General features: G+C 57.3%; 56 protein-coding genes and 1 riboswitch (2 of these 57 cut by a window edge). Of the genes, 40 read left to right on the top strand and 16 right to left on the bottom strand.

The window, feature by feature from the left end; genetic code table 11:
- Both GOW93_RS06260 and GOW93_RS06255 read right to left on the bottom strand, forming a co-directional pair.
- Positions 1-135, bottom strand: the 5' end (the start) of a protein-coding gene (locus tag GOW93_RS06260) for a DUF1810 domain-containing protein (protein WP_170382525.1). It extends 270 nt beyond the left edge of the window; only the first 135 of its 405 coding nucleotides appear in the window; it begins with the start codon at positions 133-135; the stop codon falls past the left edge of the window.
- 32 nt (positions 136-167) lie between these two features.
- Positions 168-1,394 (bottom strand): argininosuccinate synthase, encoded by a 1,227-nt coding sequence (locus GOW93_RS06255; RefSeq protein ID WP_170382286.1) that lies wholly within the window; start codon positions 1,392-1,394, stop codon positions 168-170.
- Between the two features lie 141 nt (positions 1,395-1,535).
- On the opposite strand from GOW93_RS06255, the gene GOW93_RS06250 reads away from it, so the two are divergent.
- Together GOW93_RS06250 and ilvA are read left to right on the top strand one after the other, a co-directional pair.
- Entirely contained in the window at positions 1,536-2,315 is a 780-nt protein-coding gene (locus tag GOW93_RS06250) for a hypothetical protein (RefSeq protein WP_170382284.1), read from the top strand.
- A gap of 58 nt (positions 2,316-2,373) precedes the next feature.
- Positions 2,374-3,600: a threonine ammonia-lyase IlvA gene (gene ilvA / locus GOW93_RS06245; RefSeq protein WP_170382282.1), complete on the top strand. Its 1,227-nt coding sequence runs from the start codon at positions 2,374-2,376 to the stop codon at positions 3,598-3,600.
- On the opposite strand, the gene GOW93_RS06240 is transcribed toward ilvA, so the two are convergent.
- Positions 3,597-3,926 (bottom strand): Hpt domain-containing protein, encoded by a 330-nt coding sequence (locus GOW93_RS06240; protein ID WP_170382280.1) that lies wholly within the window; start codon positions 3,924-3,926, stop codon positions 3,597-3,599. The genes ilvA and GOW93_RS06240 overlap by 4 nt on opposite strands.
- A gap of 145 nt (positions 3,927-4,071) precedes the next feature.
- Here GOW93_RS06240 and GOW93_RS06235 point away from each other — a divergent pair, with 145 nt between their 5' ends.
- A complete protein-coding gene (locus GOW93_RS06235; protein WP_368039641.1) occupies positions 4,072-5,343 on the top strand; it encodes a PP2C family protein-serine/threonine phosphatase in 1,272 nt (423 codons plus the stop codon).
- Here GOW93_RS06235 and GOW93_RS06230 read toward each other — a convergent pair.
- Positions 5,340-5,786, bottom strand: coding sequence for an NUDIX hydrolase (locus GOW93_RS06230; RefSeq protein WP_170382276.1), 447 nt, complete (start codon positions 5,784-5,786; stop codon positions 5,340-5,342). The two genes, GOW93_RS06235 and GOW93_RS06230, sit on opposite strands and share 4 nt — an antisense overlap.
- Positions 5,787-5,862: 76 nt before the next feature.
- Between GOW93_RS06230 and GOW93_RS06225 the strand changes: the two genes are divergently transcribed.
- The 8 genes from GOW93_RS06225 (at position 5,863) to GOW93_RS06190 (ending at position 15,114) form a co-directional block, all read left to right on the top strand.
- Positions 5,863-6,840 (top strand): Hsp33 family molecular chaperone HslO, encoded by a 978-nt coding sequence (locus GOW93_RS06225; RefSeq protein ID WP_170382274.1) that lies wholly within the window; start codon positions 5,863-5,865, stop codon positions 6,838-6,840.
- Positions 6,830-7,429: a CoA pyrophosphatase gene (locus tag GOW93_RS06220; protein WP_170382524.1), complete on the top strand. Its 600-nt coding sequence runs from the start codon at positions 6,830-6,832 to the stop codon at positions 7,427-7,429. The genes GOW93_RS06225 and GOW93_RS06220 overlap by 11 nt, the downstream gene beginning before the upstream one ends.
- Positions 7,426-8,580 carry a CCA tRNA nucleotidyltransferase gene (locus GOW93_RS06215; protein WP_170382272.1) on the top strand — a complete coding sequence of 385 codons (1,155 nt, stop codon included), beginning with the start codon at positions 7,426-7,428 and terminating at the stop codon, positions 8,578-8,580. The genes GOW93_RS06220 and GOW93_RS06215 overlap by 4 nt, the downstream gene beginning before the upstream one ends.
- Positions 8,581-8,771: 191 nt before the next feature.
- Positions 8,772-10,610 carry an ABC transporter ATP-binding protein gene (locus GOW93_RS06210; protein WP_170382270.1) on the top strand — a complete coding sequence of 613 codons (1,839 nt, stop codon included), beginning with the start codon at positions 8,772-8,774 and terminating at the stop codon, positions 10,608-10,610.
- The gene (locus tag GOW93_RS06205; protein WP_170382268.1) at positions 10,607-12,439 is read left to right on the top strand and encodes an ABC transporter ATP-binding protein; all 1,833 of its coding nucleotides are present in this window, start codon (positions 10,607-10,609) and stop codon (positions 12,437-12,439) included. Before GOW93_RS06210 ends, GOW93_RS06205 begins: the two co-directional genes overlap by 4 nt.
- 57 nt (positions 12,440-12,496) lie before the next feature.
- The gene (locus GOW93_RS06200; RefSeq protein WP_170382266.1) at positions 12,497-13,726 is read left to right on the top strand and encodes a class I SAM-dependent RNA methyltransferase; all 1,230 of its coding nucleotides are present in this window, start codon (positions 12,497-12,499) and stop codon (positions 13,724-13,726) included.
- Between the two features lie 20 nt (positions 13,727-13,746).
- Positions 13,747-14,532, top strand: coding sequence for an ion transporter (locus GOW93_RS06195; protein ID WP_170382264.1), 786 nt, complete (start codon positions 13,747-13,749; stop codon positions 14,530-14,532).
- A 63-nt stretch (positions 14,533-14,595) separates the two neighbouring features.
- Positions 14,596-15,114, top strand: a complete 519-nt coding sequence (locus GOW93_RS06190) for a L,D-transpeptidase family protein (RefSeq protein WP_170382262.1) — start codon at positions 14,596-14,598, stop codon at positions 15,112-15,114.
- On the opposite strand, the gene GOW93_RS06185 is transcribed toward GOW93_RS06190, so the two are convergent.
- The 7 genes from GOW93_RS06185 to cysQ form a co-directional block, all read right to left on the bottom strand.
- A complete protein-coding gene (locus GOW93_RS06185; protein ID WP_170382260.1) occupies positions 15,098-16,543 on the bottom strand; it encodes a nodulation protein NodH in 1,446 nt (481 codons plus the stop codon). The two genes, GOW93_RS06190 and GOW93_RS06185, sit on opposite strands and share 17 nt — an antisense overlap.
- A gap of 6 nt (positions 16,544-16,549) precedes the next feature.
- On the bottom strand, positions 16,550-18,250 hold the full coding sequence (locus tag GOW93_RS06180; RefSeq protein ID WP_170382259.1) for a DUF5927 domain-containing protein: 1,701 nt from the start codon (positions 18,248-18,250) through the stop codon (positions 16,550-16,552).
- Positions 18,247-19,233: a glycosyltransferase family 2 protein gene (locus GOW93_RS06175; RefSeq protein WP_170382523.1), complete on the bottom strand. Its 987-nt coding sequence runs from the start codon at positions 19,231-19,233 to the stop codon at positions 18,247-18,249. Before GOW93_RS06175 ends, GOW93_RS06180 begins: the two co-directional genes overlap by 4 nt.
- Positions 19,234-19,398: 165 nt before the next feature.
- Positions 19,399-20,436 carry a glycosyltransferase family 2 protein gene (locus GOW93_RS06170; RefSeq protein ID WP_170382257.1) on the bottom strand — a complete coding sequence of 346 codons (1,038 nt, stop codon included), beginning with the start codon at positions 20,434-20,436 and terminating at the stop codon, positions 19,399-19,401.
- 6 nt (positions 20,437-20,442) lie between these two features.
- Complete coding sequence (gene galE / locus GOW93_RS06165) at positions 20,443-21,426, bottom strand: UDP-glucose 4-epimerase GalE (RefSeq protein ID WP_170382255.1); 984 nt, start codon at positions 21,424-21,426, stop codon at positions 20,443-20,445.
- A 66-nt stretch (positions 21,427-21,492) separates the two neighbouring features.
- Entirely contained in the window at positions 21,493-22,293 is an 801-nt protein-coding gene (locus GOW93_RS06160; protein ID WP_170382253.1) for a 3-deoxy-manno-octulosonate cytidylyltransferase family protein, read from the bottom strand.
- Complete coding sequence (gene cysQ, locus GOW93_RS06155; RefSeq protein ID WP_170382251.1) at positions 22,293-23,090, bottom strand: 3'(2'),5'-bisphosphate nucleotidase CysQ; 798 nt, start codon at positions 23,088-23,090, stop codon at positions 22,293-22,295. The genes GOW93_RS06160 and cysQ overlap by 1 nt, the downstream gene beginning before the upstream one ends.
- A 122-nt stretch (positions 23,091-23,212) precedes the next feature.
- Between cysQ and GOW93_RS06150 the strand changes: the two genes are divergently transcribed.
- A complete protein-coding gene (locus GOW93_RS06150; protein ID WP_170382249.1) occupies positions 23,213-24,034 on the top strand; it encodes an ABC transporter permease in 822 nt (273 codons plus the stop codon).
- Here the strand turns inward: GOW93_RS06150 and GOW93_RS06145 are convergent.
- A complete protein-coding gene (locus GOW93_RS06145) occupies positions 24,031-24,633 on the bottom strand; it encodes an alpha-ketoglutarate-dependent dioxygenase AlkB family protein (protein WP_170382247.1) in 603 nt (200 codons plus the stop codon). The two genes, GOW93_RS06150 and GOW93_RS06145, sit on opposite strands and share 4 nt — an antisense overlap.
- Before the next feature lie 212 nt (positions 24,634-24,845).
- On the opposite strand from GOW93_RS06145, the gene dnaK reads away from it, so the two are divergent.
- The 13 genes from dnaK (at position 24,846) to radC (ending at position 36,404) form a co-directional block, all read left to right on the top strand.
- Positions 24,846-26,753: a molecular chaperone DnaK gene (dnaK, locus tag GOW93_RS06140; protein ID WP_170382245.1), complete on the top strand. Its 1,908-nt coding sequence runs from the start codon at positions 24,846-24,848 to the stop codon at positions 26,751-26,753.
- Between the two features lie 74 nt (positions 26,754-26,827).
- A complete protein-coding gene (dnaJ, locus tag GOW93_RS06135; RefSeq protein WP_170382243.1) occupies positions 26,828-27,976 on the top strand; it encodes a molecular chaperone DnaJ in 1,149 nt (382 codons plus the stop codon).
- A 127-nt stretch (positions 27,977-28,103) separates the two neighbouring features.
- Positions 28,104-28,210, top strand: a riboswitch (TPP riboswitch).
- Positions 28,211-28,255: 45 nt separating this feature from the next.
- Complete coding sequence (thiD, locus tag GOW93_RS06130; protein WP_170382242.1) at positions 28,256-29,059, top strand: bifunctional hydroxymethylpyrimidine kinase/phosphomethylpyrimidine kinase; 804 nt, start codon at positions 28,256-28,258, stop codon at positions 29,057-29,059.
- Positions 29,056-30,033, top strand: a complete 978-nt coding sequence (locus tag GOW93_RS06125; RefSeq protein WP_170382240.1) for an FAD-dependent oxidoreductase — start codon at positions 29,056-29,058, stop codon at positions 30,031-30,033. Before thiD ends, GOW93_RS06125 begins: the two co-directional genes overlap by 4 nt.
- The gene (gene thiS, locus GOW93_RS06120; RefSeq protein WP_170382238.1) at positions 30,017-30,211 is read left to right on the top strand and encodes a sulfur carrier protein ThiS; all 195 of its coding nucleotides are present in this window, start codon (positions 30,017-30,019) and stop codon (positions 30,209-30,211) included. The genes GOW93_RS06125 and thiS overlap by 17 nt, the downstream gene beginning before the upstream one ends.
- 2 nt (positions 30,212-30,213) lie before the next feature.
- Complete coding sequence (locus GOW93_RS06115; RefSeq protein ID WP_170382236.1) at positions 30,214-30,978, top strand: thiazole synthase; 765 nt, start codon at positions 30,214-30,216, stop codon at positions 30,976-30,978.
- Positions 30,975-31,571 carry a thiamine phosphate synthase gene (locus tag GOW93_RS06110; RefSeq protein ID WP_170382235.1) on the top strand — a complete coding sequence of 199 codons (597 nt, stop codon included), beginning with the start codon at positions 30,975-30,977 and terminating at the stop codon, positions 31,569-31,571. Before GOW93_RS06115 ends, GOW93_RS06110 begins: the two co-directional genes overlap by 4 nt.
- On the top strand, positions 31,568-32,530 hold the full coding sequence (locus GOW93_RS06105; protein ID WP_170382234.1) for a HesA/MoeB/ThiF family protein: 963 nt from the start codon (positions 31,568-31,570) through the stop codon (positions 32,528-32,530). Before GOW93_RS06110 ends, GOW93_RS06105 begins: the two co-directional genes overlap by 4 nt.
- A 20-nt stretch (positions 32,531-32,550) precedes the next feature.
- Positions 32,551-33,486: an ABC transporter substrate-binding protein gene (locus GOW93_RS06100; protein WP_170382233.1), complete on the top strand. Its 936-nt coding sequence runs from the start codon at positions 32,551-32,553 to the stop codon at positions 33,484-33,486.
- Positions 33,483-34,157 (top strand): thiaminase II, encoded by a 675-nt coding sequence (gene tenA, locus GOW93_RS06095; protein ID WP_170382232.1) that lies wholly within the window; start codon positions 33,483-33,485, stop codon positions 34,155-34,157. Before GOW93_RS06100 ends, tenA begins: the two co-directional genes overlap by 4 nt.
- Positions 34,154-34,882 (top strand): ABC transporter ATP-binding protein, encoded by a 729-nt coding sequence (locus tag GOW93_RS06090; protein WP_170382231.1) that lies wholly within the window; start codon positions 34,154-34,156, stop codon positions 34,880-34,882. Before tenA ends, GOW93_RS06090 begins: the two co-directional genes overlap by 4 nt.
- Positions 34,879-35,613, top strand: coding sequence for an ABC transporter permease (locus GOW93_RS06085; protein ID WP_170382230.1), 735 nt, complete (start codon positions 34,879-34,881; stop codon positions 35,611-35,613). The genes GOW93_RS06090 and GOW93_RS06085 overlap by 4 nt, the downstream gene beginning before the upstream one ends.
- 35 nt (positions 35,614-35,648) lie before the next feature.
- Positions 35,649-36,404, top strand: a complete 756-nt coding sequence (radC, locus tag GOW93_RS06080; protein ID WP_170382229.1) for a RadC family protein — start codon at positions 35,649-35,651, stop codon at positions 36,402-36,404.
- A gap of 4 nt (positions 36,405-36,408) precedes the next feature.
- Here radC and GOW93_RS06075 read toward each other — a convergent pair whose 3' ends face one another.
- The 3 genes from GOW93_RS06075 to secA all read right to left on the bottom strand — a co-directional run bounded on the left by GOW93_RS06075 (position 36,409) and on the right by secA (position 41,728).
- Positions 36,409-37,965 (bottom strand): phosphate ABC transporter substrate-binding/OmpA family protein, encoded by a 1,557-nt coding sequence (locus tag GOW93_RS06075; protein ID WP_170382228.1) that lies wholly within the window; start codon positions 37,963-37,965, stop codon positions 36,409-36,411.
- Between the two features lie 24 nt (positions 37,966-37,989).
- Positions 37,990-38,910, bottom strand: coding sequence for a hypothetical protein (locus GOW93_RS06070; protein ID WP_170382227.1), 921 nt, complete (start codon positions 38,908-38,910; stop codon positions 37,990-37,992).
- Positions 38,911-39,010: 100 nt separating this feature from the next.
- Positions 39,011-41,728 (bottom strand): preprotein translocase subunit SecA, encoded by a 2,718-nt coding sequence (gene secA / locus GOW93_RS06065; RefSeq protein WP_170382226.1) that lies wholly within the window; start codon positions 41,726-41,728, stop codon positions 39,011-39,013.
- A 176-nt stretch (positions 41,729-41,904) separates the two neighbouring features.
- Here secA and GOW93_RS06060 point away from each other — a divergent pair, with 176 nt between their 5' ends.
- The 15 genes from GOW93_RS06060 (at position 41,905) to GOW93_RS05990 (ending at position 56,589) form a co-directional block, all read left to right on the top strand.
- Entirely contained in the window at positions 41,905-42,753 is an 849-nt protein-coding gene (locus tag GOW93_RS06060; protein ID WP_170382225.1) for a peptidylprolyl isomerase, read from the top strand.
- 5 nt (positions 42,754-42,758) lie between these two features.
- Positions 42,759-43,985, top strand: coding sequence for a bifunctional glutamate N-acetyltransferase/amino-acid acetyltransferase ArgJ (argJ, locus tag GOW93_RS06055; RefSeq protein ID WP_170382224.1), 1,227 nt, complete (start codon positions 42,759-42,761; stop codon positions 43,983-43,985).
- A 55-nt stretch (positions 43,986-44,040) separates the two neighbouring features.
- Positions 44,041-44,439 (top strand): 8-oxo-dGTP diphosphatase MutT, encoded by a 399-nt coding sequence (gene mutT / locus GOW93_RS06050; RefSeq protein ID WP_170382223.1) that lies wholly within the window; start codon positions 44,041-44,043, stop codon positions 44,437-44,439.
- Between the two features lie 139 nt (positions 44,440-44,578).
- Positions 44,579-45,076 carry a GNAT family N-acetyltransferase gene (locus GOW93_RS06045; protein ID WP_170382222.1) on the top strand — a complete coding sequence of 166 codons (498 nt, stop codon included), beginning with the start codon at positions 44,579-44,581 and terminating at the stop codon, positions 45,074-45,076.
- Positions 45,077-45,487: 411 nt separating this feature from the next.
- Positions 45,488-47,431 carry an AMP-binding protein gene (locus tag GOW93_RS06040; RefSeq protein WP_170382522.1) on the top strand — a complete coding sequence of 648 codons (1,944 nt, stop codon included), beginning with the start codon at positions 45,488-45,490 and terminating at the stop codon, positions 47,429-47,431.
- A 78-nt stretch (positions 47,432-47,509) separates the two neighbouring features.
- Entirely contained in the window at positions 47,510-48,328 is an 819-nt protein-coding gene (locus GOW93_RS06035) for an ABC transporter ATP-binding protein (RefSeq protein ID WP_170382221.1), read from the top strand.
- A gap of 29 nt (positions 48,329-48,357) precedes the next feature.
- The gene (locus GOW93_RS06030; RefSeq protein ID WP_170382220.1) at positions 48,358-49,344 is read left to right on the top strand and encodes a branched-chain amino acid ABC transporter permease; all 987 of its coding nucleotides are present in this window, start codon (positions 48,358-48,360) and stop codon (positions 49,342-49,344) included.
- Entirely contained in the window at positions 49,331-49,540 is a 210-nt protein-coding gene (locus GOW93_RS06025; protein WP_170382219.1) for a hypothetical protein, read from the top strand. Before GOW93_RS06030 ends, GOW93_RS06025 begins: the two co-directional genes overlap by 14 nt.
- A complete protein-coding gene (locus GOW93_RS06020) occupies positions 49,540-49,797 on the top strand; it encodes a hypothetical protein (RefSeq protein ID WP_170382218.1) in 258 nt (85 codons plus the stop codon). The genes GOW93_RS06025 and GOW93_RS06020 overlap by 1 nt, the downstream gene beginning before the upstream one ends.
- A gap of 3 nt (positions 49,798-49,800) precedes the next feature.
- Positions 49,801-50,877, top strand: coding sequence for a branched-chain amino acid ABC transporter permease (locus GOW93_RS06015; protein ID WP_170382217.1), 1,077 nt, complete (start codon positions 49,801-49,803; stop codon positions 50,875-50,877).
- Positions 50,878-50,950: 73 nt separating this feature from the next.
- On the top strand, positions 50,951-52,234 hold the full coding sequence (locus tag GOW93_RS06010) for an ABC transporter substrate-binding protein (RefSeq protein ID WP_170382216.1): 1,284 nt from the start codon (positions 50,951-50,953) through the stop codon (positions 52,232-52,234).
- 64 nt (positions 52,235-52,298) lie between these two features.
- Positions 52,299-53,132 carry an ABC transporter ATP-binding protein gene (locus GOW93_RS06005; RefSeq protein WP_170382215.1) on the top strand — a complete coding sequence of 278 codons (834 nt, stop codon included), beginning with the start codon at positions 52,299-52,301 and terminating at the stop codon, positions 53,130-53,132.
- Between the two features lie 19 nt (positions 53,133-53,151).
- Positions 53,152-54,375, top strand: coding sequence for a phenylacetate--CoA ligase family protein (locus GOW93_RS06000; RefSeq protein WP_254443473.1), 1,224 nt, complete (start codon positions 53,152-53,154; stop codon positions 54,373-54,375).
- Positions 54,376-54,497: 122 nt separating this feature from the next.
- Positions 54,498-56,162: an ABC transporter permease gene (locus tag GOW93_RS05995; protein WP_170382521.1), complete on the top strand. Its 1,665-nt coding sequence runs from the start codon at positions 54,498-54,500 to the stop codon at positions 56,160-56,162.
- Positions 56,163-56,238: 76 nt separating this feature from the next.
- On the top strand, positions 56,239-56,589 hold the full coding sequence (locus GOW93_RS05990; RefSeq protein ID WP_170382213.1) for a DUF2794 domain-containing protein: 351 nt from the start codon (positions 56,239-56,241) through the stop codon (positions 56,587-56,589).
- Here GOW93_RS05990 and GOW93_RS05985 read toward each other — a convergent pair.
- Positions 56,586-56,933, bottom strand: the final stretch of a protein-coding gene (locus GOW93_RS05985; protein WP_170382212.1) for a C40 family peptidase. 390 nt of this gene lie beyond the right edge of the window; the window shows 348 of its 738 coding nt (coding positions 391-738); its start codon lies off the right edge, out of view; its stop codon occupies positions 56,586-56,588. The genes GOW93_RS05990 and GOW93_RS05985 overlap by 4 nt on opposite strands.

Raw genomic sequence — 56,933 nt, 5'->3', positions numbered from 1 at the left:
AAGCTGCGCCATATGAGATCGGCCAAGTTCGGCTAGTTGCGGAAACACGAACCACATCCAGTGGCTGGTTTTCTGCCCGTGTTCCAATTCGCGCAGGACGTCGGACCAGACCGCGTCCTGCGCCTCGATGAACATATCGAGCTCGTCGTTGAGATCGTCGTCGTCGATCACTTGGACAAGCGCTTGTCCCGCGCCGCCAGCAGCTTCAGGCGCAGGGCGTTCAGTTGGATGAAGCCTGCCGCGTCGGTCTGATCGTAGGCACCGGCGTCTTCCTCAAAGGTCACATGCGCCTCGGAATACAGCGAGTGATCCGACCAGCGGCCCACGGTCGAGGCCAGACCTTTGTACAGCTTCACGCGAACAGTACCGGTCACATGCTCCTGAGACTTGTCGATGGCGGCCTGCAGCATTTCGCGTTCAGGCGAGTACCAGAAGCCGTTATAGATCAGCTCGGCATATTGCGGCATCAGCTGGTCTTTTAGGTGCATCGCGCCACGGTCCATTGTGATGGATTCGATACCACGGTGCGCTTCCAGCAGAATGGTGCCGCCGGGCGTTTCGTAGATGCCGCGCGATTTCATGCCGACAAAGCGACCTTCGACCAGATCAAGACGGCCAATGCCGTGCTTGCCGCCATATTCGTTCAGCTTGGTCAGGATGGTCGCGGGGCTCATCGCCTCGCCATTGATGCTGACCGCGTCGCCTTTTTCAAAGCCGATCTCGATGAATTCCGGCTCGTTCGGCGCGTCCTCGGGGTGGACGGTGCGCTGATAGACGTAGTCGGGCGCCATATCTGCGGGGTCTTCCAGAACCTTGCCCTCGGACGAGGTGTGCAGCAGGTTGGCATCGACCGAGAACGGAGCTTCTCCGCGCTTGTCCTTGGCAATCGGAATCTGGTTCGCTTCGGCAAATTCCAGCAGCTTGGTGCGGCTGGTCAGGTCCCACTCACGCCACGGCGCAATCACCTTGATGTCGGGGTTCAGTGCATACGCGGCCAGCTCAAAACGGACCTGATCGTTGCCTTTGCCAGTCGCACCGTGGGCCACAGCGTCAGCACCGGTTTCCTTGGCAATTTCAACCAGACGTTTCGAGATCAGCGGACGCGCGATCGACGTGCCCAGCAGGTACAGACCTTCGTAAACGGCATTGGCGCGGAACATGGGGAAGACGAAATCGCGAACGAATTCTTCGCGGATGTCCTCGATATAGATGTTTTCGGGTTTGATCCCCAGCAGCTCAGCCTTTTTGCGGGCGGGCTCCAGTTCCTCACCCTGACCCAGATCGGCGGTGAAGGTTACCACCTCACAGCCATACTCGGTCTGCAACCATTTCAGGATGATCGAGGTATCAAGGCCACCGGAATAGGCCAGAACAACTTTCTTGGGCGCGGACATCTGACTTCCCCTTATGCGTAGAACGCTTGGCCCCTAACGGGTTTTGAACGTGGGAGCAAGTTGTCTGAGTTGACGCAGGGTGGGAATTGGGGTGAAACAGGCGGAAAGCGTACAAGTATTGGTTGAGAGGGTAGCATTAGGATGTTGGGTTGGCAGATTTTTGTCCATTCGGTGCGGATGGTTATTCGAAATTGGCGCCAAGCTCTCCGGATTGGGTTAATACCCTCCACACTGATTGCAGTGCTCACATTCATCTTTCATGGTTCGCAAGCGATTGGTTCTACAAATCAGTCTTGGTTCGCGTGGTTTGAATCGATGAGTAGTGCTGGGCAAGCCGGGTTTGCCCTAGTCGTTGTTGGAAATCTTTTTGTTATTCTCTGGGTTTTTGTGGCTTGGCATAGATTTGTGCTGCTGGAAGAGTATCCAAATGGTTGGATTCCGCCTTTGCACGCCATGTATTTAGGTCAATATCTGAAACAGGGCGTAAAAGTTTTAGCCGTTGCTTTTGTCGTGTCTTTTTTGATCAGTTTCGTTTGCCTGCTGGTATTGGTTTTCTTGACGAGCGCATCTTCACTTCCGCGCGGAGTTTTGAACCTACCGCCGCTTGTTTCGTCCTTTATTTCCTTTTTCGTTGTCTTTCGCTTGGGGATAACCTTTCCGGCAACCGCCATTGGTCAGACTTTGAGTATGAAGAACGCATATTATTTTACCAAAGGTAAAGCCGGGTCATTGCTTTTTCTTGCTATTGTACAATTGACTGGTATTTTTCTTGCCGAAGTTATCATCGGTGTGGTCGCAAGTTTTCTTCCGATGCTTTCTTTGGCCGCTGATGTAGTATTTCATCTGTTTTTTTCGCTTGTGCATGTAAGTGTATGGACCACCATGTACGGCGTCTTCGTTGAAAAACGCGAACTCGCCTGACCTGCGTACACATATGTATTCCTTGCCCTTTCGGCGGTGATGCGGCACTGAAATGGTCATGAGTGATTTCATGACCCGCGCCCGCGCTGCCGAACAGGCTATGCGCTCTGTGTTTCCGGCAACGCCCCTGCAGCGCAATGCTCATCTGTCCGACCGTTATGGCGCGGATATCTGGCTCAAGCGAGAAGACCTCAGCCCGGTGCGGTCCTACAAGATCCGCGGCGCGTTCAATGCCATGCGCAAACAGCAGGGGCAGGACCTGTTCGTCTGTGCCAGTGCGGGCAACCACGCACAGGGCGTGGCCTTCATGTGCAAGCATCTGGGTGTGAAGGGTGTGATTTTCATGCCGGTGACGACCCCGCAGCAGAAAATCCAGAAGACCCGTATTTTTGGTGGCGACAATATCGAGGTCCACCTGATCGGCGACTACTTCGACGACACGCTGAATGCGGCTCAGAAATGGTGCACGCAGCAGGGTGGGCATTTCTTGTCGCCTTTCGACGATGAAGATGTGATCGAAGGTCAGGCCTCATTGGCAGTTGAGATCGAGGCGCAGCTGGGCGGCTTGCCTGATCATGTGATCTTGCCGGTGGGCGGGGGCGGCATGTCCTCGGGCGTGGCGACGTGGTTCGGGGATCGGACCCATTGCCTGTTTGTCGAACCCAAGGGCGGGGCGTGCCTGCATGCCGCCATGGCGGCGGGGCATCCGGTGGTGCTGGATCAGGTGGATAACTTCGTCGATGGCGCAGCGGTCGGAAGGATCGGTGCGAAACCCTTTGAACTGCTCAAGGATCGTCACCTGTCCGACGTGCTGGTGCTGTCCGAGGACCGCATCTGCACCACCATGATCGAAATGCTGAATGTCGAAGGCATCGTTCTGGAGCCCGCCGGTGCTTTGGCGATCGAAGCGGTCGCCGACGTGCAAAGCTTTATCCGCGGCAAGACAGTGGTCTGCGTTACATCGGGTGGGAATTTCGATTTCGAACGCCTGCCCGAGGTCAAGGAACGGGCGCAGCGTTATTCCGGCGTCAAAAAATACTTCATCCTGCGCCTGCCTCAGCGGCCCGGCGCGCTTAAGGAGTTTCTGGGCATTCTCGGCCCCGAGGATGACATTGCTCGGTTTGAATACATGAAGAAATCGGCACGCAACTTCGGCTCGGTTCTGATCGGCATCGAAACCCGTAAACCCGAAAATTTCGCGCGTCTGTTCGCCCATCTGGATGAGGCCGGGTTCACTTATACCGACATCACTGAGGACGAGACACTGGCGCAGTTCGTGATCTAGGTCAGGTTCGCGGCCTTGTTCGCGATGAACATCGCTTTGGAGTCGTCATAGGTCTGCAAGATGGCGGGCAAATCAACCTCATCCGCGTTGCCTGCCGCAGCAATGCGTTCGCCGTCCTGACAGAGTTTCGAGAACCGGTCGAAGCCGAGACTCAGCGCACTGCCTTTCAGGAAATGCATGTTCTGCTCAAACTCAATGCGGTTTGTGTCCTCATGCAGCCGATCGATGGTTTCCTTTACCTCGTCCAGGAAAATCTCAACCACTTCGTCGAATTCGGCTGCGCCGACCTCATCCCGCAGCTGCCTGACTCTAGACCAGTCGATCATGTCCTGCCCTTCCAAACAAACCGCGACCTGAGCTTGGTAACCCCGGATGGGTAAAAGGCAGGTTAAGCAAGGCTTTCACGGGATGTTAAACCACCGCGCGTTAGGGTCGCCCTGTTCCGTGTGGGTCACAGTGCAGAGGGTTCAGGTGGCAGAGGGCAATCAGGTAGAGGCCAGAGCAGAGCTGGATTTTGGCGCGATCCAAAAGGTGCTGGTCGTCGATGACAGCCGGTTGCAGCGGCGGATTCTCGTGGCTTCGCTGAAGAAATGGGGCTTTGAAGTGCTGGAGGCCGACAGTGGTGATTTGGCCATTGAGATGTGTGCCAATGACCCGCCGGACCTTGTTCTAAGCGACTGGATAATGCCGGGGATGAGCGGGCTGGAATTCTGCCGAGCTTTTCGGGCGCTGGAAAGAGATCAGTACAGCTATTTCATCCTTCTGACCTCGAAAAGCGAAAAGCAGGAAGTGGCGCGCGGGCTGGATGCTGGTGCCGATGATTTCCTGATCAAACCACTTGAGGCTGATGAGCTGCGCGCACGTATTTCGGCGGGGGTCCGGATTCTGGATATGCAGCGCGAACTGTCGGAAAAAAACCGGATGATCGAATCCGCGCTGGAAGAGCTGCGGGTCGCGCATGACGCCATCGACAAAGATTTGATTCAAGCCCGAAAGATACAGGAATCACTGGTTCCGGAACTGACGCGAACCTTTGGAAGGTCGCAGGTCAGCCTTTTGCTGAAACCCTGTGGCCACATTGGTGGCGATCTGGTGGGGATGTTCTCGCCCGGCGTCAATCGTCTGGGGTTCTACAGCATCGACGTATCGGGCCACGGAATTACCTCGGCTATGATGACGGCGCGGTTGGGGGGGTATCTGTCCAGCAACCATTTCGACCAGAACGTGGCGATGGAAAAGCGCTTTGACAAATTCTACGCACTGCTGCCGCCCGAACAAGTCGCCGGCATGCTGAATTGCCGCCTGATGGCCGATGCAGGCGTCGAAGAATACTTCACGATGGTTTACGCTATCGTCGACCTGCGAAACGGTCACCTGAAAATGGTGCAGGCCGGGCACCCGCATCCGCTTGTGCTGCGCCACGATGGCAGTACCGAGTTTCTGGGCGAGGGCGGACTGCCCATCGGATTGTTGCCGGATATCAGTTTCCAGCGAACCGAAACCTATTTGCAGCCGGGCGACAAGGTGTTGCTGTACTCGGATGGGTTTACAGAATGCGGTCTGGCCGGAGGAGGCTTGCTGGAGGAAGAGGGGTTGCGCCAGATGGCCAAGGACTGCGCACCTGATCGTACGGGCCCTGAATTTCTGGACGACATGTTCTGGCGTCTGACGCAGGCCATGGCCCCCGGAACGGGTATGGATGACGATGTTTCTGCAGTTTTCTTTGAATATGACGGTCCTTAAAGCCCGTTCAGATGCCGGGTAGCAAAGTGACGGTCCCCGTCATTACCCAGCATATGTACTGCATCGGCGGTCTCCATCCAGATCGCCTCGTGAAAGGCTTCGCGGGGTGGTCCCATCCGGCGCACGGGGCGGGCGCTGTAGATCATGCAGATTTTCTCGGCCCAGAGGTCGTATTCGGGCATATAGGTGAACCTGCGAAACGCTCCAATCCGACGGGGGGCCGCGATCAGCCAGCCGGTTTCCTCGAACACTTCTCGGTGCAGGGCAGTGATCGGCGATTCACCGGGGTCGATGCCACCGCCCGGCAGCTGCAATTCAGGGTTCAGACCATCGTCGTACCAAGTCACCAACAGGTCCTTTCCCTGCGGCAGAAGGGCATAAACTCCCGGTCTGCGTGTATAGGACCGACCCGTTTCCGGGGTTTCACCGAACCGTCTGATCATGTATGGCCCCTTACAACCCAAACTGTACGACCTATATGGTGCCGGTATGCCAACCCGTGGCGTGTAAGGAAACCCCATGTCTCTTGGAACGAAAATCGCGTGGGACGACACCGTCCTGCCCTTTCAACTCGATTTATCGGATATGCGCGGCCGTGTGGCCCGTCTGGACGGTGTGCTGGACGGCATTCTGAAACAGCACGACTATCCCGAAAAGGTCGAAGCCTTGGTGGCTGAGATGGCCTTGCTGACCGCGTTGATCGGCCAGACCGTTTCGCTGCGCTGGAAGCTGTCGCTGCAGGTCCAGTCCAAGGGTCCGGTGCGCATGATCGCGACCGACTATTATGCGCCCAAGCAAGAGGGTGAGCCGGCCCGCATCCGTGCTTATGCCAGTTTCGACCGCGAGCGCCTAACCGATGGTGCGCCGTTCGAACAGGTGGGTGAGGGCTACTTCGCCATCATGATCGATCAGGGTGAGGGTACGCAACCCTATCAGGGGATCACCCCGCTGGCCGGCGGCTCGATCTCTGCCTGTGCCGAGGCTTATTTCGCGCAGTCCGAGCAGCTGCCGACCCGCTTCTCGCTGAGCTTCGGCAAATCGACCGAGCCGGGCGTGGGGGAACACTGGCGCGCGGGCGGTGTCATGTTGCAGCACATGCCCAAGGCGTCGCCTTTTGTCGCCACCGGAGACGGTGAGGGTCAAATTCTGACCGCCGAAGATCTGGTTGATGGCGAAGAGGGCGAAAACTGGGGCCGCGTAAACATTCTGCTGGATACGGTCGAGGATTTAGAGCTGATCGGGCCTTCGGTGGCACCAACCGACCTGTTGATCCGACTGTTCCACGAGGAACAGCCCCGTGTTTACGATGCGCAGTCGGTGCAGTTTGGCTGTACCTGCTCGGAAGATCGCGTGCGGCAAAGCCTGTCGATTTATTCGGCCAAGGACATCGAAAAGATGACCACTCCCGAGGGTAAAGTGACGGCGGATTGCCAGTTTTGCGGTGCCCATTACGTATTGGATCCGGGTTCGGTTGGCTTTGATGCGGATGACGCCTGATCCAACGGAAAAGTTGCGGGCGGCACTTAGTCGCCCCGGCATCGAGTCGAGTGATTTCGACCTGAACCCCGAAACTGTTCTGCCCGAAGGGCGCAAGCTGCGTCCGGCTGGAGTGCTGGTGCCGATCACGCTGGCGGGCGACACACCGCGTTTGATTTTGACGAAACGGTCTTCGGCCCTGAAACATCATCCCGGCCAGATCGCTTTTCCCGGCGGCAAGCAGGATGACGGCGATGTCGATGTGACCGCCACCGCGTTACGCGAAGCGCAGGAGGAGATCGGTCTGCCGCCTGAGCTGCCAGAAATTCTGGGCCACTTGTCGCCTCATGAAACAGTCACTTCTTTCACCGTGACGCCCGTCGTTGCGATTCTACGTGACACGTTCCAGTCGATCCCCGAACCGGGAGAAGTGGACGAAGTGTTCTCGGTTCCGCTTGCACATGTGCTTAACCCTGCGAATTATATCATTGAATCGCGCCGCTGGCGGGGTCAGAAAAGGTATTATTACACAGTGCCGTTCGGTCCTTATTATATCTGGGGCGCGACGGCCCGGATGTTGCGGGGATTGGCCGCGCGGGTGAATGAATGACGCAAATTACCGAAGGTTGGGTTTCTGACCCAGCCACGCAAAAAGTCTGCTCGGCGCTGACGGATGCCGGGGCGCAGGCCTTGTTCGTTGGGGGCTGTGTCCGCAACGCGCTGTTGGGTGCACCGGTCTCGGATATCGACATTGCCACTGATGCGAGGCCCGAGCTGGTTATGGAATTGGCGCAGGCGGCAGGGCTGAAAGCCATCCCTACCGGGATTGAACACGGTACGGTCACGGTGGTCAGCGGTGGTGCGCCGCATGAGATCACCACTTTTCGCCGGGATGTGGAAACAGATGGGCGTCGTGCGGTGGTGGCATTTTCCGACAAGGTCGAGGAAGACGCGGCGCGGCGCGATTTCACAATGAACGCGATCTACGCGCGGCCCGACGGCACTATTCTTGACCCGTTGATCGGGTTGCCGGACCTTCAGGCGCGGCATGTACGGTTCATCGGCGCTGCCGCGAATCGTATCCGCGAAGATTACCTGCGCTCGCTGCGCTATTTCCGGTTTCACGCCTGGTATGGCGATGCCGAAGCCGGGTTTGATCCGGACGCTCTGGCGGCGATTGCGGCTAATCTGGACGGGTTGGAGGAGTTATCCCGTGAACGGGTCGGGGCCGAGCTGCTCAAGCTAATGGGCGCGCCTGATCCCGCGCCCTCGATTGCGGCGATGCGTCAGACAGGTGTTCTGGCGCGGCTGTTGCCCGGGGCCGAGGATCGCGCGCTGGCCCCTTTGATCGCGTTGGAGGAACAGGCCGGGGCAGAGCCCGAGCCGATCCGCCGATTGGCCGCCATTGCGACATCCGATATTGCCAAAACCCTACGCCTCAGCAAAGCACAGCTGCAGCGTCTGACACGTATGCGGGACGAGGCATCAGGTACCGCAAGTGTGGCTGAGATGGGATTTCGCTATGGCGAAGAAGGCGGTTTGCACGAGACCCTGCTGCGCTGCGCCTTTCTGGAACAGCCCTGGAGTGAAGACTTACGTCAGGAATTGAACAAAGGGGCGAAGGCCGATTTCCCAATTCAGGCCATTGATCTGATCCCTGAATTCACTGGCCCCGCGTTGGGCAAGAAGCTGGCCGAATTGGAGGCCCGCTGGATCGCCTCAGGTTTCACCCTGACCCGCGAAGAGCTATTGGGCGGCTGAGGCGAAGTCTCAAAAGGGGATGACAAATCAACTTCTTTGTGGTTACGTGCGGCTGTCACATGAATGGAGGGATGCGAATGTATTACGGGATCTGGTTCGGCTAAATCCGGAACACTTTGACCCGTAGGGGTGGTGTTCTGGCGCCATCATTCTTCGCATGACCTGTTATCTGCTCAATTGGAGCACTCTCCATGTTTCGCTATTTCGAAAACCTTGTTGACCCTTTTGCTGACTATACCGAGACCGACACGCCGCCCACGCGGTTGTGGCCGTTCATGCTGGAGTATTCTCGGCCCTTCATGCGGGTTTTCTTCTGGACCGCGCTGATCTCGATCATCGTGGCAGCGGTCGAGGTCGGGCTGATCTACTATATGGGTCGGGTGGTTGATCTGTTATCTGGCTCCCCGGCTGAGGTCTGGCAGGCGCATGGTACGGAATTGATCCTGATGGCGGTGTTTGTGCTGCTGTTGCGCCCGATGCTGCATGTGGTCGACGTTCTGCTGTTGAACAACACGATCCTGCCGAACTTTGGCACCATCATACGTTGGCGGGCTCATAAGCACGTGCTGCGGCAGTCGGTAGGCTGGTTCGAGAATGACTTTGCTGGCCGTATCGCCAACCGGATCATGCAAACGCCCCCCGCTGCAGGTGAGGCGGTGTTTCAGGTGTTCGATGCGATTTCCTTTTCACTGGCCTATCTGGTTGGTGCAGCGATCCTGTTGATGGCGGCCGATCCGCGCCTGCTACTGCCCTTGCTGATCTGGTTTGCGCTCTATGCCCTGCTGGTGCGTTGGACGGTAGAGCGGGTTGGCCCCGCGTCAAAAGCTGCATCTGATGCGCGTTCGGCGGTGACGGGTCGGGTGGTCGATAGCTACACCAACATCCACTCAGTCAAGATGTTCGCCCATGATGAGCAAGAGCTGGACTACGCCCGCGAAGCCATCGCGGAAACGCGCCGGACCTTCCAGATCGAGATGCGGATCTTCACCATCATGGATGCGGTTCTGGTCACGCTGAACGGTCTGCTGATTGTTGGTGTTGTTGGCTGGGCGATTGCTTTATGGATGCAGGGCAGTGCTTCGGTTGGTGTCGTGGCCGCGGCAACCGCCCTGACCCTGCGGCTGAACGCGATGACGGGGTGGATCATGTGGGCGCTGACCAGTTTCTTCCGCCAGCTTGGTGTGGTGGCTGAGGGGATGGAGACGATAGCGCAACCGATCGACTTGCTGGATTCGGGGGATGCCAAGCCGTTGAAGCTGACAAATGGTCAGATCGAAATTCGTGATCTGTCGCACCACTACGGTCGCAAGACAGGCGGGTTGGATCACATCAATCTAACGATCCACCCAGGCGAAAAGATCGGTCTGATCGGGCGGTCTGGCGCAGGAAAATCGACTCTAGTTAAGCTGCTTTTGCGGTTTTATGACGTGGAACAGGGTGCGATCCTGATCGACGATCAGAACATTGCCTATGTCACTCAGGACAGTTTGCGCAGCCATATCGGTATGGTGCAACAAGACAGCGCGCTGCTGCATCGTTCGGTGCGCGACAACATCCTTTACGGTCGTCCCGATGCCTCCGAAGAGCAGATGATCGCCGCCGCCAAACAGGCCGAGGCGCATGAGTTCATCCTCGATCTGCAAGACCCGCAGGGGCGTACCGGGTACGACGCACATGTGGGCGAGAGGGGCGTGAAGCTAAGCGGTGGTCAGCGGCAGCGGGTGACGCTGGCGCGGGTGATCCTGAAGGATGCGCCGATCCTACTGTTGGACGAGGCGACATCCGCCCTAGATTCCGAGGTCGAAGCATCCATTCAGGAGACCCTCTACGGCATGATGCAAGGTAAAACCGTGATCGCCATTGCCCACCGGCTGAGTACCATTGCCCAGATGGACCGTATTCTGGTGATGGATGGGGGACGGATCGTGGAACAGGGCGGGCATTCCGAGCTGTTGGCGCATGGCGGGCTTTACGCCCAGTTCTGGGCGCGGCAATCTGGAGGCTTCCTGAACCCGGAGGCTGCGGAATGAAGGTTGCCGACCTGATCGATCCGTTCAAAAACACTGAGACGCCCCCGCCGCAAACGTTGGGGGCGTTCATTCGCTGGTGTCTATCCGGCGCGTGGCCGATGATATTCGTTGCCGCTTTTTTCTCGGCTTCGGCGGGTGCGATGGAGGCTGGTACTGCCTGGATGCTGGGTTTGGTGGTTGATCTGGCGACGCAAAGTGGCCCCGAAGGTTTTTTCTCGGGCGACAGCCTGTGGATGCTTTTTGGTGTGGTCGTGTTTTTCATGGTGCTGCGCCCGGCCTTGTTCGGACTGTCTTCGGTTACCAACAATTACATCGTCATGCCGAATGTGCCGCCTCTAGTTCTGGCCAAGCTGAACCGTTGGACCCTTGGCCAATCGGTCACGTATTTCGACGACGATTTCGCCGGTCGGATCGCACAGAAACAGATGCAAACCTCAAATGCGCTGGCCTCGGTCGTCTCAGAAACGATCAGCGCGATTGTATTTGCGCTTGCCTCACTTGTGGGCTCTTTGCTTTTGTTAGGGTCTATTCATCCATTGGTGATGCTGCCTTTTGCCGCCTGGCTGGTCGTGTATTTCCTGCTGATCCGTTGGTACTTACCACGCATCCGCGTGCGGTCTGCCGCGCGGGCTGGGGCGCGTGCGATGGTGTCGGGGCAGGTGGTTGACACGATCACCAACATCAAAACCGTCAAACTGTTCGCACATTCCGCGTTCGAGGATCAGGCTGCGCGAAACTCGATGGTCGACCTACGCGAAAAGATGCTGGCCTTTGGTGCACTGTCCGCCAGCTTCCGCTTTATCTTGATGGTTCTGGCGGGGGTACTGCCGGTGCTTCTGTTAGGCGCGACATTGTTGTTGTGGCGGAACGGGATCGCAACGGCAGGGGATATCGTCGCAGCGGGAGCCGTTTCTATTCGAATCGCGCAGATGACTGGTTGGGTCAGTTTCACGCTGATGGGGTTGTACGCGAATGTGGGTGAAGTCGAGAACGGCATGAAGACGCTGACCAAGCGCGACCGGGTGGAGGATTTGGCAGGTACAACTGAACTCACCGTGACCGAAGGACAGATTGATTTCGATCAGGTTAGCTTTGCCTATGGCCGCGATGTAGGCGGTGTGTCTGACGTGAGCATGACCGTTCATCCAGGTGAAAAACTGGGTATCGTTGGGGCCTCAGGGGCCGGGAAGTCGACCTTAGTTTCACTGCTCCTTAGGCTCTATGACGGGGAAAAGGGCGCTATCCGTATCGACGGGCAGAATGTGGCGCAGGTGACGCAGGACAGTTTGCGCGGACAGATCGGAATGGTTACGCAGGAAACGGCGATGTTCAATCGCTCGGCGCGTGAGAATATTCTATACGGCCGTCCGGGTGCTTCAGAAGACGAGATGATCGCGGCAGCGAAGAAGGCTGAAGCCCATGAATTTATCCTCAGCCTACAGGATGCCCATGGTCGCAAGGGTTACGACGCTCATCTGGGTGAGCGGGGCGTGAAACTCAGCGGTGGCCAGCGGCAGAGGATTGCTCTGGCTCGCGCGATCTTAAAGGATGCGCCAATCCTGGTCCTGGATGAGGCGACGTCTGCGCTGGATTCCGAGGTTGAAGCCTCGATACAGGCGGCGCTGCACCGGGTGATGCAGGGCAAGACAGTGCTGGCGATTGCGCATCGCCTGTCGACGCTCAGCGAGATGGACCGGATCATCGTTCTGGATCAGGGACGGATTGTCGAAACCGGTACCCACGACGTGCTGTTGAAGCAAGGGGGGCTTTACGCGCGGTTCTGGCATCGCCAGTCGGGCGGATTTATTCAGGCAGAAGCCGCCGAATAAAGCACAAAACACGCTAAGGGCTTTTGTTGTCCGAAAAGCCCCGGTATCAGGCGCCATATGACCCAGCAGTTCACCATAACCCGTCTTGGCCATCAGGGCGACGGCATCGCCGATGGCCCCGTTTATGCACCGCGCACCCTTCCGGGTGAAGTGGTCAGCGGGTCTCTGGAAGGGCAGGTGTTGACTGATATCCGGGTTGAAACGCCCTCGGATCAGCGGGTCAAGGCGCCTTGTCGCCACTACAAGGCGTGCGGCGGGTGCCAATTGCAGCATGCTGCTGATGAGTTTGTAGCCAACTGGAAGGTCGATGTGGTGCGCAATGCACTGGCTGCGCAGGGGATGGAGGCGCAGATGCGCCCGATCCACACTTCTCCGGCCAGATCACGCCGCCGGGCAACCATTGCGGTACGCCGTACAAAGAAAGGCACGCTGGCCGGGTTTCACGGTCGTGCATCCGACACGATCACCGAGATCACCGATTGCCACCTGCTGGATCCGGCTTTGATCGCCGCCATTCCGGTGGCCGAAGCCTTGGCCATTCTGGGCGGCAGTCGTAAAGGCGTGCTGGCCGTGACGCTGACTCTGTCCGAAGGTGGGTTGGATGTGGCAGTCAAGGACGGCAAGCCTTTGGATGGCCCGTTGGAACTAGCGTTGGCTCAGGCGACCGAGAAACACGGGCTTGCACGCCTCAGCTGGGATGGTGAGGTGATCGCCATGCGTGAGCCCCCCGTTCAGCGCTTTGGTGCGGCTGGGGTGTTGCCACCCCCGGGGGCTTTCCTGCAGGCGACAAAAGACGGAGAAAAGGCTCTATTACAGGCCGTTTTGCAAGCCACCCAAGGCGCAAAGCGCGTTGTGGATCTGTTTGCGGGCAGCGGTACCTTCTCTCTGCCCCTTGCTCAGACAGCCGAAGTTCATGCGGTGGAAGGCGAGGCCGCGATGACAGATGCGCTGGATCAAGGTTGGCGCCGAACGCAGGGGTTGAAGCGCGTCACGGTCGAGGCCCGAGACTTGTTCCGTCGTCCGCTGATGCCGGATGAACTAAAACCCTTTGACGCGGTGGTCATCGACCCGCCCCGCGCCGGGGCCGAGGCGCAGGTGTCAGAGCTGGCGCACGCCCTTCTTCCGACAATCGCCTATGTTTCCTGCAACCCGGTGACTTTCGCGCGAGATGCAAAAATGCTGGTAAACGCAGGCTACACCCTTGAATGGGTGCAGGTGGTGGACCAATTTCGGTGGTCGTCACACACAGAACTTGCCGCACGGTTTGTACGGGGCCCCGGATCATGAGCACACAGGAGAATGTAACGATGGGATTTAATCAGCGCCTGCTGAACATCATTGAAAATCCCACCTTTGGCCGGTTCATCACCGCGGTCATTATCTTCAACGCCATTTTGCTGGGGATGGAGACCTCACCTACGCTTATGGAGGCCGCTGGCCCCCTGATCGTGACGCTGGACAGCATCTGTCTGGCTATCTTCGTGGCCGAGATTGCCATGAAACTGCTGGCAACCAGGCAGCGGTTCTTTACCAATGGCTGGAACATCTTTGACTTTATCGTTGTTGGCATCGCCTTAATCCCAAGTGCGGGTGGCTTGTCAGTGCTTCGGGCGCTGAGGATTTTGCGGGTTCTCCGGGTCATCTCGGTTGCGCCTCGCCTGCGCCGGGTGGTCGAAGGATTCATCTCGGCCTTGCCTGGCATGGCCAGCGTGTTCCTGCTTATGGCGATCCTGTTCTATATCGGCGCGGTAATCTCGACCAAGCTGTTCTCGGTCTCATTTCCAGACTGGTTCGGTGATCTGGGTCTGTCGGCCTATACGCTGTTCCAGATCATGACGCTGGAAAGCTGGTCCATGGGCATCGTCCGCCCGGTGATGGAGGTCTACCCCTATGCCTGGCTGTTCTTCGTGCCTTTCATCATGGTCACCACCTTTGCGGTGGTGAACCTTTTGGTCGGTCTGATCGTGAACTCGATGCAGGATGCACACCATGCCGAGGATGAGGTGAAGACCGATGCCTATCGTGACGAAGTGCTGGAACGGCTGGAAAGCATCGAACGTCGTCTGACTGAGCAACAACACAGAAAAAAGTGATTTCAGATTTTCAGAAATTTGGCATAATGCTTAAAAAAAATGAGCAGTAGCAGGCAGTGAAACATGGATCGTCGAGCATTTGGATTGGGTGCTGTGGCAACGCTGGGCCTTTCGGCCTGTGCTTCGGCCAGCCCGCGATTTCTAACCTATGATGGCCCCGAGGTGACCTCTTTGGTCATCAACAAGGGTGCGCGGAAGATGTATCTTCTGCACAACGAAACCATTCTCAAGGAATACAAGGTTGATTTGGGCTTTGCACCGAATGGCACAAAGACCAAGCGCGGCGATGGACGCACGCCCGAAGGCAGCTATTTGATCGACCGTCGCAATCCCAACAGCCGCTATCACTTGTCATTGGGGATTTCCTATCCGAATTCGAATGATATTGCGCAGGCCAAGGCAGCCGGTGTCGATCCGGGCGGCGATATTTTCATTCACGGCCAGCCGAAAAAGCGGGCGGAACTGAAGCGCGCCAAAAAGACGCCGGATTGGACCGCAGGTTGCATCGCCGTCAAGAATGAAGAGATCGAAGAAATCTATGCGATGGTGAACAAGGGCACGCTGATCACGCTGCGCCCGTAGGAGATTTCCACTCTCCGAACCCGAACTGCATATAATCGCGCTGGTAGACCTCGGTCGCCAGCGCTTCTAGTTTTGCGTCATAGATGTCGTCCAGCTTGAACGGCCCGTCCGTTGGGCATTGTCCGGGGCTGGGCGGGGCGTCATGGCCCAAGCGGCGCGCCAAATCGGGCAAGGCCGTTTTTATTTCTTCTTCTCGCAAGATTAGATCAGGAATGGCAAATGAGGCCATGCCGTCCAAGACCTGAGATTGGCTGGCCCAAACCCCGTCGACCCGAACGGGTGTTTGCCCGGCAAGATTCTGACGTAAAAAGGTAAGGAAGGCCGAAAATGCCTGATAATGCTGGTCGATAGGGTAGTTTTCCGGGCGTAGCTGACCGGGAATCGGTACCTTGAACCTGTTGCGCAGCATGTTGCGGATCTTCAGATATGCGCCGGGTTCGGTGCTGAGGATATACAAACAGAAGGCTGAATGCGCGCGGGCCAGCGGGTGACGGAGCACGCAGAACTTGCGGTGCCCAGATTGATTTTGAAGCCAGCGCTTCATTTGTTTGCGATTTTGATTGGTGATCAACCTGTCGGTGCTGACCTTGTCCAGATCGGCCAGCCATTGGGTCACTGGCCCCTCAATCCCGCTGCGGATCGGCAGATACAACAGCGGTGTGTCCGGGGCGGCGATGTAATTACCCACCGCCGGCCCGCGACGGGGTTCGAAATTTGGTGTGCGATGCAGATTGAAACTGTCGACCTCGGCCAAGGCTAACGCTGTTTCTTCAGGGTTCGTCACCTTGGACAGGGTCGGTTCCGGGTTTTGCGGCTTGATCGTGTCGTCGATCGCGGACAACCGCGCATTGACGCCCAGCCAGTCGGCAAGGCCGTTCAGTACGTCCAGATTGTTGAGATCGTCATAGGCAATGTAAAAACCGGTCTGCCCTGTCGTCTGCAAAGCGTTGAGTAACAGGAGTTGGAAATCCTGCTGTTGATCCAAATATCTTTCAAATTCCTGCGCGTCGAATTCGATTTGAGCCTCGCGGCGACGTTTTATGTTCTTGAGCTGCCATTGCTTTGTTTCACGCGCGATTTTCAATGAGACATAGCTATCCAATGGGTTCCGCGTCAGGATAATCTTGGCGCAGCGCGGATCGTTCAATGCAGGCTCTAACACTCGGGGATCGTGCCCCTGAAAGAAACGGAAACCGTTCAGTTTTCCACCGTCTGATTTGATTGCGCGGACAAGTTTCATCGGGTCGTTGTCGCGTTCTTCCAACGTCACGCCAAGCAGGTTGTCCGATTTGAGCCGACCGATGAAATGGGGGTTGAACGCCTCACCATGGCACGCGACGCCTTCCAGTGCGTTCAGGTTGAACTCAAGCAGGTTGGACCCGGTACGCATGGCGGCAAGAATGATGAAATAGTCAAATCTGGATGTCATGGCAGGTTATTGCACCAGATAAGGTTTTTTGAACGGACGGACCCGTGAACCAAACACATCGTCCGTGGGAAAATCTCCTACCAGATAGGGATGCATACCTTGGTTCTTGAGGTTCTGCAGGAATTTCCCAAAGCCGGATAGATCTACCATCACCGGAGTTTCGGTCAGGTGGCTGGCGCGTTTGGTCCCGATTTCCTCGATCACGGTTTGCAGGGGCTCCATCGGGGACTCCACGAATTCCGCCAGCGACCAAGTACGTACACGTGCCTTGGTCCAGACCGAGTTCAGAACTTCAAGCTGTTTGGTCTCGATTTGCTGCAGACGTGCGGCCTCACAACGGATATCGGCGAAATTCATGTTCGACAGGAACAGTGGAATCGCCCAGGCTCCGGTAATGACCGAGATCTGCGCATTCTTGTCGCGTGCCAGAAACCAGTTGATTTTCTGGGTGTCTGCAGGGCCGAACTGAAAGCACTGCCTCTCGCCGCGTGTGTTCCAGATCAGGTTCGAGACAAAGGCCGTCGGATTATAGTCTCGCAATACGGGGCAATCACTGAGCGCACCGTTGGTAATGGTGTCCTCGTCCGCAAACTGGGCCCGCTCAGGTGCAAATAGATGTCCGTGGACGCGGGTCCCTGTGGCTTCGCTCAGCCAGGGCACGAAATCATCGAATAGTTCGGCAAAGCCTTGAAATACTGAATAAGGGAAAGAGGTCAGCCCGTTTTCACTACCGTGGCGCGGAAAACGGCTTTGCATATACAGCCCGTCACGCCCACGCGTCCGGCGCTCAACCGCTTTGGAGAACACTCGGTCGATCTTGCCCGGGTTGGGCTCGGTCGGTCGCATTGCGCTGTTCTGATCGGTCAGAAAGGCCTGGTAAAGCCGGTCTGCACGCGGCCAGATTTTGCGAGCCACAAAACAATCCGACCGGCGTAGCAACTGTAAATGGTCATCATAAAAGATGTGGGGCCGCCCCTGGTAATCGAATTTGGACAGAGTCAAAGACCGGCTTTCGATATGGGTGGAATAGAGTCTGGTTAGCGTTTGGAAATAACTTTCATCCGGAATCCAGACCTGGCGGAAATAGCGATCATAAATCTGGCGCTTTGGATCCTGAAGTATAGCCGACAAGGTCTGTCGTGTCAGGCACCACCACTGGCTGCCCATATGCGGCATCAACCCATCAGGGATTTTGCGACGCATGCCGACGGTTCGCTGGAATTTCACGTAGGCATCAAACAGCGTGCGGTTTCTGCGCCAGGAAAATGGAAATCGCAGCGTAAATCGCTCTTGGTCCAACCCGCCGATCGTCCAGCCGACATCGGCCGTGGTTGCACTTTCAATGAAATCCACACGGGGCCGGTCAGCAATATAGGCGATCAGCTCGTCTATTGGCCGCAATGGCAGGCAAGCACCCGAAGACAGAAAAACATGGTGCACATCCGGAAACGCCTCGAGCATAAGTTCGGCTGCGGATTGAGAAGCCGCGACGATGCCCCAGCCTCCCCATTCGCAAATATGACGCTCTGAGAAACGGATCAGCGGATCATCTGTGCAGGCGGCCACGAAGTCGGAATAGTCCTGCGCAGGCACCTTGCGGTCCACATGGATCACAACCGGGCAACCGGATGCTGTCCAGTGCCGCGCAACCTGGGCGGCCCGGTGCAAGGCCGTATGGGCCAGCATGACGATGCCCAGACGATTCATGCCCAGTTTCCCTTCGACATGAGGCCCAAGATTTCAAGCTGTCGCCAATTGATGTATTTTTCGGACTGCTCACACCAGAACACGGGTTTGTCTCCCAGCCCTTCGGAATAGGCACGGTATTCGCCCGAGCGGCGGTAATGCTGGCGGCGGTGCATCTCTTCCGAGGCTTTTTCGCCTAGTGTGCTGATCAGCTTGGCATGCAGCAGCGCACCACTAGCCTTTTCACCACCCCATTCATCATACACTTGGTTCAATCCGCGCGGCAGCAGTGAATGCGTCGAGCTGACATAGACATACCGCTTGTCCCACTTCACCAGAGGAATCTTGTTCAGCGCAGGCGCTTTCGAAGGGTTATCACGAAAGAAAACACGGGCGCGTGGGCCACCTTGAATCCAAAGGTTCTTATAGGCTGGGTTTTGGGTGATCATGTAGTTGCCGGCATCGAACCAGCGCGCGATTTCAAACGGGTCCTGTCCTTCGCTATAGGGTTCCGCGTCCACGGGGCCTTGCGGATACATATCAATCAACATTGTGCCAAAGCTACGCACAGCGCAGCCATCCAGCCAATCCGTCAGCGCGCGGACTGGACGGGTGTCACAGAACGGATAGATAAAGAACTCATCTGGATCGACGGTCAGAACCCAGTGACCATGCGCAAATTTGCGCAGCAGGTAATTCGACCAATCCAGACCGAAAGTGGCACGTTTGTAACTGGCCTGCGCATGCCAGACCGAGGCGTCGGGTTGGCTGGCTAGGTATTCGCGCGTGCCGTCATCGCTGTCATTGTCGATAAACAGAAAATGGTCGACGCCCAGCTTCCGGTAATAATCCAGAAAATAGGGCATGCGGATCTTTTCGTTCCGAAGAACGCTCATCAACAGGATATCGTCGTGCTGGATTTGGGCAGTATTGTCAGAAACTGGCTTTAATTCCCGCCGCTTACGCAGGCAGCGCGCTAGACGACGCTTGCGCCGCAATCTCATCCGGTATGAATCCAACAGGCTCACGCGTTTGCACTGCCCTTTTTGTTACGCGAGCATGCCCGGGGGCTGGTAAGCCAGAGTGGTGCCGGGCAATTGCCGTGTTATGCCATCTTTGCATCTTTCAAGGCAACGACTTTAAAAACCGTTAGTCAGATATGCCTTGGCTTAGAAAACTTTCCCCATCAATCCCAATTGCTGCAGTTGGGCCCAACCATCATACCGAACCGAGTCGGGCGTCCACATATCGGGGCTGTCGCCGATTGCATCATAGTAGGTCCCTAAGAGGTCGGGATCGTGGAAATGCTGGCGCCGGGTCTTTTCGATTTTAGACTTGTCCACCACTTCGGGCAGGAATTTGGTGTGCAGCAAAATGCCCGAAGGAGTTTCGTCGCTCGGCCCTCGATACGCGGCGTTCAGGTGCCGTGGCAGAGCCGAATGGCACGAATTCACATAGGCATATCGCCGCGACCATCGGACCAGAGGGATTTTGTTCAGCGTCGGTGAATGACGGGGTCGATCGGCAAAGAACACGCGTTCCCGCGCACCGCCCTGCACCCATAGATTACCCATCGGAACTTGCCGCTGTGCCCGGTAAGGGCCAGAATCGAACCAGCATAAGGTTCCGGTTGGGTCCGATCGCGGCTCATAGGTCTGATCGCCCAGCGGCCCCTTGGGATAAAGGTCCAACATCAAGGCGCCAAAAGCACCGCGACCTTGTTGGTCGAGTGTTGTGGTCAGCTCGTGCAGCGATTTGCTGTTGTGCTCGGGGTAGATCAACAACTCGTCCGCATCGACCATTAGGGTCCAATGCCCGTGCCCATAACGCATTTGCAGCCATGTCAGCCAATCCAGCCCGTAACGTGACGCGCGATAGCTGGCATCGGTCTGCCACAATGACACGTCAGACTGCGTGCGCAGAAATTCGACCGATCCGTCATCGCTGCCGTTATCGACGATCAGAAAGTGATCCACCCCCAACGCGCGGTAGTGGTGGAAGAACCACGGCAGCCGAGTGATTTCATTGCGAACGGTGGTGAAGGCCAGAATACCTCCCGGTTTGATCTGTTTGGTTTGATCGTTGAGGCAGGAAAGTTGATGGCGGCTGCGAAAGGACCGCCACAGCAATCGGCGCCGTTTAAGCCGCAACCGGTATTTCTGAACCCATCCGATGGGTGGAAGAATGTCGGTCGCTGTACCTGTCACTATAGCTCACTTCTCGTAGTGGCCGTTCTGGTGCCAGCGCCACGCGTCGCTTATCATTGTCTCTAACGTTGACCTTTTTGGAGTCCAGCCCAACTCTTTGTTCGCGCGGACCGAGCCCGAAACCAGTTTGGTGCAATCCCCGGCGCGGCGCGGTCCGATGGAGTATGGAACTTCGCGATTGGTAACGGCTTTGGAATGGTCGATCACCTCCATCACCGAAAAGCCCGAACCGGTGCCCAGGTTGAACACCCGGCTGCCTTTGCCCTGCTCCAACCAGTTCAGCCCCAATACATGCGCGTCAACCAGATCGCAGACATGTACATAATCGCGGATGCAGGTGCCGTCCGGCGTGTCGTAATCGGTTCCAAAGACGGTCAGCCCATCACGCTTGCCGTCGATAGCGTCCAGCATCAGCGGCACCAGATGGGTTTCGGGACGGTGGAATTCGCCCACTTCGCCATCCGGATCTGCACCGGCCACGTTGAAATAGCGAAAGATCACATGGTTCAGCTCATGTGCGGCCTCGAAATCACGCAGAATCTCTTCGATGGCGCGTTTTGAGGCACCATAGGCGTTCAGTGGTTCCTGCGGTGTGTTTTCGTCCAGTACCACATTGTCGTGATCGCCGTAGGTGGCGCAGGTCGACGAGAACACAAAATTCAGGCACCCCGCGTCAACGGCGGCCTCAATCAGGTTCAGAGAACCCGTGACATTGTTTCTCCAATACCTGCCGGGCTGGGACATCGCCTCGCCAACTTGGCTGAGCGCGGCGAAATGCATCACGGCGGCGGGCTGGTACTTGGCAAAAACCTCTTTCAGCCGGACTTGGTCAAGAAGATCACCCTGTTCAAAAGGGCCGAATTTCACCGCGTCCTGCCAACCGGTTATCAGGTTGTCATACGTAACCGGCGTATAGCCCGCTCGCGCCAGCGCTTTGCAAGCGTGAGAGCCGATATATCCGGCCCCGCCGGTTACAAGAATATTGGTCATTTGTTCTCCCGAATTCAAAGACCAAGCACACTATCTGAACAAGCTATCCATCTTAAGGGATAGAGATCAATCTAACCCCATCGCCGCCATCATTTCTTCCAGTTTGGGTACATCCTGTGGATTGTTCAGCTCCCAGAACTGGCGACCTTTGGCCTCGACCTCGACGCACAACACCTTGCGGCCATTCTCCATAAATCGCAGCTGTTCCAGCCCCTCCAGTTGTTCCAGCGGACCAGTGGGCCAAGTGGGATAGGCGGCCAGGGCATCGGGGCGATAGGCGTAGACGCCGACATGATGGAAAACCGGGGTCGCGTCTTGACTTGCATATGTCTGCGCGGTGAAGGGCACGACCTCTTTCGAGAAATACATGGCACTGTGGTCGGCTGCAAAAACGGCAGTGGTGCCGCCGACGCGCCCATGTTTGCGGTCATTCAGCAGGCTGTTCAGCGCGTCCCCGTCGCAGCGCAGCACCGGCGTTGCGACTCCGGCCTCGGGCGCGGCGCGCAGGCCTGCGATCAGATCTTCGACAAACCAATGCGGTGTTAGTGGCGCGTCACCCTGCAGGTTAACCACGATCTCGTAGTCAGCGCCCAGGTTCGCATGGGTTTCGGCGCAGCGTTCGGTACCGTTCTGGCAGTTTTCCGATGTCATTACGACTTCGGCTCCGAACCCCTCGGCCGCCTCGCGGATGCGGTCGTCATCTGTGGCGACGACCACTTTGTCCACTCCGGATACTGAACAGGCGGCCCGCCAGGATCGCTCGATCAGTGTCATCGCTTTGCCACTTGCTCCGGTCAGTGGAACAAGGGGTTTGCCCGGATAACGGGTCGAGGCATAGCGGGCGGGAATGGCGATCAAAACAGTCATCAGGCTTCCTTAAGGTCAACACCCGGAGCGTAGGCGATAAAGAACGGGTTTGCATAGCCGTCCTTGCCGTAGGTCAGTGGCGAATGGTCATCAAACCGCACGACTTTGCCACCTGCACCTGCCAATACGGCATGGCCCGCAGCTGTGTCCCACTCCATTGTGCGGCCAACGCGAGGGTAAAGATCCGCCTCGCCGGTGGCGACCAGACAGAATTTCAGCGACGAGCCCGCGCTTTTGCTGTCCTTCACCTGATATTTGTTGATGTAATCCTCGGTGGCCTGATCACGGTGCGACTTAGAAGCGACGATCATAAGTGCCGAATTGTTAGGTTTAGAGACTGAAATCGACCCAACATCCCCAACCTGCACCTTGTCCAACGCACCGGTTTCTTCGACTGACTGACCATCAGCCTGCGTGTAAAACATCCGCCCCTTGGCCGGCGCATAAACCACGCCGCGTGTTGGAACACCATTTTCAACCAGTGCAATATTTACCGTGAAATCACCGCGGCGGTTGATGAATTCCTTGGTGCCGTCCAGCGGATCGACGATCAGGAATGTATCGCCTTTTTCAGAATGCGATGCCGCCTGTTCTTCGGTCACCAGCAGGGTGTCGGGAAACGCTTCGCGCAGGCCAGCCGAGATCAGGGCATCGGCAGCTTCATCCGCTTCGGTCACGGGGCTGGAATCGGATTTGACCTTTACGTCGAAATCATCGGAATTGTAGATTTCCATGATCTTGTCGCCCGCTTCCAGGGCCAGACGTCGGATAACGGGAATGAGGGCGTCATAGGTCACAAAAATGCTCCGTTCCTGTGCTTTGTTGATCGAATGTCCTGACGGTCTTATGATGTGGTGGTTACGGAACGGCAAGAAATTCGTGGCAGATTGCAGGCGAAAAAACGGGAAAGACGCTTCGGGTGTATTATTTCAAGCGAAATCGAACATTGCTGGGCGGCGCTTTTACGACCGCCGAGTTGATATTTCACGCCGTCGTGCGCAGCGTGCGATCACAACATCACAATGCAGTCTTGGCGATCATTGTTAATATCGTCCAGATTCTGGCTTTGGTCGCGGTGTTCTACACCATAATGTCGTTTCTGGGCCCGCGCGTCGCTAAGATCCGAGGAGAGTTCATACTTTTCCTGTTATCCGGCGTTTTTTTGTTCATCACGCATATCAAGTCCGTCAGCGCGATTGCAGGTGTCGGTACCGGCAATAACCCGATGATGCTTCATTCACCGATGAACATGATGGTGGTGCTATTGGCGACCGCTTTTGGCATGCTTTACACGCAGATGGTGACGATCATCATAATCCTGTTTCTCTATGTTGTTGCGGTCTCTCCGATCGAGGTACAGGACCCTGGCGGCGCATTTGCGATGCTCATGCTGGCCTGGTTCACAGGTTGTGCAATTGGCGTGGTATTCATGGCGTTAAAGCCGTGGTTTCCTGGCACTGTTACAATCCTGACCAGCGTGTACAGGCGTTTGAACATGATCTTTTCAGGGAAAATGTTCGTGGCAAACGCGCTGGGCGGCGCGACACTGGCCTTGTTTGCGTGGAACCCATTGTTTCACATCATCGATCAGTGCCGGGGTTTTATTTTTCGAAACTACTACCCCCGCAATACCAGCTGGGAATACGCACTATGGGTGGGGGTGGCCCTTTTGATGATCGGGCTGTTGGGGATATTCTTTTCGCGCCAGCATGAGTCTCAAAGCTGGAATGCCCGTCGTTAACTGGCCACGCGCAGGGTCAGGTTGATCCGCCCACCCCTGGGCAGCAGTTTCGAGGACCCGAACCGGATGCGGTCGATCCCGTGATAGGTCAGTCGCGCCGGGCCGCCCATGATAACCACATCGCCAGAGCTCAACCAAATCGACTCGGTCTTGCCGCCTCGGGTCTGGTTGCCGATGCGGAACAGGGCGTCATCGCCCAATGAGATCGACAAAACCGGCCACGAAAAATCGGCCTCGTCCTTGTCCTGATGCAACCCCATTTTTGCACTTTCCCCGTAGTAGTTGATAAGGCAGCAATCGGGATCACGATCAGCGCTGGCCAGTTCGCGCCAGATTTTAAGGATTGGTTCGGGAATTGCTGGCCAGTCCGCTCCTTTGGGATGTTGGGGCTGATACCTGTACCCGGATTTATCGGTGACCCAACCAAGCTTTCCGGCAGAAGTCATACGCACTGACATTTCCTTGCCTGACGGCGTCATTGGTCGGAACAGGGGGGCCGATCTCAGAATCGGGCGCAGTTCCTCGATCAGTTGCGCCTGCGCGGACCCGTCAAGCCATGCTTTCCTGATATCAAATCCGCGCAAAAGCAGCCGCGCCATTCGAGAATCCCCGATCGTTGCCAAAACCTTGCCAAAAAGGCCACAGATTCCCGAAAACCTGCCTTTTAGACCGCTTGCAGGGCTCTGATCTCGCCCTTATATACGCCGGGACGCGCGATGGTGTAGGGCCGTTCGCGCATATCAGATCGGGGCCGGGTGCCATAACGGGTCCGCACCCCGGACATCGCCTTGAAGAGAAAGGGATTGAACATATGGGAAAAGTAATCGGGATTGACCTCGGGACCACCAACTCTTGCGTGGCCATCATGGACGGCTCGCAGCCGAAGGTCATCGAGAACGCCGAAGGGGCGCGGACCACGCCCTCGATCGTCGCCTTCACCGAAGATGAGCGACTGGTCGGTCAGCCTGCGAAACGTCAGGCGGTCACCAACCCCGACAACACGATCTTTGGCGTCAAGCGTCTGATCGGTCGTCGCGTGGATGATGCCGAAGTCGAAAAAGACAAGAAAATGGTGCCGTACGCCATCGTCAATGGCGGCAATGGTGACGCGTGGGTTGAAGCCCGCGGTGAAAAGTACTCCCCAAGCCAGATCTCGGCCTTCACTCTTGGCAAGATGAAGGAAACCGCCGAGAGCTATCTGGGTGAGGAAGTCACACAGGCCGTTATCACCGTTCCGGCATATTTCAACGACGCACAGCGTCAGGCCACCAAAGACGCCGGTAAGATCGCTGGTCTGGAAGTGCTGCGGATCATCAACGAACCGACAGCTGCTGCTCTGGCCTATGGTCTGGACAAGGAAGAAACCCAAACCATCGCGGTTTATGACCTTGGTGGCGGTACCTTCGACGTGACCATCCTGGAAATCGACGACGGTCTGTTCGAGGTGAAGTCGACCAACGGTGACACCTTCCTGGGTGGTGAAGACTTTGACATGCGCATCGTCAACTACTTGGCGGATGAGTTCAAAAAGGAACACGGTGTCGATCTGTCTCAGGACAAGATGGCCCTGCAGCGTCTGAAAGAAGCAGCTGAAAAAGCCAAGATCGAACTGTCCTCGACCTCGCAGACCGAAATCAACCAACCATTCATCTCGATGGGTTCGAACGGTCAGCCGCTGCACATGGTCATGAAGCTGACCCGTGCCAAGCTGGAATCGCTGGTCTCGGACCTGATCAAGAAGTCGATGAAGCCTTGCGCGGCCGCTCTGAAAGACGCTGGCCTGTCGGCTGCCGATGTGGACGAAGTTGTTCTGGTCGGTGGTATGACCCGGATGCCGAAGGTGATCGAAGAGGTTAGCAAGTTCTTCGGTAAAGAGCCGCACAAAGGTGTAAACCCGGACGAAGTGGTTGCCATGGGCGCCGCTATCCAAGCCGGTGTTCTGCAGGGTGACGTCAAAGACGTGGTTCTGCTGGACGTGACCCCGCTGTCGCTGGGCATCGAGACTCTGGGTGGCGTGTTCACCCGCCTGATCGACCGCAACACCACGATCCCAACGAAAAAGTCTCAGGTCTTCTCGACCGCCGAAGACAATCAGAACGCCGTGACCATCCGCGTGTTCCAAGGTGAGCGTGAAATGGCTGCGGACAACAAGATCCTGGGTCAGTTCAACCTTGAAGACATCCCGCCCGCACCGCGCGGTATGCCTCAGATCGAGGTGACTTTTGACATCGACGCCAACGGCATTGTCTCGGTTTCGGCCAAGGACAAAGGCACCGGAAAAGAGCAGAAGATCACCATCCAGGCATCGGGCGGTCTGTCCGACGAGGACATCGAAAAGATGGTCAAGGACGCCGAAGAGAACGCGGAAGCCGACAAGGAACGCCGCGAGCTGGTCGACGCCAAGAACCAGGCGGAAAGCCTCATCCACTCGACCGAGAAGTCGATGGAAGAGCATGCTGACAAGGTCGACCCGACCACCATCGAAGCCATCGAGCTGGCGATTGCCGCGCTGAAGGACGAACTGGAAACCGAGAATGCCGACAAGATCAAGTCGGGCATCCAGAACGTTACTGAGGCTGCAATGAAGCTGGGCGAAGCCATCTACAAGGCGCAGGCCGAAGAGGGCGACGATGAGCCTGCAGCCGCAGATGCAGCACCGGGTGACGATGACATTGTCGACGCCGAGTTCGAAGATTTGGACGATGACAAGCGTAACTAACGGGTAACCGGGCCAATGCGGGCCGGTCCGGTTGCCGGGCCGGCCCGATTACGTTGAGACATAAGGAAACACTGATGTCAAAACGCGACTACTACGATGTGCTCGGCGTATCCAAGGGCGCATCGGCGGACGAGATCAAGAAGGGTTTTCGCAAGAAGGCCAAGGAATTGCATCCCGACCGCAACAAAGACAACCCGGATGCCGAGGCGCAGTTCAAGGAAGCGAACGAAGCCTATGACGTTCTGAAAGACGCAGAACGCAAGGCCGCTTATGACCGCTTTGGTCACGCCGCCTTTGAAAACGGCATGGGCGGCGGCGGTCGTCCGGGCGGTGGCTTTGGTCAGGGTGATTTCTCAAGTGCGTTTTCGGACGTGTTCGACGATTTGTTCGGCGACTTCATGGGTGGCCAACGCGGAGGCGGCGGTGGCCGTCGCGCGGCGCGGGGCTCGGACCTGCGTTATAACCTGCGTGTGACGCTGGAAGAAGCGTTCGCAGGTCTGCAAAAAACCATCAACGTGCCGGCTGCCGTTGCGTGTTCTTCCTGTGACGGCTCGGGGGCTGAAGGTGGCGTGGAACCCACGACCTGTCCCACATGTTCCGGCATGGGTAAAGTCCGCGCACAACAAGGGTTCTTTACTGTTGAACGCACCTGCCCGACCTGTTCAGGACTGGGGCAGATCATCAAGAACCCCTGTAAATCCTGTGGTGGTGCTGGCCGCGTGGAAAAAGAGCGTGCGCTGTCCGTCAACATCCCTGCCGGTGTTGAAACCGGTACCCGTATTCGACTGGCGGGTGAGGGTGAGGCTGGGATGCGCGGTGGTCCTCCGGGTGATCTCTATATCTTTGTCGAGGTCTCGGATCATAAACTGTTCGAACGCGACAGCGTGAACCTTTACTGCCGCGTGCCAGTCAGCATGGTCAAGGCCGCGATGGGCGGCTCAATCGAAGTGCCGACCATTGATGGTGGCCGCGGTCGCGTGCAAATTCCAGCCGGAAGCCAATCAGGCCGCCAGATGCGCCTGCGCGGCAAGGGTATGCCTGCCCTGCGCGGTGGTGGCGTCGGTGACATGTTCATCGAACTGGCCGTGGAAACTCCGGTCAACCTGACCAGCCGCCAGAAAGAGCTGCTGCGTGAATTTGATGACCTGGGTGAAGACAACCACCCAGAGTCTAAAAGCTTCTTTTCATCCGTCAAGTCGTTCTGGGACGGTATGAAGGGCTGATGTCCAGCCCATAGGAACCCAAGAAAAGAGCCGGTCCGAAGGGGCTGGCTTTTTTCATAAGTCCAGTTTGACTGTCTTGTAAGTCAAAATTGGCCCTTGAATCCCTGTCTTTCGCCTGAGAATGTCCGACCAACCGTTGGGGTGCCCCGAACAAGGGGCTGAGAGGCGTGAATGCGCTAACCCATCGAACCTGATCCGGGCAATACCGGCGTAGGGAACGGTCTAATATGCAAAGACGTTTTCCATGCTGCGTTGCCCATTTGAAGATGGAGCAACGATATGGCGCATATTGCCTTAACTATTGCAGGCTCGGACAGCGGCGGTGGAGCCGGGATTCAGGCAGACCTGAAGGCCATGTCTGCCTTGGGTGTTTATGGCGCAAGCGTGGTGACAGCCGTAACAGCACAAAACACGCAGGCCGTGACAGCAGTGCACGGGATACCGCTGGATGTGATTGCAGCTCAGATCGAGGCAGTGTTGTCGGATCTGGATGTCGGCGCGATCAAGATCGGAATGTTGGCGACGCCGGATATTATTGAGACCGTTTCACGTGCCCTTTCTGAATTTGCAGGGCCGGTCGTTCTTGACCCGGTGATGATTGCCAAATCCGGAGACGCATTGCTGGCGCAGGATGCTGTTCACACGTTGCGGGACATCCTGCTGCCCCGCGCAACCGTGCTGACCCCAAACTTGCCCGAGGCCGCCTGTTTGCTGGGTGACGCTGAGGCGGAAACGCCGGATCAGATGGTCAAACAGGGGTTGGCATTGTGCGATCTGGGCGCGCATTCGGTGTTAATGAAGGGAGGCCATGGGTATGGAGACATCTGTCATGATCTTCTGATCGATGCCTCGGGGAAGGTTGCTGAATTCACGGCGTCACGGCGAGATACGCGCAATACTCATGGCACAGGGTGTACTTTGTCTTCCGCGATTGCGGCGAGGCTTACCCAAGGATTGCCACTGGTGGATGCGGTTGCTCAGGCGCATGGCTATTTGCAAGGGGCAATTGCGCAGGCAGATGGCTTGCAGATTGGTCGTGGCCATGGCCCGGTGCACCACTTCCATCGCGTGTGGCCTGCGTGACGGTCTGGTCGGTCATAGGTTCTGGTGTGGCCGGGTTAGCCGTGGCCACCGAGCTTGTCTCGCGCGGAGCCAAGGTTCAAGTCTTCGATCCTGGTGGCCCTCCGGGTCCGCATGGGTGTTCGTGGTGGGCGGGCGGTATGTTGGCCCCTTGGTGCGAATTCGAAAACGCCGAAGAACCGGTGTTGCGATTGGGGCGACAGGCATTGGATTGGTGGGCCCCGCGAACCCAGGTAGAGCGGCGCGGCACGTTGGTTGTTGCCAATCCGCGCGACCTACCGGATCTGCGGCGGTTTGCACGTCGAACTAACGGGTTTAATGAAGTTAACCAGCCTGAAATCCTAGAATTAGAGCCTGAATTAAGTGGTTTCCACAAAGGCCTGTACTTTGCGGAAGAGGCCCATTTGGACCCGCGTCAGGCGCTGCGCGATCTAAGCCGGGACCTGCAGGCGCAAGGGGTCGTCTTTCACCGAAAACTCGCGCCCACACGGTTGGACAATGCAATTGACTGTCGAGGTCTGCACGCGCGCGAAGTGTTGCATGATCTGCGTGGGGTCAAGGGAGAGATGCTGGTGATCCGTTGCCGGGACGTGGTGTTGACACGCCCTGTTCGCCTGCTGCACCCGCGCATGCCTTTGTACATCGTACCGCGCGGGGATGGCGTCTTCATGCTGGGCGCAACGATGATCGAAAGCGAAGACAGTAGCCGCATCACAGCGCGATCGATGCTGGAATTGCTCAGCGCCGCCTATGCGCTGAACCCGGCTTTTGGCGAAGCAGAGGTGTTGGAAATCGGCGTCGACCTGCGCCCGGCTTTTCCTGACAATCTGCCCCGCGTCCGGCGGCTGGGGCGAACAATCTATGCGAATGGCCTGTATCGCCACGGATATCTGTTGGCGCCCGCATTGGCGCAGGGCGTGGCCGATCTGGCGCTTGAAAACAAACACTCGGAGTTGGTTGATGAAGATCGTGCTTAATGGCGCGCCGCAAGAGGTGCGTGCCCAAACCCTTTCTGAGTTGCTGGAAGAATGCGGTTTCTCTGGCCGAGTTGCGACGGCCGTGAACGAGGAATTCGTGCCATCGAGCCTACGCATTGGGCAAGCGCTAAACGATGGTGACAGGGTTGAGGTTCTGTCGCCAATGCAGGGGGGCTGATCATGAAGACCCTCTACGGCACTGAGCTGCCCAATCCGTTGATGCTGGGCACTGCGCAATATCCCAGCCCTGCCATTCTGGAACAAGCCTTTCGTGAAAGTGGGGCAGGTGTCGCCACTGTGTCCCTGCGGCGTGAATCGGGGGCGGGCGAGACGTTTTGGCGAATGATCCGCGATCTGGGCGTGCTGGTCCTGCCCAATACAGCTGGGTGCCATACTGTGAAAGAGGCTGTGAACACCGCCCTTATGGCGCGTGAGGTGTTTAATACCAAGTGGATCAAGCTGGAGTTGATCGGCCATACCGACAGTCTGCAGCCGGATGTGTTCCAACTGGTCGAAGCAGCGCGCATCCTGACCGAAGACGGGTTTGAGGTCTTTCCATACACCACCGATGATCTGATCGTTGGCGAACGACTGCTGACCGCCGGGTGTGAGGTATTGATGCCTTGGGGCGCGCCAATTGGATCGGGCCGTGGGTTGAACAATGAATACGCCCTGCGCGCGATGCGGGCCGAGTTCCCGGATATCCCACTGGTCATTGACGCTGGTATTGGTCTGCCCAGCCATGCAGCGCGGGCGATGGAGCTGGGTTATGACGCCGTCCTGCTGAACACGGCTGTGGCACGGGCGGGCGACCCAGCGGCGATGGCACGTGCGATGAAGTTGGCGATTGAGGCCGGGCAGTTGGCCTGTCAGGCAGACCCGATCGAGGCACGCGACATGGCAGAACCGTCAACCCCCGTGATCGGAAAGGCGTTTCTGTCATGAGCCTCGACCGGTTTTACCCGATCTTCGAGCGCTCGGACTGGCTGCGCCGGATGCTGCCCTTGGGCGTGAAACTGGTTCAGTTGCGGATCAAGGATCAGCCCGATGCAATGGTCCAAGAGCAGATTCTCCAATCGCAGGACTTGTGCCGCACGCATGAAGCTGTGCTGGTGGTGAATGACTACTGGCAGATTGCCATTGATGCCGGTTGCGACTGGATTCACTTGGGCCAGGAGGATCTGGATGACGCCGACCTGAAGGCGATCCGCAAGGCAGGGCTGAAACTGGGCGTTTCGACCCATGATGACGACGAGCTTGAGCGCGTTTTGGCGATAGACCCGGACTATGTGGCGCTCGGCCCCGTTTATCCGACGATCCTCAAGAAAATGAAGTGGGAACAGCAGGGACTGCCGCGTGTCACCGAATGGAAGGCCCGCGTGGGTGACATCCCTCTGGTCGGTATTGGCGGGATGAGCGTCGAACGGGCGCCGGGTGTGTTGCAGGCAGGGGCGGATATTGTCTCGGTCGTAACCGACATCACCTTGAACACCGACCCTGAGGCGCGGGTGCGCGACTGGATTGAGGTCACGCGATGAGCCGCTATGCCCGCCAAGTTATCCTGCCCGAAGTTGGGGCAGAGGGGCAGGGCCGTCTATCCTCGGCCCGTGTACTGGTGGTGGGTGCGGGGGGGTTAGCCGCGCCAGTGTTGCCGTTACTGGCTGGGGCCGGGGTTGGGCACCTGACCATCATGGACCGGGATGAGGTCGCCCTGTCGAACCTGCATCGTCAGACCTTGTTCACCGAAGTAGATTGTAGCCGCCCCAAGGCAGAGATGGCCGCAGAGCGCTGTCGCGCTCTGAACAGTGAAATAGCAATTTTTGCTGAAAAACAGGCTCTAGCAAACACAAATGCGGCTAACTTTGTTGCCGAGTCAGATGTTATTCTGGACTGCGCAGACAGCTACGCCGCCAGTTACACGCTTTCGGACACCTGTCTTGATCTCGGTAAACCGCTGATCAGCGCGTCGGTGCTTGGGCTTTCCGGCTATGTAGGAGGGTTTTGTGGGGGCGCGCCCTCGTTGCGTGCTGTGTTCCCCGAGGCCCCGGATGGCGGTGCAAGCTGTGCCACTGCCGGGGTGCTGGGTCCTGTGGTGGCGATGATTGGTGCTATGCAGGCGCAGATGGCCTTGGCCGTGATCCTGGGGCTGAATCCGTCGCCTTTGGGGCAAATGGTGCAGTTCGATGCGCGTACACTGCGCAGCACCGGTTTCCGCTTTGACGGCACGCCGGAACCGGCTTCGCATTTCCCATTTTTGTCTGCCGGTCAACTGACTGGAAATGATCTGATTGTCGAGCTTCGTAGCGCGGAAGAAGCCCCCGTACCTATTCATCCCAAAGCGCGGCGTATCGATCTGCAAATTCTGAAAACAGAGCCTAATAAAGGCAAAAGATTGGCTCTCTGCTGCGCTTCCGGCCTTCGGGCATGGCGCGCAGCCGAACAAATTCAACCAGATTGGCCGGGCGAGATCGTCCTCGTCGCGGCCTCAACCTCGTGAGTGAAAAGGAAACGCGAGACATGAAGAAACTGATCACAATGATCGCCCTGCTGACCGCCGCGCCGGCCTGGGCCGAAGATAAGATGACCGTTCTGCTGGATTGGTTCATCAACCCCGACCACGGGCCCATCATCGTGGCGCAGGAAAACGGCTACTTCGCCGATGAGGGGCTTGAGGTTGAAATCATCCCACCTGCTGATCCCTCAGCCCCGCCCCGTCTGGTCGCAGCTGGTCAGGCCGATCTGGCTGTGTCCTACCAGCCGCAATTGCATTTGCAGATTCACGAGGGGCTGCCGCTAAAGCGGGTTGGCACGCTTGTCGCCACTCCGCTGAATTGCCTGCTGGTGCTTGAGGATGGCCCGATCGAAACGCTGGCTGACCTGAAGGACAAGAAGGTCGGTTTTTCCGTTGCTGGCGTGGAAGAGGCTGTTTTGTCGGCGATGCTCAACACCCACGACGTGGCGCTGGATGATATTGAGATGATCAACGTGAATTTCTCGCTATCGCCGTCGTTGATGACCGGACAGGTGGATGCGGTGATCGGGGCCTTCCGCAATTTTGAACTGAACCAGATGGATATCGAAGGTGTCGCTGGTCGTTGCTTCTATATCGAGGAGGAAGGCGTACCACCCTATGATGAGCTGATTTATGTCGCCAACCCTGAAACCATGGATGCTGACAAGATTGCACGCTTTCTGGCAGCCACGGAGAAAGCCACTCAGTTCATAGTGAACAACCCTCAGAAAAGCTGGGAGATTTTCTCAGCTACTTCGACAGAGCTGCAGGATGAACTGAACGCCCGTGCCTGGGTGGATACTCTGCCCCGATTTGCCCTGCGCCCCGCGGGTTTTGATGCCGGTCGCTATGCCCGTTTTGAGGAATTCCTGAAAGACAGCGGCATGATCGACAGCATCAACCCGGTCAGCGACATCACCATCGACGTGACCGTGCAATGAGTTCCTATGGCAAAGCTTTCACGCTGATGCGTGATGCGGCGCAGGGGCCGTGGCGAGATTATACTCGCCACGCCTTTGTCGAAGGGATGAAAGACGGTTCGCTGCCGCGTAAAGCGTTCTTGCATTATCTGCGGCAGGACTACGTGTTCTTGATCCACTTTTCCCGAGCTTGGGCGCTGGCGGTGGTGAAATCGGAAACGCACGAGGAAATGCTGGCCGCCGCACGCACCGTGAACGGGTTGATCAGCGAAGAGATGAAGCTGCATATCGGGATTTGCGAAGCCGAGGGTATCCCACAGGATCAGCTGTTCGCCACCCCGGAACGCGCCGAGAACCTCGCCTATACGCGCTATGTGCTCGAGGCCGGGTATAGCGGCGATCTGCTCGACCTGTTGGCGGCTCTTGCGCCTTGTGTGATGGGTTATGGCGAAATCGGTACACGGCTGGCCGCTGACGCTACGTCGAACATCCATCGCGACTGGATCAACACGTATGCCAGCGACGACTATCAAGCCGCCTGTGTGGCGGTTGGTGAATTGCTGGATTCGGCTCTAACGAGGCGTATTGGAAGTAACTTCGAGGCTTCACCCCGATGGAATCGCCTGTGCCAAACTTTCCGCACAGCCACCGAGCTTGAGGTCAACTTCTGGCAAATGGGGCTGACCCCGTGATCCTTGCGCCCGATCTGACCATCAGCGGGTCCGCCACGATAGACGGCGCGACCCTGTTTGCGCCGCTGACGCTGACCCTTGCAGCGGGCCAGTGGACTTGTCTGCTGGGCGGATCGGGGGTTGGTAAAACCACGGTTCTACGCCTGATCGCCGGTTTGGAAACCGGCGCGGAATTCACCGGGAAAATCACTGCCAGCGATGGGCAGCCTGTCTCGGACCGCGTGGCATACATGGCTCAGAATGACTTGCTGCTGCCTTGGGCCTCGGTTGCGCAGAATGTCTCGATCGGGGCCAGGCTGCGCGGCGAGAAACCCGACTTGAACCGGCGTGACCGGCTGATCGAGCGGATGCGCCTGCAGGATCACATGGCCAAGAAGCCGTCTGAATTGTCAGGCGGTCAACGCCAACGTGTGGCGCTGGCCCGGACATTGATGGAGGATCGCCCGATCGTCCTGCTGGACGAGCCATTCTCGGCCCTCGACGCTCGTACTCGGGCGGATATGCAGGATCTGGCGGCAGAAGCCTTACAGGGTCGCACGGTCTTGTTGGTGACCCATGATCCGGGAGAGGCTGCGCGACTGGGTCAGTCCATTGTTGTGATGACCTCGCATGGCCTGTCCCCCTGTCAGCCTCCTGCTGCGCCTGCGCCACGCAAGGTGGATGATCTTGGGTCGCTGGAGACCCAAGGCGCGCTGCTGCGGCTGCTACGCGAGGAAGCGGCGTGAAATACCTCTCGGCCCTTGCTGCAACCCTGTTCGCCTTGGTGGTTTGGCAGGCGATTGTTTCGCTGACTGGATTGCCGAAATTCATCCTGCCCGGCCCCGCCTTGGTGGCCGAGACTTGGTGGCAGAACCGCTGGGTTATTGCCGAGCACACATGGATTACGGCTGTTGAGGTGGTGATCGGGCTGGCCTGCGGCACGATTCTAGGTGTGATCACCGCCCTGCAACTTGCAAATTCGCGTGCTGCTCGGGTGCTGGTGCAGCCGATGCTGGTGTTCACGCAGGCTCTGCCGGTCTTTGCACTGGCACCGCTGCTAACCCTTTGGCTAGGCTATGGGCTTTGGTCCAAAGTCGCGATGGCGGTGCTGATAATCTATTTCCCGATTACATCCTCCTTTTTTGATGGATTGATGCGAACCCCTGCTGGGTATTTGGATTTGGCGCGTACGATGCAGGCCAATCCGCGCGCAATATTGTGGCATATTCGGATACCGGCTGCGTTGCCCTCGTTGGCTTCGGGGATGCGCTTGGCTGCTGTTTATGCGCCCATCGGGGCGGTGATCGGCGAATGGGTTGGGTCTTCGCAGGGTCTTGGATACCTGATGTTGCTGGCCAATGGGCGGGCCAAGACCGACCTGATGTTTGCTGCGATGCTGACTTTGGGCGTATTCTCGATCTTGTTGCATATGCTGGTCCGCCGCACCACGGCGCGTATGGCGGGTGAGGCGCGTTAACCTTTCGGAAACCGATTCTGCGCCAGTCTGAGCGCATGACTCAGGACGCCTTTGCCGAAGCCCCCATGTTGTTTGAAAGTGACGAAGCCCCGGTGACGCCGCTGCCCACGGGTCGCTTGCCGTCCTATATCAAGGATCATCGTAAGCGGCTGCGCGAACGCTTCATGTCCGGCGGTTCGGCGGCGATGCCCGACTATGAATTGTTGGAGTTGATCCTGTTTCGCTCAATCCCCAGACAGGACGTCAAACCACTGGCGCGGGCGCTGATGGATACGTTCGGCGATTTTAATCGGGTTCTAACTGCGCCCGAGGACCGGCTACGCCAGATCAAGGGTGTCGGTGATACGGTAATTACCGATCTGAAAATCCTTGAGGCCTGCGCCCACCGTATGGCCCGCGCGCGGGTGATGCAGCGGCATGTAATCTCGGGCTGGGACGCGCTGCTGGATTATTGCCACACAACAATGGCGCATCGCGAAACCGAACAATTCCGGGTGTTCTATCTGGATCGCAAGAACGTCATGATCGCGGACGAGGAACAGGCCAAGGGCACTGTGGATCATGTCCCGGTCTACCCGCGCGAAGTGGCGAAACGGGCGTTGGAGCTGAACGCCTCGGCGCTCATTCTGGTGCATAATCACCCCTCGGGCGATCCGACACCGTCACAGTCGGATATCGATATGACCAACCGGATTCAGGATGCCTGCCTGGCATTGGGGCTGACGCTGCATGATCACCTGATTATTGGCAAATCGACCGAGCTGAGTTTCCGGTCCGAGGGATATTTGTGAATGGTTACTTTACCCAGATCTCAACCCGTCGGTTAACTTTGCGCCCCCATTCCGAGTCGTCGCAGGCCATGGGCATCGCTTCGCCAAAGGCGTCGACCTCAAGCTCGACACTGCTGGGGATGGCGGTTTCCACTGCCGCCAGTACCGCGTTGCGCACCGTCTTGGCGCGCATCAACGCGATCCGTTTGTTAGAAGCAGCAGCACCATCACCATCGCTATAGCCGATGAAAACCAGTTTGCGCACGTCCAGCGTGCCTGCCTCAAGCTGTTGGGCCAATTGTTGGATATTCGACCGCGATTGCGCGTCAGGACGAGAAGACCCTGCCTCAAAGCGAACGGACAGAGACAGGCGGGACAGGGGGCGCAACGTGGTGATCAAACGCTGAAGCTCGTCCATCTCAACCTCGGTGCCGCCCGCAGCGATGGCATTTGCCAGCCGGTTTCCCTGTAGGGCGATGGGAATCATTTCGGGGGCCTGATCGACAAAACCCGCTTTGCGGATCGCCACTTGGGCGTCGGCGCTTTGGGTATATGCCAGAAACTGCCTGCCAACGCGCGGCAGGCGATGTTCGGGCAGGTACAGGAACATCGGCGAGGTCAGAGGGTAATCTTCGGTCTTGATAGATTGCCGTGTGGCCATCAGCGTGTGACCGCACCCCCCGGCCAACGGTAAAGCTCGGACCGCTTCGGCCTCGGCTTGGCTAGCGATGCCGATAGCAAAAGGATCGTTTGCCACATCGCGCACAAGATCGCTGCTGCGGCTGTGTCTGGTGATGGTTGCGGGAAGGACCGCGTTGGTTGACCTCAACAATTGGCTCTCGATCGCCTGTGCAAGGCCTGATCCGGCTTCGGGCAGGTGAAGCGTGATCGGCGCGTCCGGCCCGCCCAAGGCCGACCAATTGGTAACTTCGCCAGAAAACACCAGCGCCAGATCAGCCAAAGAGATATGCGGCAGCAAGTTATCCGGCGCCACGACGGGCACCAGAGCGTCCAGAGCCACAACTCTGGAGCGGCGCGCATGGGTTAGATCGCCCAATCCAGTTGCTCGTGCGGCTTCCAGCTCTTCCGGGCGGATTTCGCGTAGGGCCATGACGATGTCAGCCTGACCGTCGACCAGATCAGCGAATCCGCTGCTCGTATTGCCGATGTCAAAAAAGAACCGGCCCAACGGTGCATCGCGTCCGGGCTGGTGCAGTTCGTACGTCAAAGTATTCGCATCCGACTTTGCGGATTTAGCGGACAAACCTTCCTGTTTGGCAAAACCAATCATAAGGGCAGGCAGGATCTTTTCTGCCATAACTGACGATCCCGAAAACCGCAGCTCGGCCACAAAATCGGTCAGATTCGGGCAGGCAGGACCATCGCAGGTGACGCCTGAGCCATCCACGGTCAGTTCGCCGAATTGTGTGTCAACGCGATAGAATTCACCATCAAATCCCAGCAATATGCCGGATACTTCGACGTGGCCGTCATGAGACGTCAGCGTGATATCCTGCGCCTGTACGACCGAAGAAAGAGTCGCCGAGAATAGTGCAGCGATCGCCACACGGAAAATTGTCATAAGAACGTCGAGCCTGCCTGCGGTTTAGTTTGCCGCGATTGTCAGGTTTTGGAACAGATTATTCAACACCAGAAACTCGCCGGTTCTGGAGCAATCTGGAAAGCTCAGCGCCAAATCGCGCGAGCGCAGTTTCTGATCGCCACGCAACTCTAGCGACTGCACGTTCAAGTCCTTGCCGCAGTTTTCCGCCGTCACCTCGGCCTCGACCGTTAGTTCGATAGAGCCGGATTGCTGAGACTGACCCTCGGGGAAGGAGTACACTTCGACATTGCGTGCGTCGCTGAAAGCGGGCTGTGCAAGATGCACGACATTGCCTGTGCCCTGCGCGTCAGACGAGGCGGAAACGTGACCTGCATCGCCATAGCTGGCCCCGAATTCCAAAGCGTGGATCTGAAGGTCCGTTTCACCCTGCCATTGCAGGGCGAAACGGGAATACTGGCCGATATCGGAGATGTGAGTGGTGGCAACGGTCCCTTTCTGATCTTCAAGCGAGATCAGGAAGATCGCGTATTCCGACAAGGCCGGTATGGTCAGATCCAGAACGCCATTTGCGTCTGTTTTCTGGGTTATGGTCAGGCCGCTGTGATGCACTTCGATGCGTTCATCGCCGTGGCAGGGGGCTTTGACGATCAAACGTGCGGCAGCACCAGGGACAGCATGCGCTCGAGCGCTGAGGTTGCAATCACCGCCGCCAGAGGGGGCTGACTGGCTGGCTTTTACATGGCGCTGCGTCGAAACAGTGTTTGGTTCCGTATTGCGGGCGGGGGTCGAGGAGGTCAGAACAATACCCTCCAGCCCGGGAATGATTGAGGCTTCGGAAACCACGCGTTCAGGTTCCGGCGTGCCTGTCGGCGACGCCAGAGATCCGTTCTGCATCAGGTAACCAATTGCCAGAGCGCAAGCGACGGTGCCGCCGGTGGTCACGTAGTTCTTAATTACAAACAAGACACCCTCCCCAGTTGAAGGAGCGAATCCGACATTGAAGTTGAATCACGGCCAATATGTGGCCGTGAGGTGGACTCAATGTGTCTCAATTGCCGCTTTATTAGGTCAGGCGGCCGTGGCAGTGCTTGAATTTCTTGCCGGACCCGCAGGGGCACTTGTCGTTGCGCGATGGGTTACCCCATGTGCTGGGATCGTCTTCGACAAAGCCGGGGCGCGCGTCGCCCGAAGCGTCGGCCTCAGCCAAAGCTTCGGCCCGGTCAGCGGCCTGATCGACCGCTTTTTGCGCCTGTGCCTGCTGTGCCTGCATTTGCGCCAGCATTTCCTTCTGCTCTTCCTCAGTCAGCGGGCGCACACGTGACAATTGCTGAGTCACGGTTTCGCGCAGGCTGTCGAGCATGCTTTCGAACAGCTGGAAGCTTTCGTTCTTGTATTCGTTCAGCGGGTCGCGCTGGGCGTAACCGCGGAAGCCAACGACCGAGCGCAGATGTTCCAGCGTCAGCAAGTGCTCGCGCCATTTGCTGTCGATGGTTTGCAGCAGAACCTGCTTTTCGATGTTGCGCATGTTTTCGGGGCCGAACGCGGCGACTTTCTGCGCCATCATCTCATCGGCGGCGTTAACCAGGCGCTCGCGCACCTGTTCGTCATCCACACCTTCTTCGGCGGCCCACTCCTGCACGGGCGCGTCAATGGTCAGCTTGTCCTTGATCGCCTCGTGCAGACCGTCCGTGTCCCACTGATCGGCATAGGATTTCGGCGGCATGTATTCGTCAATCAGATCGTCGATCACCTGCTCGCGCATGTCCGAGACGATCTCGGATAGGTCATCCGAGGACATGATCTCGCGCCGCTGGCTGAACACAACCTTTCGTTGGTCGTTCATCACATCGTCAAATTTCAGAACGTTCTTGCGCATGTCAAAGTTACGGCCTTCGACTTTGGACTGCGCCCGTTCCAGCGATTTGTTGACCCAGGGGTGGACGATGGCTTCGCCCTCTTTCATGCCCAGCGTGGTCAGAACCTTGTCCAGCCGTTCCGAGCCGAAGATGCGCATCAGGTCGTCTTCGAGGCTCAGGTAAAACACGGTGCGGCCCGGATCACCCTGACGGCCAGAACGGCCACGCAACTGGTTGTCGATGCGGCGGCTTTCATGGCGTTCCGACGCCATCACATAAAGACCACCGGCAGCCAGAACCTTTTCTTTCTCTTCCGCATGGCGGGCCTCTTCGGCGGCACGCAGTTCGGTAGGGTCGGCCTCGGGGTTTTCGGCCAGCGCTTGCAGAACCTTCATTTCTACATTGCCGCCCAACTGAATGTCGGTGCCGCGACCGGCCATGTTGGTGGCGATGGTCACCGCGCCCAGGCGGCCCGCATCGGCGACGATCTGCGCCTCTTGCTCGTGCTGGCGTGCGTTCAGAACGTTGTGCTCGATGCCTTCTTTTTGCAGCATCTGGCTCAGCAGTTCGGATTTCTCAATCGACGTGGTGCCCAGCAGAACCGGCTGGCCTTTTTCCTGCGCTTCCTTGGTCTGTTCGATCATCGCGCCGTATTTCTCGGCGGCAGTACGATAGACCTGATCGTCCTCGTCCACACGGGCGATCGGCTTGTTGGTCGGAACCTCGACCACGCCGAGACCGTAGATTTCCGCAAATTCCTCGGCCTCGGTCAGGGCTGTACCGGTCATGCCGCCCAGCTTGTCATACAGGCGGAAATAGTTCTGGAAAGTCACGCTGGCCAGCGTCACGTTCTCGGGCTGAATCTGTACGCCTTCCTTGGCTTCGATGGCTTGGTGCAGACCTTCGGACAAACGGCGGCCCGGCATCATTCGGCCGGTAAATTCGTCAATCAGCACCACATTGCCATCACGGACGATGTAATCCTTGTCGCGCTGGAACAACTTATGCGCGCGAAGACCCTGGTTGACGTGGTGCACGACGGTTGTGCTTTCCGGGTCGTATAGCGAATGACCCTCGGGGATCAGACCCGCAGTAATCAGCTGTTGTTCCAGAAACTCGTTACCCTCATCGGTGAAGGTCACATTGCGAGATTTTTCATCCAACGAGTAGTGATCTTCCTGCAGCGATGGGATCAGCCCGTCGATGGCGGTATAAAGGTCAGAGCGGTCCTGCGATGGCCCCGAGATAATCAGCGGCGTCCGCGCTTCGTCGATCAGGATCGAGTCGACCTCGTCCACAATCGCGAAATTGTGGTGTTTCTGGTAAATCTGATCCAGTTCGGCCTTCATGTTGTCGCGCAGATAGTCGAAACCCAGCTCATTGTTGGTGGCATAGGTTACATCACAGGCATAAGCGGCTTTCTTCTCGGGATCGGGCTGGCCCGACCAGATCACGCCGGTTGTCATGCCGACGGCGGCAAACACTTTGCCCATCCATTCCGAGTCCCGTTTGGCCAGGTATTCGTTCACCGTGACAACGTGTACGCCTTTGCCGGTCAGCGCGTTCAGATAGGCGGGGAAAGTGGCGACCAGCGTCTTGCCCTCACCTGTCTTCATTTCCGAGATATTGCCCTGATGCAGAAAGGCACCGCCCATCAGCTGCACGTCAAAGGCACGCAGACCCAGCGCGCGTTTTGCGCCCTCGCGGACGTTGGCAAAGGCCTCGGGCAGCAGGTCGTCAAGGCTTTCGCCATCCAGCGCGCGCTTGCGCAGTTCTTCAGTCTTTTCGATCAGTCCGTCATCAGAGAGTTTTTCGAACTCGGGCTCCAGCGCGTTGATCTTTTCGATCAGCGGGCGGGTCGCCTTGATCTTGCGGTCGTTCGGTGTTCCGAACACCTTTTTCGCGAGCGTTCCGAGTCCCAGCATGTTCACTCCAGCGGATCTGTTCTTGTCTTGGTTGCGACAGGCTTGCCCACCTTGCGCGCAACCCATAGATACGGGGGGTGAAAGGCGGCCCTGTCCAAGGCTTCAAAGCGATGTAAGCGGCAGGTTCCAGAGTGTCAACGCTGCGCCCTGTCGCGGCAAAGAAATAGGATAAATCCATGCCCAAAGGCCTCACTTTTCTGCCATCGCTCGCACTTGCTGCCGTGATGGCCTTGCCGCTGGCCGCCGAAACCAAGCCTGACGCCAGCGCCGTAGTTGCGCGTGTGAACGGTGACGAAATCACTTTGGGTCACGTCATCGCTACGGCGGCGGCGCTGCCCGAGCAATACCAGCAGATCGAAGACGACGTTCTGTACGAACTGATTATCGATCAGCTGATTCAACAGCAACTGCTGGGTCAGCAGCAAGAAGAGCTGACCAAATTGAACACGCTGGCGCTGGAAAACGAGACGCGTTCACTGCGGGCTGTGCAGACAGTAACTGCACTGATCGAGGAAGAGTTGACGGATGAGGCAATTCAAGAAGCCTACGACGCGAAATACGCCGATTTCCAAGGCGTGGACGAGTTCAACGCCAGTCACATTCTGGTCGAAACCGAAGAAGAAGCCATCGATCTGAAGGCACAGTTGGATGATGGCGCAGATTTCGCCGAATTAGCCAAAGAGCATTCAACCGGGCCTTCGGGGCCGAGCGGCGGCGAACTGGGCTGGTTCGGGCCGGGCCAGATGGTACCTGCTTTTGAGGCGGCCGTGATTGGTCTGGAAAAAGGCCAGGTTTCCGAACCGGTGAAAACTCAGTTCGGCTGGCATGTGGTCACCTTGAACGACAAACGCAAATCCGAAGCGCCCGCTCTGGAGCAGGTTCGCGCCGAACTGGCCCAAACCCTGCAACAGGACGTCATTCAGGCCCGGATCGACGAATTGACTCAAGGCGCTGAAATTGACCGCCCTGCACTGGAAGGCGCTGGCCCCGAAGTGCTGCGTCAGATTGAGCTGATTCAGGAGTAATCCCCGTGGCCAAGATTACCAAGGTATCTCCGCTGGCCCCGGCGGCCTTTCCCGATCTGCCTGCGATTGACGGTGTGCGTTTCGCCACCGTCGAGGCGGGGGTGCGTTATCAAGGTCGGACAGATGTCATGCTGGCCGTGCTGGACCCCGGAACCTCCGTAGCCGGGGTGTTTACCCGATCTGCAACCCGCGCAGCGCCGGTTCTGGACTGTCAGGACAAGATCGGTGGTCCCAGTGACGGGCCTGCGGCGATTCTGGTGAACTCGGGCAATGCAAACGCATTTACCGGCCATTATGGTCAGACCTCGGTGGCCGAGGTGACGCAAGCTGTGTCCACCGCTACCGGTGTTTCGGTCGAGCGGGTGTTTACATCATCCACCGGCGTGATCGGCGAGCCGTTGCCGCATGAGCGCATCGTTTCGCAGCTTGAGGTGTTAAAATCCGACCTCAGCCGCCATGCTATCGAAGACGCCGCTCGTGCCATCATGACCACGGACACTTTCCCAAAAGGTGCCAGCGCGCAGGTCGAGATTGACGGCAAAACAGTCTCTATTGCAGGGATTGCCAAGGGTTCTGGCATGATCGCGCCGGATATGGCGACGATGTTGGTTTATATCTTCACCGATGCTCAGGTCGAACAATCGGCCCTGCAAGCGATGTTGGGCGCGCAGACGGATCGCACGTTCAACTGTATCACCGTTGACAGTGATACCTCGACCTCGGACAGCCTTCTGTTATGCGCGACAGGAGCTTCGGGTGTTGATGCCACCGGCAGCGCTGCCTTTGCCGAGGCTCTTGAAGCGGTGATGCTGGAATTGGCGCAACAAGTCGTGCGCGACGGTGAAGGGGCCACGAAATTCGTGGAAATCCGCGTGACCGGAGCCGCTTCGGACGCCGACGCCAAAGTGCATGGGTTAGCGATTGCGAACTCTCCGTTGGTAAAAACCGCCATCGCGGGCGAGGACCCGAATTGGGGTCGCGTGGTCATGGCCATCGGCAAATCCGGCGCCGCGGCAGATCGTGACCTGCTGAGCATTTCCTTCGGCGATATTCTGGTGGCCGAAAAGGGTTGGGTCAGCCCCGATTACAGCGAGGACGCCGCTGCCGAATACATGAAAGGTCAGAATCTGGTGATCAGTGTCGATCTGGGGCTGGGTGAGGGCAAGTCCACCGTTTGGACCTGCGATTTGACCCACGGATATATCGAGATCAACGCGGATTATCGGTCGTGAAACCGGAGCAATTCCAGCAAAAGTGGGGCCCGGTTTTGCGTCCGGGATTGCGACCATGAAAACTATCCTTGTTTCTGCCGTCGCCCTGATCGACATCGAGGGCCGCGTCTTGCTGGCCCAACGCCCGGAAGGCAAATCCATGGCCGGACTCTGGGAGTTTCCAGGCGGCAAAATCGAGCCCGGCGAAACTCCCGAGGCCGCGCTGATCCGCGAATTGCACGAGGAATTAGGCATCGACACCTGGGCCTCGTGCCTTGCCCCGCTGACCTTCGCCAGCCACAGCTATGATGATTTCCACTTACTTATGCCCCTGTTTGCCTGCCGCAAATGGGAGGGGATACCGCAATCGAAAGAGGGGCAGGCACTGAAATGGGTTCGAGCGAGTGACCTGCGCAACTATCCGATGCCCGCGGCGGATGTACCATTGATCCCTATTTTGCGGGATTGGTTGTAGGTGTTGAGGTGGCGGAAACTATAGTACATCCGGCTGGATGACGGCTACGCGGACAAACCAGACCTTCAAGCGTGGCGAGGATGCTGCGGTGGGATCGTGTTATTATCGGACTATTCGGACCACTTTTGGAGATTGGCCCATGAAAATTCTCGAAGTCCGATCGCAAAGGGAGATCGACGATGCCGCAACTCTCATGCGAGGATTGTACGAAGCCGTCAGGTCCCTCAACCGTGACGATCTTCAACGCATTGAAGAGTATTATCGAGGTTCGTGGTTTTTTGGTAGCTCACCGAAAATCCCAACAGAATATCGCCCTCCGCAAGGTGACGTTTTTATTGCCTATCTCAGCGATAGGCCCGTTGGAACGGTCGCTGTCCGTCGCATGGATCGTGATCACTGCGAACTAAAATCGATGTTCGTCACAAAGGATTGTCGAGGCAGTGGGGTTGCACCGGCCCTTTGCAAGCGCGTGATAGGCTTGGCTAAAGAGCAAGGGTATCGCTCCGTCAGGCTGATGACTGGCGAACGTCAGGTTCCTGCCCGACGGCTGTACGAAAAACTTGGCTTCAAGATGGTTGCGTCCTGGGAAACCAACCCACACGAAGCACACGATTATTTCGAGTTGAGCATTGCGTGAGTTAGCCTTGGTCAGGCCCCTCGTATGGTTTTGAGCGCTTCTTCCACGCCTTTCATTGAACAGCGTTCCTATTGGAGATTTGAACTGGTTTCAAAATCGCCTTCGTCAACGCAGGCCTTTCCGCTTCAACAACTCTCCTGCGTAAGAGTGAATTTTAGGGCAAAGTGTTCTAACGCGCGACTAGGATTCCCAATCTCGTTATTCGTACAACTCAAAAGACCCGAATCCACCCCTGTTACAATTCGTAAGAATTGAGAAAACATCAGGCAAAACTTGACGCTGATCTTTCGTGCGTCCCTTATCGGGGCGATGGTGTTCGGGCAATGATCCGGACCCGCCATTTTCGACCCGGGGAGGGGTCGGATGGGGAGGAGAGAAAGATTGGCTCAGACGCAGTCGGGCGCCGAAGGGATGCAATCCCTTCCAGCGCTGCTACATCGCAATGTGACCCAGTTCGGGGATGCCCCGGCCTATCGGGAAAAGGAATTCGGCATTTGGCAATGCTGGACTTGGGCCGAAGCCGCCAAGGAAATCCGCGCCATTGCGCTGGGGTTTCTGGAAATCGGCGTTGAGCCGGGTGATCATATCGCGGTGATCGGCCGCAACCGCCCCGCGCATTACTGGTCGATGGTTGCCGCGCAAATGGTAGGTGCGGTGCCGGTACCTTTGTATCAAGATTCGGTCGCCGAAGAGATGGCCTATGTGCTGGAACATTGCGGCGCGAAATATGTCGTCTGCGGTGATCAGGAGCAGGTCGATAAGGTCATCGAGATTCAGGAGAACCTGCATCAGGTCAAACACATTCTCTATACCGACAAGCGCGGGATGCGGAAATACGACCATTCTCGGATGAACGCGCTTGAGGATATCAAGGCCGAAGGTCGCGCCGGTCACGCCCGGTTTGACGCCGAGTTGGACAAGCGCGTTGCGGCGATCACTTATGACGATACCTGTGTGATGCTGTATACTTCGGGCACCACGGGCAAGCCCAAGGGCGTGGTGCTGTCGAACCGGAATGTCATTGAAAGCGCCAAGAACTCGGCTGAATTCGATCATCTGACCCGCAACGAGGACATCCTGTCCTATCTGCCGATGGCCTGGGTGGGCGATTTCATTTTTTCAATCGGTCAGGCCTATTGGTGTGGCTTCTGCGTGAACTGCCCCGAAAGCGCCGACACGATGATGACCGACCTGCGCGAGATCGGGCCGACCTATTTCTTCGCCCCGCCGCGTGTGTTCGAAACTCAGCTGACAAACGTGATGATTCGGATGGAGGATGCGGGCAAGCTGAAGCAGCGCATGTTCCATCACTTCATGGCGCACGCCAAGAAAGTTGGAGGCCTGCTGCTGGATGGTAAGCCGGTGGGCTTTGGCGACCGTCTGAAATACGCGCTGGGCAACCTGCTGGTCTACGGGCCGCTCAAGGACACGCTTGGCTATGGCCGGTTCCGTGTCGGATACACGGCAGGTGAGGCGATCGGGCCGGAGATTTTCGATTTCTATCGCTCGCTGGGCATCAACCTGAAGCAGCTTTACGGTCAGACCGAGGCCACCGTTTTCATCACTGTGCAGCCGGATGGTGAGGTGCGTGCGGATACGGTTGGTGTGCCCGCTCCGGCGGTTGAGTTGAAGATCGGCGATAATGGCGAGATCTATTATCGCTCGCCCGGTGTGTTTGTCGAGTACTACAACAACCCGGATTCCACAGCCTCGACCAAGGATGCCGAAGGGTGGGTGGCCACAGGTGATGCCGGGTTCATCGAGGAGAACTCGGGACATTTGCGGATCATCGACCGCGCCAAGGATGTGGGCAAAATGGCGGACGGCTCGATGTTCGCGCCCAAGTATGTTGAAAACAAGCTTAAGTTCTATCCCGACATTCTTGAGGTGGTCCTTTTCGGTAACGGCAAGGATCGTTGCGTCGCCTTTATCAACATTGACCTGACGGCGGTCGGCAACTGGGCAGAGCGCAACAATGTGGCTTATGCATCCTATCAGGAACTGGCAGGTCATCCCCGTGTGTTAGAGACGATTAAGGCGCATGTGGAAGCGGTGAACAAATCCGTTGCCGCAGACGAGATGCTGTCGGGTTGTCAGGTGCACCGCTTTGTGGTTCTGCACAAGGAACTGGATGCGGATGATGGCGAAATGACCCGGACCCGCAAGGTGCGTCGTGGATTTGTCGAGGACAAGTTCAGCGACATCATCGCGGCGCTGTATGACGGATCCGAGAGCGTGTCGACCACGACCGAAGTGACCTATGAGGATGGTCGAAAGGGCTCGATTTCTGCGACGCTGGAGATTGTGGATGCGCCGGTTGTGCCGGTCGCGCAGCACAAGGTAGCGGCGGAATGAGGGCCGGTCGTGCGCCGCTTGACCTGCGGTCATCGCCCCGCCCGCCGTCCCGTTATTGCAAAAGTCAGGGAGTGACTGATGCTGGATAGTACCGAAGGATATGTCACCGAAGATGGCCGCAAGATCGGCGGTGTGGTGATGGAGATGAAGAACATCACCCTGCGTTTTGGTGGTGTGGTTGCGATCAAGGATATCTCGTTCGATATTCGCGAGGGTGAGATCCGTGCCATCATCGGTCCGAACGGGGCCGGTAAATCTTCGATGCTGAACGTGATATCGGGCTTTTATGTTCCGCAAGAAGGTGAGGTTTGGTTCCATGGGTCAAAGCGCCCTCCGATGCGGCCCTTCGAGGTGGCGCAACAGGGCATAGCCCGGACGTTCCAGAACATCGCCCTGTTCGAAGGCATGAGCGTTTTGGACAACGTGATGACCGGGCGGCTGAATTTCATGCGGACAAATATGTTCCAGCAGGCCTGGTGGAAAGGCAAGGCTGAGGCGGAAGAGGTTGCAAACCGCGAGGCTGTCGAAAAGATCATCGACTTTCTGGAAATCCAGCATATCCGCAAAACGCCGGTGTCACGCCTGCCTTACGGCTTGAAGAAACGGGTCGAATTGGCCCGTGCGCTGGCGGCGGAACCCAAGCTGTTGCTGCTGGACGAACCGATGGCAGGCATGAATGTCGAAGAGAAAGAGGACATGAGCCGCTTTATCCTAGACGTAAATGATGAGTTCGGCACCACCATCGCCCTGATCGAGCACGACATGGGCGTGGTGATGGATCTGAGCGACCGGGTGGTCGTGATGGATTACGGCAAGAAAATTGGCGATGGCACACCGGACGAAGTGCGCAGCAACCAGGACGTGATCGACGCCTATCTGGGGGTCAGCCATGACTAAGCATCGGACAGACATGAGGAGCGGCGCAGATGCCTGAACAACTCGTATTCGCGATGGAGGTTATCCTCAACGGTCTGATGGCTGGCGTGCTTTATGCGCTGGTCGCTTTGGGCTTTGTATTGATCTACAAGGCCTCGGGGATTTTCAACTATGCGCAAGGGGTTATGGCCCTGTTCGCGGCAATGACCTTGGTGGGGATCATGAATGGGCAGGTGCCGTTTGCCCATCTGATCAACGCAACCTTCGGGACGCATATCCATTATTTCGGGTGGAATGTGCCTGCGCTGCTGGCGATCTTGCTGACTATGGGCGTCATGGTGCTTCTGGCTTGGGCAGTGCAGCGGTTTGTCATGCGGCATCTGGTCGGGCAGGAGCCGATCATTCTGTTCATGGCAACCATTGGTCTGGCCTATTTCCTTGAGGGCGTGGCCGACCTGATGTGGGGGTCCGAGATCAAGACGTTGGATGTAGGTCTGCCGCAGGGCATCAATCTGTGGATTGATGAGAGCACGTTCAATATCTTCGGCTACGGTTTCTTCATCGACAATCTGGACATCGTGGCAACGATTATCGCGGCGTTACTGGTGGCCGGATTGGTCGCGTTCAGCCAGTATACCAAACAGGGTCGGGCAATGCGCGCGGTGGCAGATGACCATCAGGCGGCGCTGTCGGTGGGCATTTCGTTGAATTTCATCTGGATCATGGTCTGGTCGGTTGCTGGGTTTGTCGCGCTGGTCGCGGGTATCATGTGGGGCACCAAATCGGGCGTGCAGTTCTCGCTGTCGCTGATTGCCCTCAAAGCGCTGCCAGTGCTTATGCTGGGCGGGTTTACCTCAATCCCCGGTGCCATTGTCGGCGGGTTGATCATCGGCGTGGGTGAAAAGCTGTTCGAGTTTGCCATTGGCCCGATGGTGGGTGGCGCGACCGAAAACTGGTTTGCCTATGTTCTGGCGTTGATCTTCCTGGTGTTCCGGCCGCAGGGCCTGTTTGGGGAGAAGATCATTGAAAGAGTTTAAACACCGCTTGATGTTCGCGGCCTTCGTCTCAGGTATCGCAGCAATGATTTCAGGCATCGCTGCGCATTCGAATGGTCGCCATCGTGGACCCGGGGTTGAAGCCGCACCGGATATGTTGGGTACGGCTGCCCTTATGGGGCTCTCCGCGGTTGTTATGTTCGTACTGGTGATGTGGTTCACTTGGTGGGGTTCGTGATGACCAAGCTGATCGCCATCATCAACGTCGTCGCGTGGGCCGGGTTCTGGGCTTTTGGCTATATCGCGATCACCTCGGACGATCTTTCAGAAAGTCAACTGGTCGTGGCCGCGATCCTGGCCTTTGCAGGGCTGGTCACAGGTGTTCTGGCCTACATGAAACTGGTGCGTGGATCTGAGGCGAGTGGATACGCCAAAGGGTCCAACCAACTAAATACCGAGGCCCGGAACCGGGCGCAGGAAGAGTGGGAGAAGTAAGGCATGTTCTACCGTGAGGCCGGGGATTTCAAAACCTCCTACGTCGATGACAACCAAACCTTCCCGATCAAGTTCGACCGGTATCGGTACTATGTCGTACTGGCAGTGGCATTTGGGATCATACCGTTCCTCATCAACGATTATTGGGCGAATGCGCTGTTGTTGCCGTTCCTGATCTATGCAATCGCGGCGATCGGTCTGAATATCCTTGTTGGTTATTGCGGGCAGGTCTCGCTAGGGACCGGTGGGTTCATGGCCGTGGGGGCCTATGCCTGTTACAAGCTGATGACGGCCTTCCCAGATGTAAGCATGTTCATCCACGTGATTTTGGCGGGCGGGATCACCGCCATCGTCGGTGTTCTGTTTGGTTTGCCGAGCTTGCGGATCAAGGGGTTTTATCTGGCCGTGGCGACGCTGGCGGCGCAGTTCTTCTTGGTGTGGTTGTTCAACAGGGTGCCGTGGTTCTACAACTATTCGGCATCGGGTCAGATCAACGCGCCCGAGCGCGATGTGTTCGGTATCATCATTACCGGTCCGAATGCCCCGGCATGGGCGACCTACCTGTTCTGCCTGATCTTCCTGACCATCTGCGCCATCATCGCCCGCAATCTGACGCGTGGCACAACGGGCCGTACATGGATGGCGATCCGCGACATGGACATTGCTGCCGAGATCATCGGGGTGAACCCACTGAAGGCCAAGCTTACTGCCTTTGCCGTCAGTTCGTTCTTTGTAGGTATCGCAGGCGCGCTGTTCTTTGCGGTCTATCTGGGCGCGGTTGAAGTGGGCGAAGTTTTCGGCATCCAGAAATCATTCCTAGTGCTGTTCATGATCATTATAGGCGGATTAGGGTCTATTTTTGGATCGTTCGCTGGTGCAGCGTTTCTGGTTCTGCTGCCGGTGGTGTTGAAGGTGACAGGCGTCGATCTTCTGGGCTGGCCGACCGATATCGTTGCGCATCTGCAGTTGGTCATCGTTGGCGCGCTGATCATCACGTTCCTGATCCTTGAACCCCACGGCTTGGCACAGTTGTGGCGCGTCGCAAAAGAGAAACTCAGACTCTGGCCATTCCCGCACTAAGGGGCAGGCCCAATCAGAAAACGGGTGCGAAACCCGACCCCACCATCGGATCAATCAAGGGAGGAAACACCCGATGAACAAGACACTGGCAACCATGGCGCTGGGCGCCCTTATGGCCGCAGGCCCGGCACTGGCGGATCTGGTTATCCCGGACCTCAGCTATCGTACCGGGCCTTTTGCTGCTGGCGGTATTCCGTTCTCGGACGGGTACAACGATTATTTCACGATGCTGAATGAGCGTGACGGCGGTATTGGTGGCGTTCCTATCCGAATGGTCGAATGTGAAACCGGATACACCACGGAAAAGGGCGTCGAATGTTACGAGGCCACGAAAAACGAAGGGTCGTTGGTGTATCAGCCCTTGTCGACAGGGATTACCTATCAGTTGATTCCAAAGGTTTCGGCAGATGGTATCCCGCTTCACACGATGGGGTATGGCAGAACTTCGGCCGCGAATGGCGAGATTTTTGAGTGGGTCTTCAACTATCCTGCCAATTACTGGAACGGTGCTTCTGGTGCGATCAATCACCTGTTGGAAGAGAACAGTGGAGATATCAGCGGTAAGAAAGTCGCACTGGTGTATCATAACTCCGCCTACGGGAAGGAGCCGATCCGTACTCTGGAAGAGCTGTCCAAAAAGCATGGCTATGAACTGGCGCTATTGCCCGTTGATTCTCCGGGTCAGGAGCAAAAATCGCAATGGCTTCAGATCCGACGTGACCGCCCCGACTATGTCATTCTGTGGGGCTGGGGCGTGATGAACCAGGTTGCCATTCAGGAAGCGGCGAATATCCGTTTCCCGATGGAAAATATGATCGGAATCTGGTGGTCTGGCGCGGAACCGGATGTGATCCCTTCCGGTGAGGCATCCAATGGCTACAAGGCGTTGGCTTTCACAGCGACCGGTGATGATTTCCCAGTCTTCGACGACATCAAGAAATACGTTCATGATGCGGGCAAGGCTGCAGGTGCTGGAGATAAGGTCGGTACGGTGCAGTATAACCGCGCGGTTTACGCAGCCATGCTGGCGTCTGAGGCGATCAGAACGGCTCAGGAAATTCACGGCGTTGCGGATATCACACCTGCGATGATGCGTGATGGGATGGAAGCTCTGAACATTTCAGAAGACAGAATGGCTGAACTTGGAATGAGCGGCTTTGGACCGACTTTCGAGGTCAGCTGTCAAAACCATGGTGGGCCTGGTCTGGTAGGCGTCACCCAATGGGACGCGGCCGCGCAGAAATGGAACGTCATTTCTGATTTTAAGCCGACGGATGGCGATGTGATCAATGCTTTGATCACAGAGGATTCAGGCGCCTACGCGGCAGAAAATAACCTCTCGCCGCGCTGTAACTAAAGCAATCGCGGGGCGGCGGTGCGCCGCCGTCCCCAATCCCACACTCGCATGAGGACACGCGCTGATGCTGGATGCGGCCCAAACCACCGAAGTTCAGGCGGAAACCCTGCTTGAGGTCAACAATATCGAGGTGATCTACAATCACGTGATCCTCGTGCTGAAAGGCGTAAGCCTAACTGTGCCCAAGGGCGGGATAACTGCATTGCTTGGCGGCAATGGGGCAGGCAAGACGACAACGCTAAAGGCTGTGTCAAACCTTCTGCATTCCGAACGCGGCGAGGTCACCAAAGGCTCGATCAAGTATCGCGGCGTCAGCGTACATGAAAGTGACCCGGCCGATTTGGTGGAAAAGGGTGTGATTCAGGTAATGGAAGGCCGTCATTGTTTTGAACACCTGACGGTTGAGGAAAACCTGCTGACCGGGGCCTATACCCGCAAGGACGGCAACGCTGCTATCCAGCAGGATCTGGAGCTTGTGTATACTTACTTCCCGCGCCTGAAAGAACGCCGCCGATCGCAGGCAGGCTATACTTCGGGTGGGGAACAGCAGATGGTTGCCATGGGACGAGCGTTGATGTCTCGGCCTGAGACGATCCTGCTGGACGAACCTTCTATGGGGCTGGCTCCGCAGTTGGTTGAAGAGATTTTCGGCATCGTGAAAGACTTGAACGAGAAAGAGGGCGTGTCTTTCTTGCTGGCCGAACAGAACACTAATGTGGCTCTAAGGTTTGCGCATTACGGCTATATCCTGGAATCGGGCCGCGTCGTGATGGACGGCCCAGCGGCCGATCTGCGCGAGAACCCGGATGTGAAAGAGTTCTATTTGGGAATGTCCGACGAGGGGCGCAAAAGCTTCCGCGACGTGCGTTCGTATCGCCGCCGCAAGAGGTGGCTGTAAGCGGATGGAGGATCAGGTCATGACGACGACATATTACGACGCGCTTGAGACCCGTTCAGCCGACCAGCGCGCCTCTGACCAGGCGCAGGCGCTGCGCATTCAGTTGGCGCGGGCGCACGCCGCACCGGGTTTTGCGGCGCATCTGGCCGGGGCCGATATTGATGCAATAACCTCGGTTGAAGACCTGGTGAAACTACCGGTGTTACGCAAATCCGATCTGGCACAGGCTCAGGCGGCACGCCCTCCGTTCGGAGGCTTTACGGTAAAACCGGCGCGGCACTTTCATCATGTATTCCAATCCCCCGGCCCGATTTATGAGCCCGGCAGCACTGACCCCGACTGGTGGCGCATGGGACGGTTCCTGCATGCTGCGGGTGTTGGTCCGGGCGATATAGTCCACAACTGTTTCGGTTACCATCTGACGCCTGCAGGCATGATCTTCGAAAGCGGTGCACGGGCCGTTGGTGCCGCCGTTTTACCTGCAGGCACTGGTCAGACTGAATTGCAGGTGACAGCAGCGCGGGATGTGGGATGTACGTCATATGCGGGCACGCCGGACTATCTGAAGGTCATTCTGGACAAGGCTGATGAGATGGGGGTGGCTTTGCAATTTGCCACGGCTGTGGTGGGCGGGGGCGCGCTATTCCCGTCTCTGCGACAGGAATATGCCGACCGTGGCATTTCCTGCCTGCAATGTTATGCCACAGCTGATCTCGGCAATGTCGCCTATGAAAGCCCCGCTATGGAGGGAATGATCATCGATGAGCATGTGATTGTCGAGATCGTCACCCCAGGCACCGGCACCCCGGTCGCGTCGGGCGAGGTGGGTGAGGTTGTTGTGACATCTTTGAACCCCGACTATCCGCTGATCCGTTTCGCAACTGGTGATCTGTCGGCTGTCATGCCGGGACAGTCGCCCTGTGGGCGCACCAATCTGCGTATCAAAGGCTGGATGGGCCGGGCCGACCAGACCACCAAGATCAAGGGCATGTTCGTGCGCCCCGAGCAGGTGGCTGCTTTGGTCGACAAGCATGAAGAAATTGTCAAAGCCCGCGTCATCGCCGCCCGACAAGGGGAAATGGACACAATGACCGTCCAGATCGAAAGCCCGAGCGGCGACAACATGGCTTATGCCAAATCCGTGGTTGAGGTGCTGAAACTCAAGGGCGCGATCGAGGTCGTGGCTCCGGGTTCTTTGCCCAAGGACGGGTTGGTGATCGAGGATCAGCGCGTTTACGAATGATCCCGCGCAAACTCTCTGCGGCAGTATGTGCCGCAGAATTGTTTGCCTGACCACTGGTGTTTCTTAGCGTTTTAGTCGATTAAAGGCGGAACCTGCGCCTTAGCATGCCACACACCGGAAACATGGCCGAAATCGAATACTCAGAACACGGAACGCGCAATCGAGGCGTTTTTGGCACCCGGTTGGTAGCAACTGTAGCCTTTGTGGTTGCAGGTGCCTGTCTGCTTCCGATGGTTGCTGTGGTTCTTGCCGCGGTCACGGGTGGGACCGAAACAATTTCACATCTTCTGGATACGGTTCTGCCCAGCTATGCGCTGACCACGCTGATCCTGGTGGTTTTGGTGGCGCTTGGTACGTTGTTTCTCGGGGTGGGCGCGGCGTGGCTGGTGACGATGACCCGGTTTCCCGGTGTCCGGTTTCTTGAGATCGCCCTGGTATTACCTTTGGCCTTCCCCGCCTATGTTCTGGCCTATGCCTACACCTTCATTCTGGATCATCCCGGTATCGTCCAGACCACCCTGCGCGACCTGACCGGCTGGGGCCCGCGCGACTATTGGTTCCCCGAGATCCGCTCGACTGAGGGCGCAGCGGTGATGCTGATCCTCGTGCTGTATCCATATGTCTACCTGCTGGCCCGAGCGGCGTTCCTGCAACAAAGCGCAACTGCCTTTCTGGCGGCGCGTGCGCTGGGCAAAAGCCCATGGCTGGCCTTCTGGCACGTTTCGCTACCGATGGCGCGCCCGGCAATTGCTGGGGGTGTCCTGCTCGCCATCATGGAAACCATCGCCGATTTTGGCACCGTGGCCTATTTCGGCGTTCAGACCTTTGCCACCGGCATATATACAAGCTGGTTTTCGATCGGAGATCGTGCCGCCGCCGCGCAGTTGGCTCTGTGCCTGTTGGGCTTTGCGCTTTTGTTGGCGGTCATCGAACGTACCCGACGTGGCAAGGCGAAATATTACCAGGCTGGCAAAAGCCATGCCTCGTTGCCAGCGACACCCTTAAAGGGCTGGCTTGCGGTTGGCGGATTTACCCTTTGTGCGATCCCGGTGCTGTTGGGCTTTTTGCTGCCGGTCTTCATTCTGATCCAGATGGGGATGGAATCAGAACAGAACCTGCTGTCGCGTCGCTATATCGGGTTCATCCGAAATTCGCTGACGCTGGCCGGGACTGCAGCCGTGGTCACTGTATTTGCGGCAATTTGTGTGGGATTTTTTCAACGCTTGCGCCCGGGGCGTGGGTCATCGACCGCCGGGTACATCGCGCGGCTGGGCTATGCTGTTCCGGGTGGCGTAATCGCAGTAGGCCTGATGGTGCCCTTTGCCAGTTTCGACAATGCGCTGGATGCATGGATGCGGCAGACCTTCGATGCTTCGACCGGACTGCTGGTCACGGGTTCGATCTGGTTGCTTATTGCAGCCTATATGGTGCGCTTTCTGGCCGCCGCCCTCAGCGCCTATGAAGGTGGCCAGAGCACGGTGCACGTAAATATGGACGCCGCTGCCCGGTCTTTGGGTCAGACCCCATTGGGCACTCTGCGCCGGGTGCATCTGCCAATCCTGACGCCGTCGCTGCTGACGGCGTTGCTGATCGTCTTTGTCGACGTGATGAAAGAGCTGCCTGCCACCCTGATCATGCGGCCATTCAACTTTGATACGCTGGCGGTGCAGGCCTATCGGCTTGCCTCGGATGAGCGGCTTGAAGGCGCTGCCGTGCCCTCGCTGGTCATTCTGGCGGTAGGACTGCTGCCGGTGATACTGATCTGTCATCAGGTCAGACGGCGTTAGCACACGTCGAACCAAAATATCACACCCTTGTGTGCTCGGGCTTGATTTAAACGCGTTTTCCGGCAAGGCTGAGGGTATGAACATGCAGCCTCCCAGTCGGTTTTCTGCAAACTCGGCCCAGATGCCCGTCGCGTTTAACCGGCACGAGATGTCCCATATTCTATCCGTCTATGGCCGGATGGTCGCCGCCGGAGAATGGCGCGATTACGGAATTTCCAACCTGCGGGATATGGCAGTTTTCTCTATCTTTCGGCGCACGGCAGAGCATCCGATATACCGAGTCGAAAAACACCCGCGCCTACGCCAAAGGCAGGGTATGTATTCCGTGATTGGCATGGACGGGCGCATTCTCAAACGCGGTCACGATCTGCGCACAGTCCTGAGGGTGCTGGAACGCAAGCTGATCCGCTCAGTTGACCTTGATTAGAGCCTTTTATGCGAAGTGACAGGCCCGTCGCCCTGATCCAGAATGCGTGCAATTGCCTGATCCATCGGCTCGAATGTCACATCCATGTGATAGGCATTGGCGTGCAACAGCATATTCTCGTCATAGACCCAAGCCACGTGGCCTTTCCAAAATAGTAGATCACCGTGCTTTGGTTCCGTTCCCGCGGGCAAAGCTTCGCCCAGTTCACGTTCCTGATCACCGCTGTCACCGGGGCAGGGAAGGCCACAGGCCAGTAGCCCCACCTGCACAAGGCCCGAACAATCCAGGCCAAAGCGGCTGTTGCCACCCCACAGATAGGGCGTACCCAGAAACAGCTCGGCCAC

Origin of the sequence: Ruegeria atlantica, from assembly GCF_013032455.1 — a bacterium.
Classification (GTDB): Bacteria; Pseudomonadota; Alphaproteobacteria; order Rhodobacterales; family Rhodobacteraceae; genus Ruegeria; species Ruegeria atlantica_B.
This window is presented reverse-complemented; position numbering and strand designations above follow the sequence as displayed.

Excerpts from the sequence above, each read along its gene's own strand:
- GOW93_RS06035 (WP_170382221.1), top strand. The coding sequence starts at position 47,510 with ATGCTGGATAGTACCGAAGGATATGTCACCGAAGATGGCCGCAAGATC.
- GOW93_RS06075 (WP_170382228.1), bottom strand. The coding sequence starts at position 37,965 with ATGACAATTTTCCGTGTGGCGATCGCTGCACTATTCTCGGCGACTCTT.
- GOW93_RS06015 (WP_170382217.1), top strand. The coding sequence starts at position 49,801 with ATGTTCTACCGTGAGGCCGGGGATTTCAAAACCTCCTACGTCGATGAC.
- GOW93_RS06255 (WP_170382286.1), bottom strand. The coding sequence starts at position 1,394 with ATGTCCGCGCCCAAGAAAGTTGTTCTGGCCTATTCCGGTGGCCTTGAT.
- GOW93_RS06105 (WP_170382234.1), top strand. The coding sequence starts at position 31,568 with ATGAGCCGCTATGCCCGCCAAGTTATCCTGCCCGAAGTTGGGGCAGAG.
- GOW93_RS06060 (WP_170382225.1), top strand. The coding sequence starts at position 41,905 with ATGCCCAAAGGCCTCACTTTTCTGCCATCGCTCGCACTTGCTGCCGTG.
- ilvA (WP_170382282.1), top strand. The coding sequence starts at position 2,374 with ATGAGTGATTTCATGACCCGCGCCCGCGCTGCCGAACAGGCTATGCGC.
- GOW93_RS06250 (WP_170382284.1), top strand. The coding sequence starts at position 1,536 with ATGTTGGGTTGGCAGATTTTTGTCCATTCGGTGCGGATGGTTATTCGA.
- GOW93_RS06180 (WP_170382259.1), bottom strand. The coding sequence starts at position 18,250 with ATGAATCGTCTGGGCATCGTCATGCTGGCCCATACGGCCTTGCACCGG.
- GOW93_RS06110 (WP_170382235.1), top strand. The coding sequence starts at position 30,975 with ATGAGCCTCGACCGGTTTTACCCGATCTTCGAGCGCTCGGACTGGCTG.
- GOW93_RS06225 (WP_170382274.1), top strand. The coding sequence starts at position 5,863 with ATGTCTCTTGGAACGAAAATCGCGTGGGACGACACCGTCCTGCCCTTT.
- GOW93_RS06240 (WP_170382280.1), bottom strand. The coding sequence starts at position 3,926 with ATGATCGACTGGTCTAGAGTCAGGCAGCTGCGGGATGAGGTCGGCGCA.
- GOW93_RS05995 (WP_170382521.1), top strand. The coding sequence starts at position 54,498 with ATGGCCGAAATCGAATACTCAGAACACGGAACGCGCAATCGAGGCGTT.
- radC (WP_170382229.1), top strand. The coding sequence starts at position 35,649 with ATGACTCAGGACGCCTTTGCCGAAGCCCCCATGTTGTTTGAAAGTGAC.
- GOW93_RS06010 (WP_170382216.1), top strand. The coding sequence starts at position 50,951 with ATGAACAAGACACTGGCAACCATGGCGCTGGGCGCCCTTATGGCCGCA.
- dnaJ (WP_170382243.1), top strand. The coding sequence starts at position 26,828 with ATGTCAAAACGCGACTACTACGATGTGCTCGGCGTATCCAAGGGCGCA.
- GOW93_RS06215 (WP_170382272.1), top strand. The coding sequence starts at position 7,426 with ATGACGCAAATTACCGAAGGTTGGGTTTCTGACCCAGCCACGCAAAAA.
- GOW93_RS06200 (WP_170382266.1), top strand. The coding sequence starts at position 12,497 with ATGACCCAGCAGTTCACCATAACCCGTCTTGGCCATCAGGGCGACGGC.
- GOW93_RS06030 (WP_170382220.1), top strand. The coding sequence starts at position 48,358 with ATGCCTGAACAACTCGTATTCGCGATGGAGGTTATCCTCAACGGTCTG.
- GOW93_RS06100 (WP_170382233.1), top strand. The coding sequence starts at position 32,551 with ATGAAGAAACTGATCACAATGATCGCCCTGCTGACCGCCGCGCCGGCC.
- mutT (WP_170382223.1), top strand. The coding sequence starts at position 44,041 with ATGAAAACTATCCTTGTTTCTGCCGTCGCCCTGATCGACATCGAGGGC.
- tenA (WP_170382232.1), top strand. The coding sequence starts at position 33,483 with ATGAGTTCCTATGGCAAAGCTTTCACGCTGATGCGTGATGCGGCGCAG.
- GOW93_RS06185 (WP_170382260.1), bottom strand. The coding sequence starts at position 16,543 with ATGACATCCAGATTTGACTATTTCATCATTCTTGCCGCCATGCGTACC.
- thiD (WP_170382242.1), top strand. The coding sequence starts at position 28,256 with ATGGCGCATATTGCCTTAACTATTGCAGGCTCGGACAGCGGCGGTGGA.
- dnaK (WP_170382245.1), top strand. The coding sequence starts at position 24,846 with ATGGGAAAAGTAATCGGGATTGACCTCGGGACCACCAACTCTTGCGTG.
- GOW93_RS06020 (WP_170382218.1), top strand. The coding sequence starts at position 49,540 with ATGACCAAGCTGATCGCCATCATCAACGTCGTCGCGTGGGCCGGGTTC.
- secA (WP_170382226.1), bottom strand. The coding sequence starts at position 41,728 with ATGCTGGGACTCGGAACGCTCGCGAAAAAGGTGTTCGGAACACCGAAC.
- GOW93_RS06190 (WP_170382262.1), top strand. The coding sequence starts at position 14,596 with ATGGATCGTCGAGCATTTGGATTGGGTGCTGTGGCAACGCTGGGCCTT.
- GOW93_RS06175 (WP_170382523.1), bottom strand. The coding sequence starts at position 19,233 with ATGAGATTGCGGCGCAAGCGTCGTCTAGCGCGCTGCCTGCGTAAGCGG.
- GOW93_RS06040 (WP_170382522.1), top strand. The coding sequence starts at position 45,488 with ATGCAATCCCTTCCAGCGCTGCTACATCGCAATGTGACCCAGTTCGGG.
- GOW93_RS06230 (WP_170382276.1), bottom strand. The coding sequence starts at position 5,786 with ATGATCAGACGGTTCGGTGAAACCCCGGAAACGGGTCGGTCCTATACA.
- GOW93_RS06220 (WP_170382524.1), top strand. The coding sequence starts at position 6,830 with ATGACGCCTGATCCAACGGAAAAGTTGCGGGCGGCACTTAGTCGCCCC.
- GOW93_RS06160 (WP_170382253.1), bottom strand. The coding sequence starts at position 22,293 with ATGACTGTTTTGATCGCCATTCCCGCCCGCTATGCCTCGACCCGTTAT.
- GOW93_RS06145 (WP_170382247.1), bottom strand. The coding sequence starts at position 24,633 with ATGGCGCGGCTGCTTTTGCGCGGATTTGATATCAGGAAAGCATGGCTT.
- GOW93_RS06205 (WP_170382268.1), top strand. The coding sequence starts at position 10,607 with ATGAAGGTTGCCGACCTGATCGATCCGTTCAAAAACACTGAGACGCCC.
- GOW93_RS05990 (WP_170382213.1), top strand. The coding sequence starts at position 56,239 with ATGAACATGCAGCCTCCCAGTCGGTTTTCTGCAAACTCGGCCCAGATG.
- GOW93_RS06195 (WP_170382264.1), top strand. The coding sequence starts at position 13,747 with ATGGGATTTAATCAGCGCCTGCTGAACATCATTGAAAATCCCACCTTT.
- thiS (WP_170382238.1), top strand. The coding sequence starts at position 30,017 with ATGAAGATCGTGCTTAATGGCGCGCCGCAAGAGGTGCGTGCCCAAACC.
- galE (WP_170382255.1), bottom strand. The coding sequence starts at position 21,426 with ATGACCAATATTCTTGTAACCGGCGGGGCCGGATATATCGGCTCTCAC.
- GOW93_RS06045 (WP_170382222.1), top strand. The coding sequence starts at position 44,579 with ATGAAAATTCTCGAAGTCCGATCGCAAAGGGAGATCGACGATGCCGCA.
- GOW93_RS06000 (WP_254443473.1), top strand. The coding sequence starts at position 53,152 with ATGACGACGACATATTACGACGCGCTTGAGACCCGTTCAGCCGACCAG.
- GOW93_RS06005 (WP_170382215.1), top strand. The coding sequence starts at position 52,299 with ATGCTGGATGCGGCCCAAACCACCGAAGTTCAGGCGGAAACCCTGCTT.
- GOW93_RS06210 (WP_170382270.1), top strand. The coding sequence starts at position 8,772 with ATGTTTCGCTATTTCGAAAACCTTGTTGACCCTTTTGCTGACTATACC.
- GOW93_RS06115 (WP_170382236.1), top strand. The coding sequence starts at position 30,214 with ATGAAGACCCTCTACGGCACTGAGCTGCCCAATCCGTTGATGCTGGGC.